The organism is Ruegeria sp. D1(2025) (genome assembly GCF_056536425.1).
The window spans coordinates 1-57,671 of record NZ_JBQFPO010000009.1; the positions used below are offsets into that span (position 1 = coordinate 1).

The 57,671-nt window shown below is 57.5% G+C and carries 44 protein-coding genes and 1 tRNA gene (1 of these 45 running past the window's edge); 26 read left to right on the top strand and 19 right to left on the bottom strand.

The annotated features are described in order from the left end of the window. The coding region (locus ACR1XU_RS17785; protein ID WP_480909410.1) for a tyrosine-type recombinase/integrase at nt 1-359 on the top strand (359 nt) is incomplete at its 5' end. Nucleotides 360-430: 71 nt separating this feature from the next. On the opposite strand, the gene ACR1XU_RS17790 is transcribed toward ACR1XU_RS17785, so the two are convergent. Both ACR1XU_RS17790 and ACR1XU_RS17795 read right to left on the bottom strand, forming a co-directional pair. Further along, nucleotides 431-507 (bottom strand) — tRNA-Pro (locus ACR1XU_RS17790). 130 nt (nt 508-637) lie between these two features. Then, nucleotides 638-1,753 (bottom strand): THUMP domain-containing class I SAM-dependent RNA methyltransferase, encoded by a 1,116-nt coding sequence (locus ACR1XU_RS17795; RefSeq protein ID WP_480909408.1) that lies wholly within the window; start codon nt 1,751-1,753, stop codon nt 638-640. A 299-nt stretch (nt 1,754-2,052) separates the two neighbouring features. On the opposite strand from ACR1XU_RS17795, the gene ACR1XU_RS17800 reads away from it, so the two are divergent. The 6 genes from ACR1XU_RS17800 to nqrF are packed head-to-tail and all read left to right on the top strand — an operon-like array spanning nt 2,053 to nt 7,913. Then, nucleotides 2,053-3,396: a Na(+)-translocating NADH-quinone reductase subunit A gene (locus tag ACR1XU_RS17800; RefSeq protein ID WP_480909405.1), complete on the top strand. Its 1,344-nt coding sequence runs from the start codon at nt 2,053-2,055 to the stop codon at nt 3,394-3,396. 5 nt (nt 3,397-3,401) lie between these two features. Continuing rightward, the gene (locus ACR1XU_RS17805) at nt 3,402-4,610 is read left to right on the top strand and encodes an NADH:ubiquinone reductase (Na(+)-transporting) subunit B (protein WP_170678860.1); all 1,209 of its coding nucleotides are present in this window, start codon (nt 3,402-3,404) and stop codon (nt 4,608-4,610) included. After that, nucleotides 4,603-5,418 (top strand): Na(+)-translocating NADH-quinone reductase subunit C, encoded by an 816-nt coding sequence (locus ACR1XU_RS17810; RefSeq protein WP_170678859.1) that lies wholly within the window; start codon nt 4,603-4,605, stop codon nt 5,416-5,418. Before ACR1XU_RS17805 ends, ACR1XU_RS17810 begins: the two co-directional genes overlap by 8 nt. After that, the gene (locus ACR1XU_RS17815; protein ID WP_170614094.1) at nt 5,418-6,071 is read left to right on the top strand and encodes an NADH:ubiquinone reductase (Na(+)-transporting) subunit D; all 654 of its coding nucleotides are present in this window, start codon (nt 5,418-5,420) and stop codon (nt 6,069-6,071) included. Before ACR1XU_RS17810 ends, ACR1XU_RS17815 begins: the two co-directional genes overlap by 1 nt. After that, on the top strand, nt 6,071-6,679 hold the full coding sequence (gene nqrE / locus ACR1XU_RS17820) for an NADH:ubiquinone reductase (Na(+)-transporting) subunit E (RefSeq protein ID WP_170614093.1): 609 nt from the start codon (nt 6,071-6,073) through the stop codon (nt 6,677-6,679). Before ACR1XU_RS17815 ends, nqrE begins: the two co-directional genes overlap by 1 nt. Before the next feature lie 10 nt (nt 6,680-6,689). Then, on the top strand, nt 6,690-7,913 hold the full coding sequence (gene nqrF, locus ACR1XU_RS17825; RefSeq protein ID WP_170808102.1) for an NADH:ubiquinone reductase (Na(+)-transporting) subunit F: 1,224 nt from the start codon (nt 6,690-6,692) through the stop codon (nt 7,911-7,913). 44 nt (nt 7,914-7,957) lie between these two features. Here the strand turns inward: nqrF and ACR1XU_RS17830 are convergent, their stop codons facing one another. Next, nucleotides 7,958-8,980 (bottom strand): GDP-mannose 4,6-dehydratase, encoded by a 1,023-nt coding sequence (locus tag ACR1XU_RS17830; protein WP_480909402.1) that lies wholly within the window; start codon nt 8,978-8,980, stop codon nt 7,958-7,960. Nucleotides 8,981-9,157: 177 nt separating this feature from the next. Here ACR1XU_RS17830 and ACR1XU_RS17835 point away from each other — a divergent pair, with 177 nt between their 5' ends. Then, nucleotides 9,158-9,916: a metallophosphoesterase family protein gene (locus tag ACR1XU_RS17835; protein ID WP_480909399.1), complete on the top strand. Its 759-nt coding sequence runs from the start codon at nt 9,158-9,160 to the stop codon at nt 9,914-9,916. A 61-nt stretch (nt 9,917-9,977) separates the two neighbouring features. On the opposite strand, the gene ACR1XU_RS17840 is transcribed toward ACR1XU_RS17835, so the two are convergent. Beyond that, entirely contained in the window at nt 9,978-10,502 is a 525-nt protein-coding gene (locus ACR1XU_RS17840; protein WP_480813239.1) for a CBS domain-containing protein, read from the bottom strand. Between the two features lie 121 nt (nt 10,503-10,623). Between ACR1XU_RS17840 and ACR1XU_RS17845 the strand changes: the two genes are divergently transcribed. The 7 genes from ACR1XU_RS17845 (at nt 10,624) to ACR1XU_RS17875 (ending at nt 18,010) form a co-directional block, all read left to right on the top strand. Continuing rightward, nucleotides 10,624-10,809 carry a hypothetical protein gene (locus ACR1XU_RS17845; RefSeq protein ID WP_480909397.1) on the top strand — a complete coding sequence of 62 codons (186 nt, stop codon included), beginning with the start codon at nt 10,624-10,626 and terminating at the stop codon, nt 10,807-10,809. 65 nt (nt 10,810-10,874) lie between these two features. Beyond that, on the top strand, nt 10,875-11,900 hold the full coding sequence (locus tag ACR1XU_RS17850; protein ID WP_480909394.1) for an FAD:protein FMN transferase: 1,026 nt from the start codon (nt 10,875-10,877) through the stop codon (nt 11,898-11,900). A gap of 15 nt (nt 11,901-11,915) precedes the next feature. Then, nucleotides 11,916-12,152, top strand: coding sequence for a (Na+)-NQR maturation NqrM (nqrM, locus tag ACR1XU_RS17855; protein ID WP_170614086.1), 237 nt, complete (start codon nt 11,916-11,918; stop codon nt 12,150-12,152). A gap of 69 nt (nt 12,153-12,221) precedes the next feature. After that, the gene (locus tag ACR1XU_RS17860) at nt 12,222-13,892 is read left to right on the top strand and encodes a sulfatase-like hydrolase/transferase (RefSeq protein ID WP_480909391.1); all 1,671 of its coding nucleotides are present in this window, start codon (nt 12,222-12,224) and stop codon (nt 13,890-13,892) included. A gap of 126 nt (nt 13,893-14,018) precedes the next feature. Beyond that, nucleotides 14,019-15,536: a 2,3-bisphosphoglycerate-independent phosphoglycerate mutase gene (gpmI, locus tag ACR1XU_RS17865; RefSeq protein WP_480915643.1), complete on the top strand. Its 1,518-nt coding sequence runs from the start codon at nt 14,019-14,021 to the stop codon at nt 15,534-15,536. Further along, complete coding sequence (locus ACR1XU_RS17870; protein ID WP_480908331.1) at nt 15,533-16,663, top strand: murein hydrolase activator EnvC family protein; 1,131 nt, start codon at nt 15,533-15,535, stop codon at nt 16,661-16,663. Before gpmI ends, ACR1XU_RS17870 begins: the two co-directional genes overlap by 4 nt. Nucleotides 16,664-16,669: 6 nt before the next feature. Next, nucleotides 16,670-18,010, top strand: coding sequence for a S41 family peptidase (locus tag ACR1XU_RS17875; RefSeq protein WP_480908333.1), 1,341 nt, complete (start codon nt 16,670-16,672; stop codon nt 18,008-18,010). Between the two features lie 65 nt (nt 18,011-18,075). On the opposite strand, the gene ACR1XU_RS17880 is transcribed toward ACR1XU_RS17875, so the two are convergent. From ACR1XU_RS17880 to ACR1XU_RS17890, 3 genes are all read right to left on the bottom strand, one after another. Next, a complete protein-coding gene (locus tag ACR1XU_RS17880; protein WP_480908335.1) occupies nt 18,076-19,602 on the bottom strand; it encodes an MFS transporter in 1,527 nt (508 codons plus the stop codon). 110 nt (nt 19,603-19,712) lie between these two features. After that, the gene (locus ACR1XU_RS17885; protein ID WP_480908337.1) at nt 19,713-20,072 is read right to left on the bottom strand and encodes a hypothetical protein; all 360 of its coding nucleotides are present in this window, start codon (nt 20,070-20,072) and stop codon (nt 19,713-19,715) included. Between the two features lie 12 nt (nt 20,073-20,084). Beyond that, nucleotides 20,085-20,846 carry a DUF6478 family protein gene (locus ACR1XU_RS17890; RefSeq protein WP_480908339.1) on the bottom strand — a complete coding sequence of 254 codons (762 nt, stop codon included), beginning with the start codon at nt 20,844-20,846 and terminating at the stop codon, nt 20,085-20,087. Nucleotides 20,847-21,093: 247 nt separating this feature from the next. On the opposite strand from ACR1XU_RS17890, the gene ACR1XU_RS17895 reads away from it, so the two are divergent. From ACR1XU_RS17895 to ACR1XU_RS17910, 4 genes are read left to right on the top strand one after another with little or no spacing between them, the layout of a single operon-like run. Then, nucleotides 21,094-24,180 carry an ABC transporter transmembrane domain-containing protein gene (locus ACR1XU_RS17895; RefSeq protein WP_480908341.1) on the top strand — a complete coding sequence of 1,029 codons (3,087 nt, stop codon included), beginning with the start codon at nt 21,094-21,096 and terminating at the stop codon, nt 24,178-24,180. Continuing rightward, nucleotides 24,170-25,072: a CPBP family intramembrane glutamic endopeptidase gene (locus ACR1XU_RS17900; RefSeq protein ID WP_480908343.1), complete on the top strand. Its 903-nt coding sequence runs from the start codon at nt 24,170-24,172 to the stop codon at nt 25,070-25,072. The genes ACR1XU_RS17895 and ACR1XU_RS17900 overlap by 11 nt, the downstream gene beginning before the upstream one ends. Nucleotides 25,073-25,131: 59 nt before the next feature. Then, the gene (accD, locus tag ACR1XU_RS17905) at nt 25,132-26,064 is read left to right on the top strand and encodes an acetyl-CoA carboxylase, carboxyltransferase subunit beta (RefSeq protein ID WP_480908344.1); all 933 of its coding nucleotides are present in this window, start codon (nt 25,132-25,134) and stop codon (nt 26,062-26,064) included. Then, on the top strand, nt 26,061-27,335 hold the full coding sequence (locus ACR1XU_RS17910) for a bifunctional folylpolyglutamate synthase/dihydrofolate synthase (protein WP_480908346.1): 1,275 nt from the start codon (nt 26,061-26,063) through the stop codon (nt 27,333-27,335). The genes accD and ACR1XU_RS17910 overlap by 4 nt, the downstream gene beginning before the upstream one ends. Before the next feature lie 56 nt (nt 27,336-27,391). Here ACR1XU_RS17910 and zapE read toward each other — a convergent pair whose 3' ends face one another. After that, nucleotides 27,392-28,450: a cell division protein ZapE gene (gene zapE / locus ACR1XU_RS17915; RefSeq protein WP_480908348.1), complete on the bottom strand. Its 1,059-nt coding sequence runs from the start codon at nt 28,448-28,450 to the stop codon at nt 27,392-27,394. Nucleotides 28,451-28,615: 165 nt separating this feature from the next. Between zapE and ACR1XU_RS17920 the strand changes: the two genes are divergently transcribed. The 4 genes from ACR1XU_RS17920 (at nt 28,616) to ACR1XU_RS17935 (ending at nt 34,874) form a co-directional block, all read left to right on the top strand. Then, nucleotides 28,616-30,154 (top strand): alkaline phosphatase family protein, encoded by a 1,539-nt coding sequence (locus tag ACR1XU_RS17920; RefSeq protein ID WP_480908350.1) that lies wholly within the window; start codon nt 28,616-28,618, stop codon nt 30,152-30,154. A 144-nt stretch (nt 30,155-30,298) separates the two neighbouring features. After that, nucleotides 30,299-32,164 carry a PAS-domain containing protein gene (locus ACR1XU_RS17925; RefSeq protein WP_480908406.1) on the top strand — a complete coding sequence of 622 codons (1,866 nt, stop codon included), beginning with the start codon at nt 30,299-30,301 and terminating at the stop codon, nt 32,162-32,164. After that, nucleotides 32,164-32,865 carry a response regulator transcription factor gene (locus ACR1XU_RS17930; protein WP_170614072.1) on the top strand — a complete coding sequence of 234 codons (702 nt, stop codon included), beginning with the start codon at nt 32,164-32,166 and terminating at the stop codon, nt 32,863-32,865. Before ACR1XU_RS17925 ends, ACR1XU_RS17930 begins: the two co-directional genes overlap by 1 nt. 242 nt (nt 32,866-33,107) lie before the next feature. Further along, entirely contained in the window at nt 33,108-34,874 is a 1,767-nt protein-coding gene (locus ACR1XU_RS17935; protein WP_480908352.1) for an ABC transporter ATP-binding protein, read from the top strand. A 93-nt stretch (nt 34,875-34,967) separates the two neighbouring features. Here the strand turns inward: ACR1XU_RS17935 and ACR1XU_RS17940 are convergent, their stop codons facing one another. The 5 genes from ACR1XU_RS17940 to ACR1XU_RS17960 are packed head-to-tail and all read right to left on the bottom strand — an operon-like array spanning nt 34,968 to nt 44,447. Continuing rightward, entirely contained in the window at nt 34,968-36,278 is a 1,311-nt protein-coding gene (locus ACR1XU_RS17940; RefSeq protein WP_480908354.1) for an HlyD family type I secretion periplasmic adaptor subunit, read from the bottom strand. Then, nucleotides 36,262-38,406 (bottom strand): type I secretion system permease/ATPase, encoded by a 2,145-nt coding sequence (locus tag ACR1XU_RS17945; protein ID WP_480908356.1) that lies wholly within the window; start codon nt 38,404-38,406, stop codon nt 36,262-36,264. The genes ACR1XU_RS17940 and ACR1XU_RS17945 overlap by 17 nt, the downstream gene beginning before the upstream one ends. Next, nucleotides 38,403-39,746, bottom strand: coding sequence for a TolC family protein (locus tag ACR1XU_RS17950; protein WP_480908358.1), 1,344 nt, complete (start codon nt 39,744-39,746; stop codon nt 38,403-38,405). Before ACR1XU_RS17950 ends, ACR1XU_RS17945 begins: the two co-directional genes overlap by 4 nt. Further along, nucleotides 39,733-40,566 (bottom strand): SapC family protein, encoded by an 834-nt coding sequence (locus tag ACR1XU_RS17955; RefSeq protein ID WP_480908360.1) that lies wholly within the window; start codon nt 40,564-40,566, stop codon nt 39,733-39,735. The genes ACR1XU_RS17950 and ACR1XU_RS17955 overlap by 14 nt, the downstream gene beginning before the upstream one ends. Before the next feature lie 53 nt (nt 40,567-40,619). Further along, nucleotides 40,620-44,447: a beta strand repeat-containing protein gene (locus ACR1XU_RS17960; protein ID WP_480908362.1), complete on the bottom strand. Its 3,828-nt coding sequence runs from the start codon at nt 44,445-44,447 to the stop codon at nt 40,620-40,622. A 221-nt stretch (nt 44,448-44,668) separates the two neighbouring features. On the opposite strand from ACR1XU_RS17960, the gene ACR1XU_RS17965 reads away from it, so the two are divergent. Beyond that, nucleotides 44,669-46,720: a dockerin type I domain-containing protein gene (locus ACR1XU_RS17965; RefSeq protein ID WP_480908364.1), complete on the top strand. Its 2,052-nt coding sequence runs from the start codon at nt 44,669-44,671 to the stop codon at nt 46,718-46,720. A 24-nt stretch (nt 46,721-46,744) separates the two neighbouring features. Here ACR1XU_RS17965 and ACR1XU_RS17970 read toward each other — a convergent pair whose 3' ends face one another. Then, a complete protein-coding gene (locus tag ACR1XU_RS17970) occupies nt 46,745-48,061 on the bottom strand; it encodes an HlyD family type I secretion periplasmic adaptor subunit (protein ID WP_480813220.1) in 1,317 nt (438 codons plus the stop codon). Then, complete coding sequence (locus ACR1XU_RS17975) at nt 48,061-49,782, bottom strand: type I secretion system permease/ATPase (protein WP_480908366.1); 1,722 nt, start codon at nt 49,780-49,782, stop codon at nt 48,061-48,063. The genes ACR1XU_RS17970 and ACR1XU_RS17975 overlap by 1 nt, the downstream gene beginning before the upstream one ends. A gap of 510 nt (nt 49,783-50,292) precedes the next feature. Here ACR1XU_RS17975 and ACR1XU_RS17980 point away from each other — a divergent pair. Next, the gene (locus tag ACR1XU_RS17980) at nt 50,293-52,737 is read left to right on the top strand and encodes a GcvT family protein (protein ID WP_480908367.1); all 2,445 of its coding nucleotides are present in this window, start codon (nt 50,293-50,295) and stop codon (nt 52,735-52,737) included. A 22-nt stretch (nt 52,738-52,759) separates the two neighbouring features. On the opposite strand, the gene ACR1XU_RS17985 is transcribed toward ACR1XU_RS17980, so the two are convergent. After that, entirely contained in the window at nt 52,760-53,647 is an 888-nt protein-coding gene (locus ACR1XU_RS17985) for a LysR substrate-binding domain-containing protein (RefSeq protein WP_480908370.1), read from the bottom strand. A gap of 217 nt (nt 53,648-53,864) precedes the next feature. Between ACR1XU_RS17985 and ACR1XU_RS17990 the strand changes: the two genes are divergently transcribed. Next, nucleotides 53,865-55,220 carry an MmgE/PrpD family protein gene (locus ACR1XU_RS17990; protein ID WP_480908372.1) on the top strand — a complete coding sequence of 452 codons (1,356 nt, stop codon included), beginning with the start codon at nt 53,865-53,867 and terminating at the stop codon, nt 55,218-55,220. 13 nt (nt 55,221-55,233) lie between these two features. On the opposite strand, the gene ACR1XU_RS17995 is transcribed toward ACR1XU_RS17990, so the two are convergent. The 3 genes in view from ACR1XU_RS17995 to ACR1XU_RS18005 are tightly spaced (each overlapping or abutting the next) and all read right to left on the bottom strand, a layout consistent with a single transcriptional unit that may run on beyond the window. Continuing rightward, nucleotides 55,234-55,974 (bottom strand): maleate cis-trans isomerase family protein, encoded by a 741-nt coding sequence (locus tag ACR1XU_RS17995; RefSeq protein WP_480908373.1) that lies wholly within the window; start codon nt 55,972-55,974, stop codon nt 55,234-55,236. Then, nucleotides 55,971-57,038, bottom strand: coding sequence for a pyridoxal phosphate-dependent aminotransferase (locus tag ACR1XU_RS18000; RefSeq protein WP_480908375.1), 1,068 nt, complete (start codon nt 57,036-57,038; stop codon nt 55,971-55,973). Before ACR1XU_RS18000 ends, ACR1XU_RS17995 begins: the two co-directional genes overlap by 4 nt. Further along, nucleotides 57,035-57,671 carry the 3' portion of a hydantoinase B/oxoprolinase family protein gene (locus ACR1XU_RS18005; protein ID WP_480915644.1) on the bottom strand. Its footprint extends 1,016 nt past the window's final position, so only the last 637 of its 1,653 coding nucleotides appear in the window; the start codon falls outside the window, past its right edge — the gene reads right to left on this strand; the stop codon is at nt 57,035-57,037. The genes ACR1XU_RS18000 and ACR1XU_RS18005 overlap by 4 nt, the downstream gene beginning before the upstream one ends.

Below are 57,671 nucleotides of genomic sequence, written 5' to 3' on the forward strand. Positions count from 1 at the left end.
TCTCATCTCCACTCCTTGGCGGTTACGATGAGCCAGAAACCCTCTCTTATCAAATCTACTTAAACTGTCCCATTGGTGCTGACGTCAGACAGTCCGACTACGTCATTGAATGGGCAGGTGGCCCGGTGAAGTCCATCAAGAAGGGCTTCAAGGCGGCCGCAGTCGATGCTGGATTGCTAGATGTCTCGCCTCACGTGCTCCGGCACACGGCCGCTGTCCACATGGCCGAGGCCGGCATAGCGATGGAGGAGATCGCCCAGTTTCTTGGCCATTCGGATTCCCGGATCACAGCGTCCGTCTATGCGCGCTACAGCCCGGAGCATCTGCGTAAAGCAGCCAGTGCTTTGGAGTTCGGCTAGAACTCAGGTTCAACGAACCTCGGATCACTGTCTTACAAACAACAAAGGCGCCCTTGGGCGCCTTGTTTTATTGGTCGGAGTGAGAGGATTCGAACCTCCGACCCCTGCCTCCCGAAGACAGTGCTCTACCAGGCTGAGCTACACTCCGACCGTGGCGGGTGATCTATACCCGGTGAACTGGATGCGCAAGGGGGATTCTAAGGTGGTCGTTCGGAAAAATACTCGAAAAAACCGGTAAAAAACTTCGTCTGAACAATTCACCTGTCGGACAGATAGCATCAGGTCAGTGGATCCGTGCGATACAGGCGAATCTTTGTTCCGCCATGGTCCACTATGGGACCCGGCGGCAACAGTGGCAGCCGGGTTGCGCGAGCCAGCGACTGGCTGCTGGTTACAATGCCGACTCTCCAGCCGGCAAATCGTGACATAAGCACTTTTCCCATGCTGCCATAAAGGGACCGCAACCGCTTTTCATCGCCGATCCTGCCGCCATATGGCGGATTGACTATGACCAATCCCGACGGTCCTTCATGTGCTTTGATGTCGCTGATTGCGCGGTGCTGAAACCGCGTAATCTGCGCGACGCCAGCGCGTGATGCGTTGGTGGATGCAGCCTCGACCGCCCCAGCGTTTCGATCAGATCCGTGGAACGTCGGAACGGAATCGTGAGGAGGAGCGGGCTGGCGCAGTTTTTCCCATTCGTCGGTGCGGAAAGTTGCAAGCTTTTCAAAGGCAAAGTGCCGCGACCGCCCCGGTGCCAGACCTAAGGCTACTTCGGCCGCTTCGATGACAAAAGTGCCTGAGCCGCACATCGGGTCCAAAACGGGCTCCGTCCCGTCAAATCCGCATTCCCGCAGGAACATGGCCGCCATGGTTTCCCGCATGGGGGCCTTTGCAATCGCTGGTTTGTGGCCGCGCTTGTGCAGCGGATCGCCTGAACTGTCGATCGAGATTGTGCAAATGTCCCTTTCGATCCGCAGCAACACACGTATGTCCGCGTCCGAGGAGATCGGAGCCCCAAGAGTTTCCGAGATCGCTCTTTCGATGCGCTGTCGGGCCGCTCCGGCATGATAAATGCGTGACTTTCGGCTGGTAGCTTCAACCCGGACGGGGAGATCGGGCAGCAGGACGTCAGCCCAGGGAAATTTGCGGGCCCGTTTGTCGAGCTGCGCCAGGTGGATGGCCGGGAAGCTGCCGATCCGCACCAGAACTTTATTGGCGCCTCGAAGGACAAGATTGGCGCGCCATACCTCGGCCCAGTTGCCCCGGCAGCTGACGCCGCCCGGCACTTTGCGCGCGTCTGCGAATCCCTGTTCCAGCGCCTCGGCGCAAAGCGGCGCTTCAAGGCCCGGAGTGGCAACCAGAAAGATGTCCAGATCGTCGGAAGTGTTCATATCGGCTGCTTACACCGGAAGAACGGGCAGGGCGATATCCTATTTTTTGGACTTGTTCCGAAAAAACACAGGTTTGTTTCGGTATTGTGACCTGAGAACTTTAATTTAGGCGGTAACAGGTTTGCGTTTGTGGTATTCCCCGCGTAAAGGGACCGGGACCGAAGTTATGCTTACGGAATTCAACCGGTTTCTGGCGCTTTTGCGACAATAATCGTATGAATATCCGCGCTATCCTGTGCCAACCTGATTAAGGTCGGTGATAGCGGGCGCAAATAAGAGGCTTGGAAGAACGTAGCAACATGCAAACTTTCAAACTTAAAAAAGGGTTGGATCTGCCGATAGCGGGAGCGCCCGAACAGAAGATTCAGCCGGGGCCCGAGTTTTCGACGGTTGCCGTTCTGGGCAGGGACTTTGTGGGGCTGAAGCCCAAGATGCTGGTTCAGGAAGGTGAAGTAGTACAGCGCGGCGCGCCGCTGTTTTGCCATAAGGATGCGCCTGATGCGATGATGGTCGCACCGCTCAGCGGTAAGGTCATTGCCATCAATCGCGGCGCCCGGCGCGTGCTCCAAAGCGTCGTGATTGAGGTTTCGGATGTCAACGACACCGGCATCGATTTCTCGGGCACGGGTAACACGGACAGCGCCGAAGGTGTTGCGGCAAAGCTTTGCGCCGCAGGTCTTTGGACCGCATTCCGAACCCGCCCGTATTCGAAGATGCCTGAACCGGGCACCAGACCCGCAGCGATTTTCGTAACCGCAATGGACAGTGATCCGCTGGCAGCGGATGCAGCACTGATCATCGCCGATGCCGGTGATGCCTTTGCCGCCGGGCTCGGCGCGATTTCACACCTGACGGACGGCAAAACCTATCTGTGCCACAAGGATGGTGACACCTTGCCCGGCACCGAATTGCCCGGGGTTGAAGCGGCGGGTTTTTCCGGACCGCACCCCGCAGGCCTGGCCGGAACGCATATCCATTTCCTCGAGCCGCTGGCAGGGGACAAGCGTGTCTGGACGATCGGCTATCAGGATGTGATCGCCATTGGCCGTCTGATGCAGACCGGCCATTTGGACCCGAATATTGTAATTGCGCTGTCAGGTCCCGGGGCACGTCAACCGCGCCTGATCCGCACGGTCATGGGCGCATCGACCGATGATCTGACCCGTGACGAGGTCAATGTTGACGGCAGCGCCCGGATCATTTCCGGGTCGATCCTGTCCGGTCAGCACGCCGAGGGTCCGACCGCCTATCTGGGCCGCTTTGCGCGTCAGATTACAATCATTCGCGAAGACGCGGACCAGATCCCGATGGGCTGGATCCGACCGATGCCCTCGAAATTCGCGGTTCAGCCTGTGTTGGGATCGGCCTTTGCCAAAAAGCTGTACGCGCTGACGTCGAACCTGAACGGCGGTCGCCGGGCCATGGTTCCTACCGGCACGTTCGAAGAGTTGATGCCGCAGGATTACCTGCCGACCCAATTGTTGCGTGCTTTGCTGGTGATGGATACTGACACCGCACAGGCGCTGGGTGCGCTGGAGCTGGACGAAGAGGACCTTGGCCTTGTCGGCTTTGCCTGTCCGGCGAAATATGAATATGGGCTGGCGCTGCGCGACTGCCTGACCAAGATTGAAAAGGAGGGCTGATCCGAATGGGTTTGCGCAACTTCTTTGACCGGATCGAGCCGAACTTTACCAAGGGCGGCAAGTACGAGAAGCTTTTCCCCATCTACGAGATGGTCGAAAGCTTCATCTACACTCCGAAAACAGTCACCTCCGTCGCCCCCCACGCGCGGTCTTACGTGGATATGAAGCGGATCATGACTTATGTCGTGATCGCGACGATCCCCTGTATCCTGTGGGGCATGTGGAATACGGGCTATCAGGCCAATTCCGCGATTGCGGCCCTTGGGCCGGACTCAGCCACGGGCTGGCGGATCGCCTTGTTGCAGATGTTTGGCATTTCACTGGACCCGTCCAGCCTTTTTGCCAACGTGATGCACGGATTGCTTTACTTCCTGCCGATCTACATCGTCACACTTGTCGCAGGTGGTATCTTCGAGGTCATCTTTGCCACAGTGCGCGGCCACGAGGTGAACGAAGGTTTTCTTGTCACTTCAATGCTTTACACGTTGATCATGCCGGCAACCACGCCCCTGTGGCAGGTGGCTTTGGGCATCATCTTCGGTGTCGTGATCGGCAAAGAGGTGTTTGGCGGCACTGGCAAGAACTTCCTCAACCCTGCGCTTGTGGGCCGTGCTTTCCTGTACTTCGCCTATCCGGCGCAGATGTCGGGCGATGCGGTGTGGACGCCGGTCGACGGCTTTTCGGGCGCAACAGCGTTGGGGGTAACAGCGGCTGAGGGCGTTCAGGCCCTTGCGGCTGAGGGCATCACCTGGTCCAGCGCGTTTTTCGGAACCATCCAGGGCAGCTTTGGCGAGACATCGACGTTGGCCTGTATCATCGGCCTTGCCTTCCTGCTGATGACCAAAATAGCCAATTATCGCCTGATCGTGGGCTGTTTGGCCGGGACGATCGCGTTTACATGGCTGTTGAACCTGATCGGTTCTGACACCAACCCGATGTTTGCGATGCCATGGTACTGGCACGTTGTGCTGGGCGGATACGCCTTTGGCCTGGCGTTCATGGTGACCGAACCCGTTTCGGCAAGCCACACCAATCTGGGCCGCTATATCTACGGTGCGCTGATCGGTGTCATGGTTGTATTGATCCGCGTAGTGAACCCCGCTTTCCCCGAAGGCATGATGCTGGCCATCCTGTTCGGTAACGTCTTTGCACCGCTGATCGATCACTTCGTCGTTCAGGCCAACATTAAACGGAGGGCGCGTCGCCATGTCTGATACGCAACCCCAAGAACCCAAGGGGGCAATTGCCCGGTTCCTGGCGGCCTCGCCGGACTCGGTTGGCAAGACGATCTTTGTTGCCGTCGCCGTTTGTCTGGTAGCTTCGATGGTCGTTTCCGCTGCAGCCGTCAGTCTGCGTCCGGCACAGGAAGCGAACAAACTGAAGGACAAGCAGGTCAACGTTCTTCAGGTGGCAGGTGTTTACGAACCCGGCATCAACGTGACCGAGGCCTTCGCTGCGTTTGAGCCGCACGTTCTGGAATTGGCCACCGGCGAATTCGTCGATGACCAGTTTGACCCAGCGACCTTTGACGACATCGCTGCTGCCAGCGATCCCGAACTGAGTGTCGCACTTGATGATGACCCAGCGGGAATTGGCCGCAAGTCCAAGTACCGAGTGATCTACCTGCTGCGGGATGATGCTGGTGAACTGGATAAGGTCATCCTGCCGCTGCACGGCTATGGCCTGTGGTCCACGCTCTATGGCTTTATCGCGCTGGAAAACAACGGCAACGATATTTTCGGCCTGCAGTTCTATCAGCACGGTGAAACTCCGGGCCTTGGCGCGGAAGTGGACAACCCGCGTTGGAAAGCGCTGTGGAATGGCAAGAAACTTCGTGATGACGCGGGCGATCTGCAAATCACCGTCGCCAAATCTCAGCCTGCCGCCGGGCCGGACTTTTATGTCGACGCGCTGGCCGGTGCCACGCTGACCTCTGTTGGCGTCGATAACCTGGTGAAATTCTGGATGGGCGATGCGGGCTACGCTCCGTTCCTGGCCAAACTGCAAGCAGGAGAGTTCTAATGTCTCAGACCAAGAAAGAGATGCTGGTCGACCCGCTTGTCGACAACAACCCGATTACCCTGCAGGTGCTGGGCATCTGTTCGGCGCTGGCGGTGACCTCTTCGCTGCAGGTATCCTTCGTGATGGCGCTGGCGGTGACGTTCGTGACCTCGTTCTCGTCCTTCTTTATCTCGTGCCTGCGCAACCAGATCCCGGGCTCGATCCGGATCATTGTTCAGATGGTGATCATCGCCTCGCTGGTGATCCTGGTGGATCAGGTTCTCAAGGCCTATGCCTTCGAGATTTCGAAAACGCTTTCGGTCTTCGTCGGTCTGATCATCACCAACTGTATCGTGATGGGCCGCGCCGAGGCGTTCGCTATGAAAAACCCGCCTGTCGCGTCCTTCATCGACGGCATGGGCAACGGAATGGGCTATGGTCTGATCCTGCTGCTGGTTGGTTTCATCCGCGAACTGTTCGGGAATGGGTCGCTGTTTGGCGTCACCATTCTGGAGACCGTCAACAATGGCGGCTGGTATGTGCCCAACGGCATGTTGCTGCTGCCGCCGTCCGCGTTCTTTATCATCGGTCTGATTATCTGGGCCTTCCGCACGTGGAAGCCGAACCAGGTCGAAGAACGTGAATACAAAATCCAGCAGGTAGAGGCGCACTGATGGAAGGGCTTATCTCTCTGGCCGTAAAGGCCATCTTTGTTGAAAACCTCGCGCTTAGTTTCTTCCTCGGCATGTGTACCTTCATCGCCGTTTCCAAGAAGATCTCGACCGCGCTGGGTTTGGGTATTTCGGTGATGGTCGTCCAGGCGATCACCGTGCCGACAAACAATCTGTTGCTCAGCTATCTGTTGAAACCGGGCGCCTTGGCCTGGGCCGGGTTCCCGGATGTGGACCTAACCTTCCTTGGGCTGATCTCGTACATCGGCGTGATTGCGGCGATGGTTCAGATCCTCGAGATGATTCTGGATAAGTACTTCCCGCCGCTTTACAACGCGCTGGGGATCTTCCTGCCGCTGATCACGGTGAACTGTGCCATCCTCGGTGGCTCGCTGTTCATGGTCGAGCGTGACTATAACTTTGCTGAGGCCGCCACCTATGGTCTGTCTTCCGGCTTTGGTTGGGCGCTGGCGATCACAGCGATGGCAGGCGTTCGTGAAAAGCTCAAATATTCGGATATTCCGGACGGTCTGCAGGGGTTGGGCATCACCTTCATCACCGCGGGACTGATGGCGATGGCCTTCATGTCCTTCTCTGGCGTGAAACTGTAAGGAGGGCGCAATGGAAACTTTTAGCCTAGGCGTAATCCTTTTCACGATGATCGTTCTGGCGCTTGTCGCCATCATTATGGCGGCACGCTCGCGGTTGGTGTCCACCGGCAACGTCAACATCACCATCAATGGCGAGAAAACCATCTCGGTTCCGGCGGGCGGCAAACTGCTGCAGACGCTTGCGGCCGAGAAATTGTTCGTTCCTTCCGCCTGTGGTGGTGGCGGAACCTGCGCGCAATGCCGTGTGCGGGTGCATTCGGGTGGTGGTTCGATCCTGCCGACTGAAGAAAGCCATATCACCAAGCGTGAAGCTGCTTGTGGTGACCGGCTGTCCTGTCAGGTCGCGGTCAAGCAGGACATGGACATCGAAGTTCCGGAAGAGGTCTTTGGCGTCAAGAAGTGGGAATGCACCGTTCGTTCGAATGACAACGTGGCCACCTTTATCAAAGCGCTGACACTGGATCTGCCGGAAGGCGAGGACGTCAATTTCCGTGCTGGCGGCTACATCCAGATCGAGGCCCCCGCGCACCAACTGGCCTATACCGATTTCGACGTGCAGGACGAGTACCGCGAAGATTGGGACAAGTTCAATCTGTGGCAGTACAAATCCGTCGTGAACGAACCGATCGAGCGCGCCTATTCGATGGCCAACTATCCGGACGAAAAAGGCATGATCATGCTGAACGTCCGGGTCGCCTCGCCGCCTCCGGGGTCCGACGGTATCCCACCGGGTCAGATGTCGTCTTACATCTTCAACCTGAAGCCGGGTGACAAGGTTACAATCTCGGGTCCGTTTGGTGAATTCTTCGCCCGCGAGACCGAGAAAGAGATGGTCTTCATCGGCGGTGGCGCCGGTATGGCGCCTATGCGCAGCCATATCTTCGATCAGCTCAAGCGCCTTGAGAATCGCAACCGCAAGATCACCTTCTGGTACGGTGCGCGTTCCAAGAAAGAGATGTTCTTTGTCGAGGATTTCGACCAATTGGCCGAGGAGTTCGACAATTTCGAATGGCATGTGGCCCTTTCGGATGCGCAGCCCGAGGACGATTGGAAAGGCTACACCGGCTTCATCCACAACGTCCTGTTCGAGGAATACCTCAAGAACCACCCGGCACCGGAAGACTGCGAGTTCTACATGTGCGGTCCGCCAATCATGAACCAGTCCGTCATCAACATGCTGCTGGATCTCGGAGTTGACCGCGAAGACATCATGCTGGACGACTTCGGCGGTTAAGAAGAAACCGGCGCAATTAGCGCCGGTTTTTTTGTCCCGCATTTTCAGTCGGCGGGAATTTTATAGTACTGCCGATACCATTCAACGAATTTGGCCAGACCGGTACGAATATCGGTCTGGGGTTTGTAACCGGTCAGGTTTTGCAACAAACTGGTGTCGGCCCAGGTCGCCGGAACATCTCCCATTTGCATCGGCATGTAGTTCCGGATCGCTTTCTTACCCAACGCGTCCTCGATAGCTTCGATGAAGTCCATCAGACGGACTTTGTCCGAGTTGCCGATGTTGACTACCCGGAAGGGCGCAACCGGTGACAGGCTGTCGCCCACGGCGATCTCGTTTTTGCTTTCTGGCCGCACAGGGGCGGCGTCTATCAGCAGGCGAATGCCCCGTACCAGATCCTCGACATAGGTGAAGTCGCGATACATGTCGCCGTTGTTGTAAATGTCGATGGGACGGTCGTTCAGAATGGCATCGGTGAACTTGAAGTAAGCCAGATCAGGGCGGCCCCACGTGCCGTAAACTGTAAAGAACCGGAACATCGTGGTCGGCAGGCCCCACAGATGGGCATAGGAATGACCCATCGATTCATTGGCCTTCTTGGTCGCGGAATAGATGGTCAGTTGCCCGTCGGCCTTGTCGGTTTCCCGGAACGGCATGTCTTCATTCGCTCCGTAGACTGAAGACGTCGAAGCCATTAGAAGGTGCTCTACCTGATGGATCCGGGCAACCTCCATCACATTGAATGTCCCGACGATGTTGGATTCAACATAGCTGCGTGGCGCTTCAAGGCTGTAGCGCACGCCGGCCTGGCCAGCCAGGTGGATGATGACCTCGGGTTTGAAGTCGTCTGCGACCTGCATCAGTCGCTCGTGGTTTTCCAGCATGTCTTCGGTGACCGAAAAGCCCGGCGTTTGCAGCAACATCTGATGGCGACGCTGTTTAAGCGCCACGTCATAATAGTCTGTCATGCCGTCATAGCCATGCACTTGGAACCCTTCGGCCAAGAGGAGTTTTGCCAGATGAAATCCGATAAACCCGGCAGTTCCCGTTACCAAAACTCGTTTCATTAAATCCCCAAAAACCTTTCAAACTACATGGCCGCCTGCGATAAGATCGTCTTTGAACCTGCCAGGCCCAGATCTAACTTTAGCTTGTCATATCAAACGCCCGGCACCGACGGTCAAGTACTGAGCGGGCGGCCCGGGATTGTCGTTGCCAACGGGTCGGGTTAGGGAACGTAGAACATGGTTACGAGCTGGATCAAAGGGTTTATTGGCCGGGCACGGCCCGATCGGGAAACATCCGTTCCCGGAATCGCTCCCGATGAACGGTTTGTCGTAATTGGCGACATTCATGGTCGGCTGGACCTGCTTCAGGCCCTGCTGATGAGGGTTGAGGACGACTGCCCTTTGATCTTTGTCGGGGACTACATTGACCGGGGTGACTACAGTGCACAGGTCCTGCGACATCTGCAGCACTTCGACACAGCAGCAAACAGGCCAGTCGTGTGCCTCATGGGCAATCATGAAGACATGCTGCTGCGATTTCTGGACGAGCCCGGACGCTATGCACATCATTGGTTCCGGAATGGCGGATTCCAGACACTGGCTTCATTCGGGATTACCGAATTTGACCTTCACCCAACAAATGAAATTGCCGAAGCGGTTGCTGGCAAGTTGAAGCAGGTCATGGGCGCGGGCCTGCTGTCATGGCTACGGGACAGACCACTAATCTGGTCAAGCGGAAACGTAACTGTCGTCCATGCCGCGCTGGATCCCGACCTAACGGTGGATGACCAGCAGCGACAGGTCTGTTTGTGGGGGCACCCGATGTTTCCAAGACGACGCAGGGCAGATGGCCAATGGGTTGTGCACGGACACACAATCATAGACCGCCCAAGGGTCAACAATGGCGTTGTCTCGGTCGATACCGGGGCATTTGCAACGAACCGCCTGACAGCAGCTGAAATTTACAGAGGCGGCGTTCGCTTTGTTTCGACCTGATCTGCGCAACTCGGGACGCGGGCCAGTGAAAATGCGGCCCGCAACCCGGAAAGTCACTTGGTCAACCGACGATCATCTGCTTCATGCGCAGCGCTTCGTATTCCAGTTCCTTGAGACGGAAGTGAACAACGTCGCCAATCGTGATGACACCGCGCAGGTGGCCATCACTCAGAACCGGCATGTGGCGGAAACGTCCATCGGTCATTGTCTTCAGAACATCGTTCAGCAGGTCTTCGGGCGAACAGGTCTTGACGTTCTTGGTCATTAGATCTTCGACCGACTGCGGCAGAGTCTGACCGGGGGTATCCGCCATGCGCCGTACGATATCGCGTTCTGACAGAATGCCTTGCAGGGTTCCGTTCTGATCGGTCACGACCACCGCGCCGATTCTTTTTTCCTTCAGCAGTTCCACTACCGAATGAATCGTATCGGCGGGACGCACCGCAAACACCGCATCACCTTTACCCTCAAGCAGCTTGGCCACGGTCGTTTGCGTATGCGACAGGTTCGAATCTGCTGACTGGCTATAGGTCGCAGAACCAGATTTGTCGCCGCGTGTGGGGGGCTGATAAGAGCTTGGGGCCATGGGCAATCTCCTCTTTTATCCGAGATGGCTGTCTTTTCACCTTACCGCAGCGAACCGACCTGTATAGGGTGCAAATGCCCTGATCCCGGAAAATTGCTGACAAACAAGGAATCCCGATCCGTTGACAGACCTTTATCTGACACCGCCGCTGGCTGCGCTGATCTTTTTCGCCGTCGTGGTGTGTGGTCACAATTTTCGAATGACATGGAAACAGCAGCAGGTGGGGTGGCAGAAACGGGCCTGGCTGTTTGGTGTACCTGCCGGGGTCGGATTGCTGGTGCTGGGTTTTCTGCCGCTGAAACTGTGATGTCGATTTGACTCTGTAATGGGGCGCTGGCATATGCCCGGCTAGGTTTTCCAGGGAGTTCCCCGATGCGCCATCTGCCTGTTCTGGCTTTAGTTCTGTTTGTTTCCGGCTGTTTGTTTGACAAGGAACCCGAAGTGGTCCGTCTGTCGGGCGAAACCATGGGAACAACATTCAACGTCACCGCCATTGGCGAAGATGTGGATGAGGAAGCCCTGGCCGCAGCCGTGCAGGAAACACTGGCCGCAGTGAACGCCAAGATGTCAAACTGGGATCCCAACTCAGAGGTTTCGACATTTTCAGCTTCGACCGACACTTCGCCCGTTCCGGTCTCGGACGAGATCGCTCTGGTTTTGACCGCCGCTGACGATGTGCATGAAAAATCCGGCGGAATCTTTGACGTGACTCTGGGCCCGCTGATCGAATTGTGGGGGTTTGGCCCGCGCAAGCCCGAGGATCCGGTGCCGTCGGATGCCGAAATTCAAACCGCTCTGATAGGTGTCGGGCAATCCCGGCTGCTGACCTTAGACCGTGACGCCGGAACGCTTGCCAAATCCGATCCGGCAGTGGGCATCAACCTGTCGGCTATCGCCAAAGGCTATGGGATCGACGCGGTGGCCGAAACCCTAAGCGAAGCGGGGATCGAGAACTACATGGTCGAGATCGGTGGCGATCTTGTAACCAAAGGCGAAAATGACAAGGGTGAGGTCTGGCGCATCGGGGTCGAAAAACCCGAACCAGGCGGGCAAAACCTTCAATTGATCGTATCACTGAACGATCTGGGCATGGCGACCTCAGGTGACTACAAGAACTTCTTCGAACAGGACGGTGTGCGATATTCCCATATCATCGATCCCACGACCGGACGACCAATCACACATCGCACCACCTCGGTCACCGTACTGGCCGAAAATGCGATGATGGCGGATGCGTGGGCGACGGCAATGCTGGCGCTGGGGCAGGAGAAGGGGCTGGAACTGGCCGAAAAGCATAAACTTGCCGTGTTCTTCATCTCTCGGGATGTGACAGGCGGCGAAGATGCCTTTATTACTGTTCACAGTACCGCGTTCAAAGACGCTTTGGGCACCAACTGACAGGCAGGACCTGAGATGAGCACATTTATTCTGGCCTTCGTATTACTGCTGATCATCATGGTCGGGATGTCGCTTGGCGTCATGCTGATGGGCAAGACGATCAAAGGCAGCTGCGGCGGCCTGAATGCAATCTCGGGCGCGGACAAATGCGTTGTGTGCAAAAAAGACGTCGACCCCAACAGCCCGCTGCGGGACCAGTTGCAGTGCAAACGCGCCAAAAAAATGCTCGAACAGATGGAACGGCAAGCCTGATTGAAGTTTGGACTTCGCTCTTGGGCAGGAAATAGCTAAGCAGGTCCCGGATCAAAGGGGGGCATTGCATTGGCCGAAGCCAAAAATATCCTGTTCATCATGTTCGATCAGCTGCGCTGGGATTACCTCAGCTGTTACGGACATCCACACCTGCATACCCCGAATATCGACAAACTGGCCGCACGCGGTGTCCGGTTTGATCGCGCCTATATTCAGTCCCCGATCTGCGGAAGTTCGCGCATGTCGACCTATACCGGGCGCTATGTGCATTCCCATGGTGCCTCATGGAACAACATTCCCCTGAAAGTTGGTGAAATCACATTGGGCGATCACCTGCGCAAAGCGGGGATGGGGTGCTGGCTGGTCGGCAAGACACATATGGCTGCCGATGCCGAAGGGATGGCGCGCCTGGGACTGGAACCCGACAGCGTCATCGGCGCTCGCGTCGCGGAATGCGGATTTGACGTCTTCGAACGCGATGACGGGTTGCGCGCTGAAGGACCGGACGGGTTCTATGATCCGGACGGGGCAAAGAAATACAATCAATATCTCCGGGACAAAGGATACGACAGCGACAATCCCTGGCATGACTTTGCCAATTCCGGCCTGGATGCCGACGGCAACGTATTGTCAGGTTGGTTCCTTAAAAACTCATCCGAGCCGGCAAATATCGCGGAAGAAGACAGTGAAACGCCATACCTGACCACCCGTGGCATTGAGTTCATGGAAAGTCATGACGGGCCGTGGTGCTGTCACCTCAGCTACATCAAGCCGCACTGGCCTTACGTAGTGCCGGAGCCTTATGCCTCGATGTATGGACCCGAACATGTGCTGCCTGTGGTCCGGTCCGAGGCCGAGCGCGAAAATGCGCATCCAGTGCTCCGGGCCTTTATGGACACGAAAGTTGGGCAGGCCTTCTCGCGTCAGGAGGTCCGCGATGCCGTGATCCCGGCCTATATGGGGCTGATCAAACAGGCGGATGACCAGATGGGACGGTTGTTCGACTGGATGGAGGAAACCGGGCGGATGGACGATACGATGATCGTGCTGACCTCGGACCATGGGGATTTTCTGGGCGATCACTGGATGGGGGAAAAGACCTTCTTCCATGACGCCTCGACAAAGATGCCCCTGATCATCTACGACCCTTCCTCTCAGGCGGACGCCACGCGAGGCACCACATGCGACGCGCTGGTCGAGGCGATTGATCTGGCACCAACCTTTCTTGAGGTGGCGGGCGGCGAAAAGGCCGGGCATATCCTGGAAGGGCATTCCCTGCTGCCCATCCTTCGCGGGCAAGCCGACAAAACGCCCCGCAGTGTCGCAGTCTGTGAATACGACTACTCCGCTTCTCCCATAGCGCAAAAGCTGAATGCGTCTGTACGCGATGCCGTGATGTTCATGGTCGCCAACGAAAAATGGAAACTTGTCCATTGCGAAGGCGGGCACAGACCGATCCTGTTCGATCTTGAAAACGATCCCGACGAACTGGTCGATCTGGGTGACAGTGCGGATCATACGGACGTCATCGCCCAGATGTATGATCACCTGTTTGCCTGGGCGCGTCGCCCGTCACAGCGCACAACCCGGTCTGAAGAGCAGTTGATCGGAATGCGCAGCCGAAGCGGGGGCACAGGGATCATGATCGGTATTTACGACGAAAACGACACTCCGCTGGAACTGACGGTCAAATACCGCAACCGCAAGGCACATCCTTACAAGGATTATCTGATGGACTGAATACGCGGGTTTCGCGCCAAAGTGACGAAGGGACCGATTAATTCTGCTTCACACACCGCAAAGACGGTTCACGCCCGGATGGGCAGCGGGTAGAAGACTGTCAAAGCAGTTTTCCGGAGAAACTTCATGGCCGCCCCCAAACCCGTTGTCCTGTGCATCCTAGATGGCTGGGGATTGTCCGAAGACACGCAGGCCAACGCACCTTATCTGGCGAAAACGCCGACTTTTGACGCGATCATGGAACGCGGTCCCCATGCGACGTTGATTACACATGGGCCGGATGTGGGTCTGCCCAGCGGGCAGATGGGAAATTCTGAGGTCGGGCACACGAACATTGGGGCCGGGCGAGTGGTTGCCATGGATCTGGGACAGATTGATCTGTCGATCGAGGATGGCAGTTTCTTTGAAAACAATGCCCTTCAGGCCTTCATCAGTAAGGTAAAGGCCTCGGGCGGGACGGCGCACTTGATGGGTATCGCTTCGGATGGCGGGGTACATGGCCATCTTGATCACATCGTTGCTGCGGCCAAGGCCGTGACAGACGCAGGTGTACCTGTCGCCCTGCACGTCATCACAGATGGACGGGACGTTGCACCAAAATCCGCATTTGGGTACTTGGCCGAACTGCAGGAGCGCCTGCCAGATGGCGCGCGGATCGTGACTGTCAGCGGGCGGTATTATGCCATGGACCGCGACAATCGCTGGGAACGCGTTGCAGAAGCCTATGAGGCGATAGTCAAGGGGCAGGGGCGCACTGCAGCCACGGCGCATGGCGCTGTGGACCATGCGTATAACCAATCCGAAACGGATGAATTCATCACACCCACGGTTCTGAGCGGCTACACAGGTGTCCACGATGGCGATGGTATTTTCTGTCTGAATTTCCGCGCCGACCGTGCGCGGGAAATACTGCGCGCCATTGGCGAGCCGGGATTCGACGATTTCGACACCGGACCGCGCCCGGCCCTGTCAGCTTTGCTGGGAATGGTTGAATACTCCGACGGGCACAACGCCTACATGACCACCGTTTTCCCGAAACGCGCCATCGTCAACACGCTTGGGGAATGGGTTGCCAAACAGGGGTTGCGGCAGTTCCGCTTGGCGGAAACCGAAAAATATCCTCATGTGACGTTCTTTCTGAACGGCGGCAAGGAAACGCCCGAGGTTGGCGAAGACCGTTTCATGCCGAAATCGCCCAAGGTGGCGACCTATGATCTTCAGCCCGAGATGTCGTCAGCCGAAGTAACGGCCAAATTCGTCGAGGCCATCGAAGCCGGGTATGATCTGATCGTCACCAATTACGCCAACCCGGATATGGTCGGGCACACAGGCGATCTGAACGCCGCGATCAAGGCCTGCGAAGCCGTTGATCAAGGTCTGGCGCAGGTGGTTGCCGCGCTGGACAAAGCAGGCGGAGCCATGATCGTGACAGCCGATCACGGGAATTGCGAAGTCATGGTCGACCCTGAAACCGGTGGACCACATACCGCTCATACATTGAACCGGGTGCCTGTAGCGCTGGTCGGTGGACCCGCAGGTGCCAAAATGCGCAATGGCCGGCTGTCGGACCTGGCACCAACGCTTCTAGCGCTGATGGGACTGGATCAACCCCCGGAAATGACCGGCCAGAGCCTTCTGTCATGACTTTACGGGCCGCGCTTCTTTCGGTCTTGCTGGCCTCGCCTGTTTGCGCCCAAACGGACCCGTCGGCAGCCGCGCTGGACGCAGCGCAGATGCTGGAAGAGGCCTCGATTGCGCTGGCCGAAGCCGACAGCGCCCGGGATCGGGTGCGCGCCCTGACCGAAACGGTGCAGGCTTATGAAGCCGGGCTAAGCGCCATGCGCGACGGCTTGCGCAAAGCCGCCACCCGAGAGGTGCAGCTGACAGAAGAACTGCGTGCGCGGGAAAAAGAAATCGCGCAGTTGCTGGGCGTGTTGCAAACCATCGAAACAACGACGCCGCCCGTACTGATCCTGCATCCGTCCGGTCCTTTGGGGGCCGCGCGTACCGGCATGATGCTGGCCGAAGTCACGCCCGGCCTGAATGCACGTGCGCAGGCGCTTGCTCAGGACCTGAACGAGGTCCGGACACTTCGCCAACTGCAGCAAAACGCCGCAGAAACCCTGACCAAGGGTCTGACCGGAGTGCAGAATGCGCGCACCAAACTAAGCGAGGCCATTGCCGATCGAACGGACCTGCCGCGCCGGTTTGTGGAAGACCCCATCAGCACGGCGATCCTGATCTCCTCGACGGAAACACTGGATGGGTTTGCCAGCGGTCTGGCCGAAATATCAGAAGGCGGTATTGCCGAAACCGACGCCGATATTTCGAACAGAAAAGGAAACCTTGCTTTGCCCGTTCAGGGTGTTCTGCTGCACAGTTCAGGGGAAACGGACGCCGCCGGGGTGAAACGACCCGGTATCGTGCTGGGCACCCGCCCGCGCGCGCTGGTCACGACACCCACCGCAGCGACGATCCGGTATCGCGGGCCGCTGCTGGACCTTGGCAACCTGATGATCCTGGAACCCCAGCCCGGATTGCTTTTTGTCTTTTCCGGGTTGCAAGAGGTCTTCGGTACACCCGGAGAAGTGATCACCGAAGGAACGCCGGTGGGGCTAATGCCTGGTGAAACGCCGGAAATCGGCGCTATTTTGTCAACTACAAGTGATGGCACTGGAACTGACCGGTCAGAAACGCTCTATATAGAGGTAAGACAGGATAATAGCCCGGTGGACCCGGAATCGTGGTTCCGGACCAACAAGGATGGATAAACAAACATGAAGAGATTTGTGATGGCCGGTCTGGCCGGAACTGTGGCAGGCATTATCGCAACCACTCAGATTGCCGGACCTTTGCTGGCGCAAGAGGCCGAAAGCAAGGCCAGCGTGTATGAGCAATTGGATCTGTTCGGGGACATTTTCGAACGTATCCGCGCCCAATATGTCGAAGAAGTCGAGCCGGAAGAGCTGATCGAGGCAGCCATTGACGGAATGCTGACCTCACTGGATCCGCATTCCAGCTACCTGTCGCCTGACGACGCCGAACAGATGCGCGTGCAGACACGCGGTGAATTCGGCGGGTTGGGGATTGAGGTCACACAAGAAGAAGGCTTCGTCAAAGTCGTCTCACCCATCGATGATACCCCCGCGGACGAGGCGGGAATCGAAGCCGGCGACTTCATCACCCACGTTGATGGTGAAAGCATTCTGGGCCTGACGCTGGACAAGGCGGTGGATCTGATGCGCGGGCCGGTCGGTTCGGAGATCGTGATCACGGTGGTGCGCGAAGGCGAGCAGGAACCGTTTGACGTCACCATTATCCGCGACACCATCAAGTTGACCGCCGTACGTGCACGGACCGAAGGCACCAGCGTCGTTCTGCGTGTGACCACATTCAATGATCAGACCTACCCCAATCTGGAAGCCGGTTTGAAAGAGCAGATCGAAGAAGCCGGCGGGATCGATAAGGTCAATGGCGTAGTGCTGGATTTGCGGAACAATCCGGGCGGCTTGCTGACACAGGCGATCAAGGTGTCGGACGCCTTTTTGAATGAAGGCGAAATCGTTTCGACCCGCGGCCGCGATCCGGGCGAAGGCGAAAGGTTCAATGCAACGGCAGGAGATCTGACCGAAGGTAAGCCGATTGTGGTTCTGATCAACGGCGGGTCAGCCTCGGCCTCGGAAATTGTAGCGGGGGCGCTTCAGGATCATCGCCGTGCGATTGTTGTTGGCACCAAGAGCTTTGGCAAAGGCTCGGTCCAGACGGTCATGCCATTGCGCGGCGACGGTGCAATGCGTTTGACCACATCACGCTATTATACGCCTTCGGGCCGCTCGATTCAGGCGCTTGGCGTCAGCCCCGACATCATCGTCGAGCAACCGCGCCCAGCCCCAGAACCCGAAGAGGAAGAGGGCAATGCACGCACCCGGTCCGAGGCCGACCTGCGTGGCAGCCTGAACAACGACAGCCTGAGCGAGGATGAAATTCGCCAGATCGAAGAAGACCGGGCCCGTGCCGAAGCGACTGCCGAGTTGCGGGAAAAGGACTATCAGTTGGCCTATGCCATCGATATCCTGAAAGGCCTGTCGGCCTTCAACCCCAACGGGCCTTCGCAGTAACAAATAAATAGGGCCGCCGGTTTCGGCGGCCCTCGTTACCGGAACGGATCTTTCTTCGGCTGCGATCAGCTTTCTATTTTGTGCAGCTTGCTTTCATCCAGCATCAGCGCAAGTACGATCCCGACGGACACGGAAATCGCTGCAAAGACAAATGCCATGTTCATGCCGGTATCGAATGCTCCGGCTATCGCGGTTTTGACCGTCGCAACTTCACTTTCACCGAGCTTCTGCATGACTGCCTGCGCGGATTTGGTGGTCAGCGTTCCGCCATTGATTGCCTGAAGTTCAGCATCAGACAGTGTGACACCGGCCGCTGTCAGTTTGTCGCGCAGGCTGGCAAGGCTTGTGACATACATGATTGCCGTGGCGCAGGCGACGGCAATGGCCCCGTAGACCAGGTGGGTCATGAAGCTAAGCCCGCCAACAAGACCCGCCCGTTCGGGCTTTACAGCGCAGACTGCCGCCGTTCCCGACGGCCCGACAGTCAGCGTCGCCCCCAATCCGATGAACGCCATGCCTGGCAGAATTTGGAAATAGCCAAGGCCCTGCGGCAAGACGACAACAGTTACTGCGCCAATTGTCGCGATCATGTAGCCCCAGAACATCAGCCTTTTTGGACCGAAATCGTTGTAAAGCGTTCCTGAAACAATGGATCCGACCGCCAATAGAACAGTCAGCGGTGCCAGCCCAAGCGCCGATTGAAAAACGGTCCAGCCCAGTACTTTCTGCATGTATTGCGGGAAATACAGCAAACCCACAAAGGCCGCAGACACATTGAACATGTTCAGGCCCAGCGTGATCAGAAATTCTCGGTTCTGCATCAACTGAGGCAGCAGCAAAGGTTCCTTTACGCGTTTTTCGACACGTGGGAACAACAGAAACAGGACTGCGCTGACAAAGAACAGAAGAAGCAGCGGAACCGAAGTCCAGCCCCAATCCGCACCGACATCCAGGGCGTACAGCAGCAGCAAGACCGCGAAGGACAGGATGCCCATCCCGGCAAAATCGATGTGTTCGCCTTGTTTGTGTTTGGTCTCACGTTCCATCAAAAACAGGGCTGTCGCCATCGAAATGCAGGAAAACACGACGTTGGCCAGAAAGAACAATCGCCAGTCACCAAGGTTGACGGCAAAGCCGCTGATCATCGGACCGAAGACATTGCCGCTGGTTACACCCGCAAGGATCAGCCCCATAACCAGAGCCCGATGCTCGGGCTTTGACACTTTGGTGGCGCCGAAGGCCAGTGTGCAGGGCCAGATACATCCGGCTCCGATGCCTTGCAGGGCCCGTGCTCCGATCAGGTAGTCCAGACCGGGGGCGACAAAGCATAGGATGGAAGAAAACAGGAAGATCGAAAGACCGATGATCATGATCTTTCGGTGCCCGTACATGTCGCCGAGCCGCCCGCCGGCGACCATGGTCATGGCGAAAAACAGGGCGTAGATGTTGAGCACCCACTGGGTGCTTGTAATGTCGGCATCAAAGCTGTTTTCGATGGCCGGGATCAGCATCAAAGCGCCGGTAAAATCAATTCCGATCCCAAATGCGGTCACCATAAGGGCGATGACCTTGATGATACTACTGCGGTCCATTGAGAAACCCAGGTTGCTCCGGATGTCCCGATAATGCATCAAGCCGGTCAAAAAAGATAGGAAAACAGCAGTTTAACGGTTCAGCCGGTACGACAGGCTGAACGCCCGGCCTATTCCGCGTTGCCGCAGATCCGCCGGAATGCGCGTTTCAGCATGTCCAGTTCGGCGCGCAAAAGCTCCACCTCAGCCCTCAGGTTATCCGCAGCGGGAGTGCCCGCGATCACCGTGATGTCGCCCAGCTTGTTCGTCGTTGCGGTGTCGACGATCACAAAACAGTGCACCCCTTCGGAAAGGGCGGAAATAGGCAACTGAATACTCAGATCCCAACCGCCATCCGCGCGTGAAACGCTGAACTGTTCCAGCGGTTCACCGAGATAGCGCACTTCGATCTTGGGTTCTGTTTCGGCTTGCAGATGGCCTTGCCAAAGCCCGTCTTCGAACCGTGTGCATGTGAGGGAGGGAAGGGTCATGCGGCAAGCACCTTACAAGTCAGCTCGGAAATGGCGGCAGAACGTCAAATCGCGCAAAACGATCCGATTCATCCCAGGATCGTCAAAGATCAGATCCAGCCAGATCTTTTCAACACGTTTCTCGTTCAAAGACAGATGCGCAAGGTCAAAGTCCATTGCGTTCGAGGTTCGGCTTTCGTCAAGTTTGCGCAACACCTGTTCCGTATTTGGGCCGTGCTGAATGTTGAGACGTGCGAATATGTCTCCGTTCCGCTCGCATTCGACCAACGTGTCGACACGCATCAGGTGTTGGCGCGTCAGGTCTTGCGCTGCGTCCGGTGGGAGCTCGACCGACAGGGACAGGAAAGAACCGGTGAACCCGAACACCTCGATCGCAAGGCTGAATGGGGCGAGGTCCTTGTCACGGCGATTGCGTATTTGGCGCATTCCGATTTCTGACTGCTCGCAATCATGAAACAGGGTTACCTGCCGGTCCATCGGCGCTTTTCGCGGGGCCGAGGCGACGCCGTGCCTGGACAGCGGCTCGCGCCACAAATCCGGACGCCAGGACCAGTCCGTGCCAAGCGGTTTGGGAAACTGCACCGAACCAATCAGTGGCCGGGCCAGCCGCCCGTCGGCCTGTTGGATCAACAGGTCAAGATGTGTCCGCAATTTGCGCGCCTCATCCCGTTGCCTGCGCAGCAATGGCTCAGGCGTTTCGGTCGCAGCCTTTGCGGCTTGGCGCCAATGCCCCAGAGACTTGCGATGCATATAGCGATCCAGAAAACTGCCCATGATCCTATCGTCCAAAGTTGTACCTGTTTAGTCAAAGACCAAGTGGCGGTTAAACCCGAATTACAGCATTTCAGCGCTTAATTTTCCGGAAATGTGATCTGCGGCGGGCTGGACAGAACCGCACCTTTCTGCCAAAGCCGCGCCCGTTCTTGCAATAGACCGGGGCAGTGCTTACCGTCTGATACCGGATCGCAGTGGAACATCCGTCAAACAGCGCACATCCGAATTTCTCAGGACAAGGGCGGTCATGGAACCCACTCTGTTTTCGTTTATCTGGAAATATTCAAAGAAACAGCAGCTTGTATTGTTGCTGCTGACCGTATTGTCGTTTCCCTTTCTCTATGCCTCGCTCGAGTTACCCAAACAGATCATAAACGATGCAATTGGGGCGCCCACCGACACGGTGACGATCTGGGGCCATACCGTGACGCAGATCCAATACCTTTGGATCCTGTGCTTTGCATTTCTGGCAACGGTGATTGCCAGCGGGTTGATGAAGATGCGCATCAACACGATGAAGGGCGTGCTGGCCGAGCGTATGCTGCGCCGCCTTCGCTTTTCTCTGATCCAGCGAACGATGCGGTTCCCGAAGTCCTATTTCGCCACCACCAGCCAGGGCGAATTGGTTTCGATGATCACCTCCGAGGCCGAACCGATGGGCGGGCTGATGGGCGACGCGATTGCCCAACCGGTGTTTCAATTCGGGCAGATGATGACAATCGTCACATTTCTGTTCATGCAAAGCGTCTGGTTCGGATTGGCCAGTGTCGCGCTCATCCCATTGCAGGCCTGGCTGATCCCGAAACTGCAACGCCAGATCAACCTGCTGAACAAGGACAGAATTCAACAGGTTCGACATCTAAGCTCGGAAATCGGTGAGAGTGCGGCGGGCATCAGTGATCTGCGCACCAATGGCGGCTGGCGTTATCGGCTGGCGCAGTTCAGCCATCGGCTGGGCATCTTGTTCGAGATCCGCTTCAAGATCTACAACAAGAAATTTTTCATGAAGTTTATCAACAACCTGATCACGCAGATGACGCCGTTTCTGTTCTACTCTGTCGGCGGTTATCTTGCGATCACGGGAGAGGTGACAGTGGGCGCACTGGTCGCCGCACTTGGGGCCTACAAGGATCTGAGTGGCCCTTGGAAGGATTTGCTGACCTACTACAATCAGGTGCAAGACATGTCGCTGCGTTGGGAAATCGTGATAGAGCGTTTTGCCCCAGCCAACATGATCCCCGAGAGCCTGTTTTCCGGAGAACCCGAAACCATCCCGCACCTGACCGGTGACATCGAGTTGCGAAACGTGACGGTCCGCGATGATGACGGCAAGACCATTCTTGAAGATATCGATCTGACAATCCCAAAGGGTGCCCGGGTGGCGATACAGTCGCCACAAGCGGCCGAGCGTGGTGCGCTGGCTCAACTGCTGACAAGAGAGCTGCTGCCGGTACAAGGCGACGTGATTATGGCGGGTCACAATCTCAATTCGCTGCATCAAACAGTGATTGCTGCCCGAATTGGGTATGCCTATTCACGCCCCTACCTGTTCGATGGAACACTGGGGGACAATCTGCTGATGCCCCTGCGGATCCGCCCGCAACATCAGTCGGACGCGATAAAGGCCCCTTCGCGTCGTCAGATCGAGGCCGTGCGGGCCGGGAACCCCCCCGATTCCCTGTCGGATGAATGGGTCGACCCCAGCCTGGCCGGGCTGGATAGTGCTGACGACATTCGCGACTGGTGGTTTCAGCTTGTTGAGGCGATGGGGATCGACGAGTTCATGTTCCGCCGTACTTTGCGATCCCGGTTCGACCCGGAACAGCATCCGGCTTTGGCAAAAGACGTTGTTGATCTGCGCGGGATCGTCGCCGAGCGTCTGCGCGAGCGCGGCTTGGACCGATATGTCTTCAGATTTGACCCGGAACAGTTCAACCCCGCCGTTCCCTTGGGCGGCAACCTGCTGTTCGCGTCTCCGTCGCAGGATATCTCTCCGGAAACTCTTGCCGAAGATGATCGATTCCAGGCAATGCTCAGCGCGAACGCCCTGGACGATGACGCCATGAGCATTTCCAGTGCCGTGCTGGAAACGCTGACTCAGGCATTTGGCCGGGATGGCACGGATCATCCTCTGTTTTTGCGCCTTGGCCTGTCCCGCGACATGTTCCACAGCCTGCTGGACATCGAAGACCGTCGCAAAGCCAAGGGTGATGCCGCGATCAGTCAGAAGGAAAAAGCCCTGCTGATGACCGTGCCCTTCCTTCTTACGGCCGAGCAGATTGGTCCGAATTTTCCGGACGAGTACAAGAACAGAATTTTGACGATTCGAAAGACGCAGGCAGAAAGAATCCGGGAATCGATGCAGGGGATGTTCCTGCCAGTGTCGCCGGATCTCTACATTCCGCGTCTGACCGTGATCGAGAATGCGCTTTACGGACGCATTTCGATCATGGCCGGGGCCAAAAAAGACGAGATCGAAGATGTAGTTGCCGAAGTTATGAACGAAGCCGGGCTGCGCCGCCGCGCCGCCGCGATCATTTACGATCTGCCGTCCGGACTGGGGGGAAACAACCTGCCGACCGTTTTTCAGGAGCGTGCCGCGTTTTCGCGGGCGGGCATCAAACGCCCCGACATTCTGGTGCTGGACAAGGTGCTGGCCAGCCACGATTCGGAAAGCCGACTGCGCACCCGCCTGAAACTGCGTGAGCTGCTGCCTGATTCAATCATGATCTTCATGGAAGATCATTTTGCCCATCCCGAAGCGTATGACCTGTTCGTCGAAATCAAGGACGGTCGTATTGACGGTGTTTCAAGAACACAAACAGAAGCGGAAGAAGGCGCTACGGCGGACCTGAGCCGGAAGCTCAAGATCATCTCCTCGACCGAGTTGTTCTCCAAGTTGGATGGCAGAAACCAACGTTTGCTGGCGTTTTCCGCACAATGGTACGAGGCCGCAGCCGGGCAGACCATCTTTGCCCGCGGCGAGGCACCTGACGCGGCCTACCTGTGTATTTCCGGTCAGGCCAATTTGGAATGGAACGACAGCAAGGGTCTCAAGCGGGTAATCTCGGTCATCGAGCCGGGACGATTGATCGGAGATCTTTCGATTATCACCAAGGACGCCAGACAATTCGATCTGGTTGCAACACAGGATTGTACCTTTCTCAGGATCGGCGCCGGAGAGCTGCGCGCCGTCGTGGAAAGCGACGTTAATGTCGCCGTACAACTTCTTGAAACCGTTGCCGGTTACCTGATGACAGTGTCCGATCGTGTTGCCGCCGCGCAAACCCCAGAGGACATATTCACCGATACCGGCAGTACCAGTGGAACCTAAAATCACGACACATACGGCATACGCAGCCCATGAGATGCTTGTCCGCGACGCACGTGACAGACCGGAACTGTGGCGACTTACGGCCGGGTTGGCGATTGTTGGTGGTGTTGCAGTTTTCCTGAACCTCACCCTGTCTTCTGTGATTTTCAGTCTTGGCACCGCGCGGTGGGTTTCCGGCTTTCAGGCAGGGGCAACACCGTCCGCATTGTTGATACTGTTGTCTAGCTTCGGGTTCATTACTGTGGGGGTCAAACTGGCCGCCGGGGCGATGCAAAACCGCACGTTGCAAACCATCCTGGGTCCCCGCCGTCTGGGCGTTCGCCAGTTCTGGCGCGTACTTCTGGCATTGGTGCTGCTGGCCGCGTTGATCTTCATCCTGCCGCCTTACAATCTGGGTGCACCGTTCAAACCCAATTTGGCTGTCGAAACGTGGCTGCTGCTGTTGCCGCTGTCTCTGACTGCGGTTTTGATACAAACCAGCGCCGAGGAAATCCTGTTTCGCGGCTACATTCAGCAATCACTGGCTGCGCGGTTTCGGTCACGCCTTATTTGGATGGGTCTGCCTGCCTTGTTGTTTGCGGCCGGTCACTACGCGCCGGCCACATCCGGAGAGAACGCCCTTCTGATCGCAATCTGGGCCGGCGCTTTTGGCCTGATCAATGCCGATCTCACCGCGCGGTCGGGTACCCTTGGTCCTGCTATTGCGCTGCACTTTTTCAACAACGTTGTGGCGTTGCTGTTTTTCTCGATACCTGACAACCTCAGCGGTCTTGCCTTGTTCCTTCTGCCCTATGACATGTCCCAGACAGACGCGATACGACACTGGCTGTATGTGGATTTCGTGATGATGATTGTTTGCTGGCTAACCGCACGGCTTGCGCTGAGGCGCTGATTGCATTTCCTGACGTAGCGCCTTATTTGACGTCAAAACCGCATCAGCAAGGTTCCGACATGAACTGGATCACAAACTACGTCCGCCCCCGGATCAACTCGATCTTCTCGCGCAGGGAAGTGCCCGAAAATCTGTGGCACAAATGCGATGAGTGCGGAACCATGCTGTTTCACCGCGAACTGGCCGACAACCAGAATGTCTGCACGCAATGTGATCACCACATGGCAATCACGCCGCGAGAGCGGTTCAAGCATCTGTTTGATGGCGGTATTTTCACCGAGGTCGAGGTCCCCGCGCCGAAGGACGATCCGCTGCATTTCCGGGATCAAAAGAAATACCCCGACCGCATGAAAGCGGCCCAGAAGAAAACAGGCGAGAAAGAGGCGATGCTTGTCGTGAGCGGTGAAATCGGCCGCACGCCAGTTGTAGCTGCCGCGCAGGATTTTTCGTTCATGGGCGGATCGATGGGCATGTATGTCGGCAACGCCATCATCGCAGCCGCGCAGGGGGCCGTGAAACTCAAACGCCCGCTTATCCTGTTTTCGGCTGCCGGTGGCGCGCGAATGCAGGAAGGCATCCTGAGCCTCATGCAGATGCCCCGTACCACGGTCGCGGTGGAAATGCTGAAAGAGGCGAACCTGCCCTATATCGTGGTGCTGACCCACCCGACCACCGGCGGCGTCACCGCGTCTTATGCGATGCTGGGCGATGTGCATATCTCGGAGCCGAACGCGCTGATCTGCTTTGCCGGACCGCGCGTGATCGAACAGACCATCCGCGAGAAACTGCCCGAAGGATTCCAACGCGCTGAATATCTGCTGGATCACGGGATGCTTGACCGTGTGACAAAACGCACCGAAATGCGCGATGAACTGATCACCATCACCCGAATGCTGATGGGCCTGCCGCCAGCTGTCAAAGGCGACCTTCCCGCACCAGAGCCGGAGGAAGCACCGGTCGAAGCTTCGACCGAGGGCGCAGGCGAGAAATGACGACCCCGACATCCGACGTCATCCTTGATCGGATGATGGCGCTGCATCCCAAGATCATCGACCTGACTCTGGATCGTGTGTGGCGCTTGCTGGCTGCTCTGGACCACCCGCAAAACCGATTGCCGCCGGTCATCCATATTGCCGGAACCAACGGCAAAGGTTCGACGCAAGCCATGATCCGCGCAGGGATCGAAGGGGCCGGGCTGACAGCTCACGCATACACATCCCCCCACCTGGCCCGCTTTCACGAGCGTATCCGACTGGCGGGAGAGCTGATCTCGGAGCCTGACCTTACGGCGGTTCTGGACGAGTGTTACGCCGCAAACAATGGTGAGAATATCACCTATTTCGAAATCACCACCTGTGCGGCCCTGCTGGCTTTCGCCCGCACGCAAGCTGACTATACGCTCCTTGAAGTCGGGCTGGGTGGCCGCCTGGATGCAACCAACGTCGTGGACCTGCCTGCGGTTACAGTCATCACGCCGGTTTCGATTGACCACGAACAGTTCCTTGGCGACACATTGGGCAAGATTGCAGCCGAAAAGGCCGGCATCATCAAGCCCGGAGTGACCTGTATCGTGGGCCCGCAAGAAGACGAGGCGCTCGAGGTCATTGAATACACCGCCGCGCGACTGGGTGCGCCACTGCTTGTTCATGGCCAACACTGGCACGTCCACGAAGAAAACGGGCGCCTGATCTATCAGGACGAAACAGGATTGCGCGATCTGCCGCTTCCCAATCTGCTGGGCGCGCACCAAATTCAAAACGCGGGCGCAGCGCTGGCGGTTCTGCGCCATCTGCAAATGGGCGATGACGCCTATGAGGCCGCCGTAACCAAAGCCGAATGGCCAGCACGCATGCAGCGCCTGAAAACAGGTCCACTGACAGAACAGGCTCCGCTCGCTGAACTGTGGCTCGACGGGGGCCACAATGCTGCCGCTGGTGTCGCGTTGGCCGACGTTCTGTCGAAACTGCCCAAACGCCCGACACACATGATCTGCGGCATGCTGAACACCAAGGACGTCACCGGTTATCTGGCGCCGCTTGCCGATCAGGCCGAAAGCCTGACCGCCGTATCCATACCCGGCGAAGCCAACACGCTTAGCGCGGACGACACCGCGGCTGCGGCCGCAAGGGTCGGCCTGCCAGCTTCAACAGCGGAAAGTGTCGCGGCAGCCTTGAGCGCAATAACAGACAAAGATCCACAGGCGCGTGTCCTGATCTGTGGCTCGCTCTATCTGGCGGGCAACATCCTGCGCGAAAACGGCTAGCTGTTTTTCTGTTTGGAAAACCTCGGAGCGCGCTGTGGGCGAGGGCGCAGAGCCCCCTATTTCCCCCAGTCCTGATCCTGCATTTCCCGCAGGCGCGAAGCGGTGCGCTCGAATTCAAACGTTCCTTCACCTTCCACATACAACATCTCGGGCTCGGCCGCCGCCGAGCAGATCAGCCGGACCCGGGCCTCGTAAAGGGCGTCAATCAAAGTGACAAACCGCTTGGCTTCGTTGAAGTTGTTGCGGGACAGGCGCGGCACGTCTTCCAGAACCAGCACTTTCACCGCTTCCGCAATGGCCAGATAGTCTGCCGGGCCCAGCATACGTCCGCACAAATCATAGAAGCTGGCCCTCGCTACGCCATTGCGAAAGGCCGGAAGTTCAACGGCCCGGCCGTTCACCTTCAACACCAGTGGTTCCGCCGCGCCTCCCGACAGGTCATTCCAAACCGCCCGGATATTCTGCCGGGCCTCGGGCCCGATCGGCGTAAAATACACAGGCTCACCCGCCAGTCGGTTTTGTCGATAATCGGTGGGCGAGATCAGCTCCCAGACTTCAAGCTGTTCCTTGATATGCGCGATGAATGGCAGAAACAGCTGCCGGTTCAGCCCGTTCTTGTACAGCTCATCCGGGTGCCTGTTCGACGTGGTGATTACGACCACCCCGCCTGCATGCAAAAGATCGAACAGGCGGCCCACGATCATCGCGTCCGTTATGTCCGTGATCTGCATTTCGTCAAAGGCCAGCAATCGGACTGATTTGACCACTGCCTCGGCAACGGGTGCCAGCGCGTCCTCGACCCCTTCCTTTCGGGCCTTGTGCATACCCGCGTGAATTTCCTGCATAAAAGCATGGAAGTGCACGCGCCGTGCAGGAATATCCTCCAGCGCATCCACAAACATGTCCATCAGCATGGACTTGCCGCGCCCGACGCCGCCCCACAGGTAAAGGCCTTTGGGGGCAGGGGGGGATTTGCGGAAGAAACCGCGTTTGACAGGTTCGGCTAGGGTGGCGCGAATACGCTCGAACTGTGGCAGAACGGCCTCCTGCGCGTCATCCCTGATCAGGCTGCCATCGGCAATGCGGGCCTCGTAAAGCGAAATCAAATCCGTCATGTCTGAGCCATAGCGTCCGCTCTGCCCCTTGAAAAGCGGCCTTTTTCTCTCGGCTTCGTTTTTGACAGGCTTCGCTCTGAAAAAATCTGTCAACGTGTTGCACGAGCGTCGGAACCAAGACAAAGTCCGCGCCAGACAGAAGCGTGGCTAAACAGGATTGCGGACATGTCACAGGCAGGAAACGTCTTATTCATAATCATCGACCAACTGCGTGCAGATTGCCTAACCGGCGCATTGGCGAACCATGTGGATCTGCCCAATTTGCGCGCGTTCATGAGCGATGCGGTCACCTTTACGCGCCACTTCTCGGTGACCAACCCGTGTGGCCCGTCCCGGGCTTCGATACTGACCGGTCAGTACGCGATGAACCACCGCTCTGTCCGCAACGGAACGCCACTGCGCCACGACATTCCCAATGTCGCGACCGAGATGCGCAAGGCCGGATATCTGCCCATGTTGTTCGGCTACACCGACACGTCAGCAGATCCGCGCGTGTTTGATTCCAACGACCCGTCGCTCAAGTCTTATGAGTACCCGATGCAGGGGTTTCACGAGGTGGTCGAAATGCGGCTCGAGGAATCTTTTCCCTGGCAATCTCATCTGATGCAAAAGGGCTATTCATTCGACGATTACTGGGATGTCTACAAGCCCGTATCACCAACTGGCAGCACGCCGAAACTGAACGACCCCGCGTTGTACCGGGCCGAAGACAGTGACACGGCCTTTCTGACGGACGCTTTTCTGAATGGTATCGCCGCGTACCACAAACAGAGCTGGTTCGCCCATCTGACCTATATCCGGCCGCACCCGCCGCTTGTTGCACCTGCGCCGTATAATGACATGTACGATCCTGCCGAGTTGCCTTTTCCTGCCGGGTTCCCGGACCAGCAGGCCGAAGCGGCGCTGCACCCGTTTTTTGCCCCTTCGATGCAATCCCAAACGGCCACCGGCTTTGTAAAGGGCATGGGGGAAATTGAACCGACACAGGAAAACGTTCAAACACTGCGTTCCGTCTATCTGGGTCTTGCGACCGAGGTCGATCATCACGTCGGCCGTGTAATCCAGTACCTGAAGGAAAGCGGGCAATATGAGAACACTTTGCTGGTGATCACCGCCGACCATGGCGAGATGCTGGGCGACCGGCATACCTGGGGCAAAATGACGGTGTTTGATGCCGCCTATCATACGCCCCTGATTATCAGGATGCCGGGGAATTCAGCCCGCGCGGGTTCGGTTGTCGATGTGCCGACGGAATCTGTGGACGTCACCCCAACCATTCTCGACTGGGTGGGCAAATCAGTTCCGAACTCGATGGACGGACGCTCGCTTGTGCCGCTGCTGAAGGGTGATGCTCCCGACGACTGGCGCAGGTATTCGTTCAGTGAGCTTGATTTTTCAGAACCTGAAAAGCCAACTCTGTGGCAGCAGCAATTGGGAACCGGCAACAGCGACTCGAACCTGAGCATTCTTCGGGACGACCGGTTCACGCTGGTTGAGTTCGCCGCTGATCTGCCTCCGATCCTTTTTGACCATGCCGGCAAGGGTGAGCTTGAGAATGTCGCGAACAATCCCGAATTCGCTTCGGATCTGGGCCGGCTTGGGCGTCAGATGCTACGGCACCGCATGCGCAATGCGGACCACACGCTTTCCCTTTATTCTCTGACGCCAGAGGGTGCCAAGTCGAAAGAGCGCTATCCAGACTAGGGCAGTGCAGCGTGATCATGAGCCCAAGGCAGGTCCGGCCTGTTTTTGTCGCATCTCTGCCCCCTACACCTGCGGGGGTTCTGATGTTACGCCTGTTCCGTGGGGAGAACTGTCTTGGACACCACCGAACAGCATATGAAAGCAATGACCATGGCCGGTCTCAATCTGATCGGCCAGGCCCTTTCGATTTACGACAGCCAATTGCGGCTTGTCGTCAGCAATCGCCGCTTTCAGGAAATGTTCGATCTGCCCGACACCCTGGTCCGCCCCGGCGCACTGTTTCACGACACCATTCAGTTCCTCGCCAGTCGAGGGGAATATGGCGGCGACGGAAATGTGGACGAAATGGTGAAGGCCCGCGTCGAGCAGGCGCTGAATTTCGAACCGCATTACATGGAACGGGCGCGACCAAACGGACAGGTTATCTCGATCGAGGGGGCACCGTTGCCACAAGGCGGCTGGGTCGCAGTGTATACAGATATCACCAGCACAAAACGGGCCGAGAACCTGCTGCGCGCACGGTCCGAGGAACTGTCCGGACAGTTGCTGAGCCATGCCGAGGAATTGTCAGCCGCGAACCGAAAGCTGGCCGCAACCAACTCAGCTCTGGAAGAGGCAAAGCGCCAACTGACCGAGATTGAGGCCCGCACCCGTTTGACGACGGAGATGATGCCGGCCCATATCGCTCATCTCAGACGAGACGGTATCTACGACTACTCAAACCGCCGCCTGAGTTCCGTCATGCCGGGCCGACCGTCTGAAATTGCAGGCCTGCACATCTCCGAGGCGCTGGGTCCTTCAGCGTTTGAACGGGTCGAACCCTATCTGGAACGCGCCTATGGCGGCGAAACTTCGGTTTTTGAGTTTACCGAGGATCAGGATTCGCGCCGGATACGGGTTTCTTTCACCCCGGACGGGGCAGGGGGCGTGTACATAATGTCGGTCGACGTGACCGAAGAAACGCAAGCCAGGGTCGCCTTGCAACAGGCCAGTCGCCGCGCAATGGCGGCACAGATGACCAGCGGCATGGCACATGATTTTTCAAACCTGCTGACGATCATTCTGGGGATGCAGGCGCGGCTGAACAAGATGGACCTGCCCGAAGAGGCGCAGGAACTTGTTTCGGCCACTCAACAGACAGCGCGCCGTGGCGGACAATTGCTGAACCGGATCGCGGATATGACGGGAAACCGGACACCCCAACCCAAAGCGACCGACATGCGAGGGCTGCTTGAAGACCTTCGCATTCTTGCTTCGCCATCGTTGCCGCGGGGGGTGGGGCTGTCGGTGGTCAATACATTGCCGGACGAGGCGCTGATGCTCGACCCGGGTATGGTTCAGGATGCAATGCTCAATCTTGTCCTGAACGCGCGTGACGCATGCGGCAATTCCGGTCAGATCACCATCAGCGCCCATGCGATCGGACGGATATGGGCCGAAATCACCGTATCCGACACCGGACCCGGGTTTTCACCCGAAGCTTTGGAAAAGGCTCTTAACCCGTTTTTCACTACCAAAGGCAGCGACGGTTCGGGGTTAGGCCTTCCCATGGTTTATGACACCGTCAAACTGGCTGGCGGAGACCTGAACCTGCGCAACACGCAATCAGGTGCATCCGTTGTCATGCGATTGCCTTATAGACCTGCCCCGTCTGGTCGCGGCGGTCTTGTCCTGCTTGTCGAGGATAACGACGAATTGCGTTGCCAGTTCCGCGACCTGCTTGTTGATCTCGGCTATTCTGTGATCGAGGCCACGTCAGTTGATGAAGCGCTCGGTTTGATCTTGGATATTGACGATATTGCGTTGGTTCTGTCCGATATCCGGCTTGATGGACCGGCCACCGGGATTGATCTGCTTGAGCGGCTAAAGCCTGGCCTTCCCTGTATTCTGATGACATCCTTGCCCTATTCCGACCCTCTGCATCGACAAGCGCTTGCTTTGGCGCCGGTGTTGCGTAAACCGTTCTCCCGGGCACAATTGTCTGCACTGATCCGAACCGAGGCCGCCTGATGAACCAACCATTGGTGACCATCCTTGATGACGAGCCCGAAATACGGCGCATATTGACGGATGCGCTGGAAGAGGCCGGATTCCGCACACAAAGCTTTTCACGTGCCCGCGAATTCGAAGCCTCGCTGAAAAGGGTGACACCGGACGTCTGCCTTGTTGATCTGTCGCTTCCGGATACAGACGGGCTGGCGTTAGTACACCGACTGGCGCTGGAACAGGGGGCCGCCGTAATTATCATTTCGGGCAGGGTGCAGGTACAGGATCGCGTCACCGGGCTGGAACTTGGGGCTGATGACTATATCACCAAACCTTTCGATCCTGCCGAAGTTGTCGCCCGAATCCGTGCAAGATTGCGCGCACCGAGAACCCAGTCTCCCCAGTCGGAAGTGGCATACTTCAATGGCTGGACCGCATATTTCGATCGCTATGTTCTTGTGGACGGAACCGGTTCGGAAACTCCGTTCAGCCATGCCGAAGGCGAGGTTCTGCGCCTGTTTCTGGAAAGCCCGAAACGGTTGATCAGTCGTGGGCAGATGCAGGAAACTTTAGGCGGCGCCGCAGGTGAGAGTTTCGACAGGGCAATGGATGTGCGAATTTCGCGTTTGCGCACCAAACTGGGCGAAGACCCAAAAAATCCGCGCCTTATCAAAACAATTTACGGTGCCGGGTACATTTTTTTGGGAGAAGTTGATTGGCAATGATTTGCTCAGCCCACGATCTTCCCAACTGCGCCTGCTTGAGATTTTCGAATTTCATTTCTTTTTCAGATAGTTGGAGGATGTCCAATATTATCTTTGGGCCAGCTATGGATTCTTGTAACCGTCCCGCTTAACTAACACCAACCCGTCTTTCCTGAAAAGACAGGCGACGAGATCGTTTCCGACCTATCGAAGTATCGCGTCGGCAGCAGGTGTCGAAGGCAAGTGAGGGCCTGGAGAGTAGAATGGTCAGAGATTTCTGGGAAAAATGGCGATCCGGCCACATAGGCCGACTGGTTGGCAGCAGTTTGCGCAGCCAGGGTTGGCTTTACGGCATCGCAATGGCCGCAATGGTCGTTGTCGCAGGAACAACTGCGGGCACCGCCTGGATGATGGAAAACATCGTCAACGCCATGACGACGCCGGAAGCGCGCTCAAAGGTCTATCTCGTCGCGCTGGCGATTTTGGGGCTGTTTTTCGCCAAAGCAGCTGCATCCTACATTCAGTCTGTTTTTCTGGCTCGCGCGGGCAACCGGATCATCGCCGTTCAGCAGGAACAGCTATATGCGAAACTGCTGAAACGAGGTGTTGGATTCTTTGCCGACACGGAATCCTCTGATCTTTTGATGATCGTGACACAGGGTGCTCTGGCTGCAAGGCGCCTGGTTGATGTCGTGGTCACGAGTTTTGTTCGCGATGCGCTGACCCTTGTTGGTCTGGTATTTGTGATGGTCTATCAACAACCGGTTTTGTCGGTCCTGTTCTTCGTAGTTGGACCAATCGCCCTGCTGAGCGTCAGAGTTTTGCTCAAGAGCGTGCGTGCGATCATGCTGTCCGAAATGAAGTCACTGGCAGAGATCATGAAAGTCCTTCAGGAAACCTCGGGGGGTATCAAGATCATCAAGGTTTTTGCGCTGGAAGACCACATGGCCGATCGCATGAACCACGCGATCAGGGCGGTCGAAAACCGTGCCAACTCCATTTCGCGGCTGCAATCGATCGCCAGCCCATTGATGGAATTTCTGGCAGGTATAGCGATCGCGGCCATTCTGATCATCAGCACGATTGGTATCGCAGGAAGTGAGCCGACCACACCGGGGCAACTGATGTCTTTCATCACCGCTTTGCTGATGGCTTATGAACCGGCCAAACGACTTTCCAAGATGCGCGTGGTCATTGAGACGACATTGGTGCCAATCGGCATGATGTTCGAGTTGTTGGACCAGGAAGATCCGATGCGCGAAAGCATCGAACCCGTGCAGCTGCGTCCTGGGCCCGGCGAGGTTCGGTTGCATGACGTCACTTTTGGCTATCAGGGCTCCTTGCCCATTCTCAAGAATATGGACCTAACTTTTGAAGCGGGGAAAACCACTGCACTGGTCGGGCAGTCTGGCGGTGGCAAGTCCACCATCTTTGGCCTGATCATGCGTTTCTATGATCCGGATCAGGGGCGCATCGAAATCGACGGTCAAGATGTCATGGACGTGAGCTTCGCTTCGTTGCGGCGCAAAATCTCTTACGTCGGGCAAGACACGTTCCTGTTTTCCGCCAGCGTAATGGACAACCTTCGATACGCACGTCCCGACGCAACGGTTGAAGAAGTCATGGAAGCCGCCCGCGCGGCACATGCCCATGACTTTATTACCGAATTGCCAAACGGATATGATACGCAAGTAGGTGAAAATGGCGCGTTTCTGTCCGGTGGGCAGAAGCAACGCCTGGCAATTGCGCGTGCAATCCTGCGCCAGGCAGAAATTCTGTTGCTTGACGAGGCAACCAGCGCATTGGATGCGGAATCAGAATCCTATGTGAAAGAAGCGCTCGACAAACTGACCAAAAATGTCACCACGATCGTGATCGCGCATCGGTTATCGACTGTGTTGGAGGCCGACAAAATAATGGTTGTTCAGGATGGAGAGGTGATCGAACAGGGTAATCTCGACAACCTGATGCAGCGTAACGGGGCATTCCGGCGTTTGTTTGACCAGCAGTTCAAGCAGCCTGCCTCCTGATCCACTAGGTCAAGCCTCCGGGATTTGGAGTTAGGGTTCGGGTTATGGCATGCGTTATCTGGCGCGGCTAATAACGGGAAGCGCCGGTAGGTGCTATTCCCGCAATGCCCTGTCCTTGATTTTGACCACAGGCTGGACGAGATAGTCGAGGACTGACTTTCGACCGGCGAGAATATCCACTTCGGCAACCATGCCGGGGATGATCTCTATTTCTGCACCGTTGCCGTCCAGCATTGTGCCACCGGTTCGAATCTCGACCACAAATACCTCTTCGTCGTTTCGGTCGGATCGATTGATTGTATCCGCACCAATGCGGAAGATTTCGCCGTCCAGTCCGCCGTAGCGGGCAAAGTCATAGGCCGTTATCTTGACTTTCACTTTTTGTCCGGCGTGCAAAAAAGCAATGTCTTCAGGGCGGACATAGGCCTCAACCAGCAAGGAGTCGTCCAGCGGGACAATTTCGATCAACTCTTCGCCGCTTCGGGCCAACCCGCCAACCGTTGACCGGTGTATCCGGTTGACAATACCACGCACTGGGGCTCGGATCTGCGCCCGTGCCGCGCGGTCACGCAACGCAGGCAAGGCAGGTTGCAGCGCGGCAAGCTCTGCTGTCGCAAGCGCCAGATCGGTAAGGGCACTGCTGCGAAACCGACTGCGTGTCGCCCGGATGCGATCATCAATTTCGTCGAGACCGGATTTCAACCTGTTGGTCACCGCTTCGGCCCTGACCTTGCGCCCGTTCCATTCCGCCTCACTGCGACGCAAGGAAAGCAGCGTCGTCGCCGGCTCCATCTGTTGCTCGACCAATGGTTCCATAATCAACCGTTCCTCGGCCAGCACCTTGAGCGTTTCCTCGGCCGTAAACTGATCCACCAGTCCTTCTTCGTACTCGCGACGGCGTTGCTGGCGTTGGCGTTCAAGGATGGCGATCTCCGCCTGCAACTCAGACTGTCGCCCCTGAAACAGCGCCGTTTCAGATTGAATGACCGCTGGCGCGTCTTTCAACAACACAGGCTTGAACTCTAATTCGGTGCCGTCGATTTCCGCCTGCAGCCGCTGCGTCCGCGCCATCAAACCAAAGGCACGCTGCTGTTCCTGACCCAATTGACTCGCTATCTGAGTGGTATCGAACTCCATCAGAAGAGTTCCCTCGTCTACCAGCTGACCTTCCTGAACATTCAGGGACCGCAGAACACCCGGTTCAGTAGCCTCGATCACCTGTAAATCACCCGATGGGACAATGCGACCGTCCACGCGGGTTACATCGTCAAGCTCGGTGATATGCGCCCAGAAACCTGCCGCGACCAAAAAGGACAAAATTAGAATTAACAAGGCAGACCCCCGCAGCGGGGAACGCCCCTGCATCTCACGGGCCAGTTTCGCAAGATCAGGATGCCGCGACATTCAGATGCCTCCCCTTGCGGTTTGCATATTGAGTCAGTAGGCCTTTCGAACCATCAGCCACAATCTTGCCGCCTTCGAGAACGATCACCCTGTCAACTAGGTTCAGCAAGCTTGTGCGATGCGTGATGACAATGACTGTGCTGTCACTGGTTGCGTGCTTTAGCCGCCGGATGACGTCCGCTTCCGTCCGGACATCCATGGCGCTGGTTGGTTCGTCCAACAGCAGGACTGGCGGGCGACCGACCAAGGCCCTTGCCAGCGCAATCGCCTGCCGTTGCCCGCCGGACAAACCTTCGCCGCGTTCAGCCAGTTTCAAATCGTAGCCGCCGGGATGGCGCGCCACAAAATCTTCGACACCCGCAACCCGTCCGGCCTTCAGCAGATCTTCATCGTTGGGGCGGATCGCCCCACTGGCGATATTTTCGCGAACGGTACCGGAAAACAACCAGACATCTTGAAGAACGGACCCAATGTTTCGGCGCAGATCACCGGGGTCAATTTGTCGAATATCCGCTCCATCCAACGAAACCGAACCAGTCTTGGGTTCGTATAACCCCAGCAAAAGACGCGCAATTGTACTCTTGCCCGAACCGATCGAGCCAAGGATTGCTACTTTTTCGCCCGGAGCAACCGAAAAAGAAATGCCGTCCAAAGAGTCGTTTGTCTGGTCAGGATAGGCAAAATGCACGTTGTTGAAGGAAATGCGACCTTCGAAACCTTTGCGACTGATCCAGCTTCGTCCTTGCGGTCGCTCACTTTCCGCCTGCATCAGAGAATCGAGATTGCGATATGCGCTGCGCGCCTGATTGATCCGCGTCAGGGTTTGCGCCAACTGCCCCAGAGGAGCCAGCGCACGTCCTGTCAGCATGACCGAAGCAACCAGTGCCCCCATGCTCGCTTCACCGTCCGCGATCAGAAAAACGCCGTAGAAGACTATCAACACCTGAGCGGCTTGTTGGGTAAACCCGGTCAAATTCAGCGCAAATTGCGTGACGGCACGACTGCGCATGCCGTGCGCGGATTGACGATCCATCGCCTGTTCCCAACGGGACCGCATTTGCCGCGCCGCTCCGGTTGTCTTTATGGTTTCAAGGCCGGAAAGAACTTCGACCAGAACCGATTGTTTGGATTGCCCATCAGCAAAACTGTTTTCCGCAAGACGGGACAAAACAGGCTGAACGATCAACCCGGTCACCAGGACGACAGGCACAGCAAGTGCGGGGATCAGGGCCAATTGGCCGCCGACCATGTAAATGACGAAAACAAACAGCCCAATAAATGGCAAATCCACCACTGCGACCAGCGTTGCCGATGTAAAGAATTCGCGCAGTGTTTCGAATTCCCGGACGGTGCTGGCCATGGCGCCAGATGACCCGGTCCGGGACTTCATACGAATGTTCAGCAAGTGGTCAAATACACGCCGCCCCATGAACAGATCAGCCTGCTTTCCCGCTGCATCAATAAACCCGGCTCGTAGCAGCTTGAGCACAAAGTCGAAAATCAGAGCTAGGCAAACGCCTGCGGTCAAGGCGATCAGGGACTCCGTCGCCTCGTTGGGCAGAACCCGGTCGTAAACGACCATGATGAACACGGATGTCGACAGCCCAAGCAGATTGGCAAGGGCGGCTGCCAGCGCCACCTGAATATATGACCAGCGATTGGCGGCAAGGGCGGACCAGAACCAATGACCTTTCCAATCGTTGCTGATCGAACCAATTTCCTCCTGATGGATACCGCGCACCAGAATTGCATATCCGGTGTATGTTTCAGAAAGGCTGGCTTCTAGTATCTCTCCGATTTCGCGGCCCAGTTCCGGATCAAAGATCAGTAAATCGCCGTTGGATGCTCGCCCGTGCAAGACCACTGCACGCTCATTTTCCAAGAGAAGGATCGCCGGTACCAGATGATTGTTGAAAGCAGCCAGTTTCCGTTTGCCATACGCGGCCTGCATGTCCGCTCTGTTAAGGGCTGTAATGACATCCCGGATTGTCAGTTCACCGTCGCCGGATTGTGTCGCCTGGACCGCTGCCAATGTCAGTGGGCGGTCGAGATGCGCGGCGACGTGCAGGAGGCAGACCTCCATTGCCGTCAAAGAGTGGGGGCGTGTACCCGATTGTGCCTGCATCATGGTTGCCCAATCCTGTTGTTCAGAGTGACACCAAGAAGATCAAGAATATCCCCGGTTAGGCTGAGCGCCGCATAATTTGTCAGAAAGTAGTTCTGCTCTGCCAGGATCAGTCGTTCTTGCGCGTTCACATAATCCCTTTGTGCATCCAGAATCTCGATCAGAGTACGTCGCCCGATTGAAAACTGTGCTTGTGCTGCCTTGATGCTGTCGGCGTTTGCTTGGGCGGCCTGGCGCGCGGCCTGCAGGCGTTCGGCGCCAGCTTTCTGATCCGAACGAATGAACCCCAATTCCCGGGATATTTCGCGGCTTAGACTTTCACGGGAAAACTCGACATCTCGGACCTGCGCTTCCGCAGCCGCAATCGCCGCACGTCGCTTCCCGGTACTGTCGATTTCGTAGTTAACTGCCAGATCGACACCGTAATTCGCATCCCGGCTATCGTCCCTGTTGGCAAAAGCGGCCAGTCTTATATCCGGTTGGCGACGGGCCAGAGCGGCAGCAAGTTCTGCCTTCGCGGCCACAACAGCAGCATCTGCGCGGCGGATCTGAGGGCTTGCCTCCACGATCTGTGCGTCACTCCGTGACAGCGGCGGAGCGGGGATGGCCGGGGCCAACACTCCGGGCGCTGTTCCGTAGATTTCAACAAATCGCGCCTCGGCGCGCGCCGTGCGCGTTTTTGCATCCGCAAAGCGTGTTTGTGCGTCAGCCATGCGGGAACGCGCGGTCAGAACATCCGCCTTCGATCCTGCGCCGCTGGCCGCCCGTTGCGAAATCTGCTGGACAAGCTGTTGGTGTACCTCGACATTCCTGGCGGTCAGGTCTTGAATCTTCCGGCGGTCCAAAACTGTCACATATGTTTCGATCGCGGCCAGCGCCGTTGCCGAGGCCGTTTGCAGACGGTCCCCCTGACTTTCAAAAATCCGGGCGCGTGCCGCAGCCAAATCCCCCGCCGCCGCGCCACCATCAAATACCAGTTGCGAAACACGCAGGTACGGTGAAAAATCAGCGACATCCGAAACAACTCGTTCGGAGCGCGCGTTCAGACCCAAGGAGACCTGGGGCAGAAACGCGCCCTTCGCGGCATCCTGACCGGCATTTGCGGCCGCAAATCTGGCATCGCTTTGTGCCAGATGAGGACTGCTTTCGACAGCTGAGCGCACGCGTTGCCCAAAACGGCTTTGAGCAAGATCGCTGGATTGGCGAGTAGCACCGGCCCCTGCTGTTCCGCTGGCAAATGAGGTTTGTAGGCCTGTCAGCTCCGGGGGTGAAACACAGGCCGAAATCGCGGCAGCCAGGACCAACAGTGGCAGCTTGAGAAGGTATCTTCTAAATCGCGACATGGAAGCCTTCCACTGCCTTGTGGCTGGTGAAGCTCTCGCGTTGCTGGTCATCGGCAATCGCAGAGAGAAACTCCAGCACGTCGGGATTGGTTTGGATGGATCGCGTTGTACTGGCAGCCATGGCTTGCCGCTGTGCCCGCTCTACCCAGGCACAATGACACAATGACAGCTGGTGCGCGTGGATCAGCCGCAAGGCACCGCTGGCTAGAAGGGCAACACTGCACGCGATAGGCAGATTTGCCAATCGCTCCTCATTGACACACAACAAGCCAGGCGGCAGATCAACACCATCATGGCGGGTCAGCGGGTCGTACAGGTTCATTTTGTCTATCTGCCGGCACAACGCCAGAGTTTGTTGACCCGCGTTCCTTCGGTTTTGCAGAAAGGCGCAAACCTTTTGCAATTCGGGGCTCAAATCACCTGTTTTGGTGAAAAAGGCTTCGTCTTGTGGGTTGTCAGATACTAACCCCGTTGCTTCGTCAATCATCAAGGAAACCGGAGCCTCAGGGTCCTGATCGTCTGGAGCGATTTCAAATGGTGTACACCGCAAGGCCGACGGGACATAGCCGGCCAACCACATACCATTCCGCGACACAAACGGTGTGCCTGCTTCGCCAACAAGTGACAGGATCGCCAAAGGTTCGACGAAGCTGTCGCGCCGATGAAACAATACCGGAAAAGCAGCGGCAACTTGATGAATTTCGGCCGCAACGACCGGACAATCCGCTTTTTGGCGCGCAAACCCATAGTCGGAAAACCTTCGCCAATACCGATGCCCATGTCGTGTCTTGCTGACCGGGTGCAGGCCATTCTGTGCCATTTCGCCCTCGTGAGTTGGAACTGTCTGCAGGATTTGATGTGCGGAGTCTGAGGTCAGGCTGTCGCGCCGGTCGGATCCGTATGAAGGATGTTATCCGCCGTCAGGCCACTCAAATCGCCCAACCCGCTGAAATCGGCAATCTCTTCGACTGTGGCTGACCCCGGCGCAGAATAATCGACCCTGACCAGAACACTGTCCGCACCGTCTGTGGCAAGAACATAGAGCGCATCGCCGGCGTCAATTCCGGCAAAGCTCTCGACTGCGGTTTCGATTGTTCCTAAAGACAGATCCGCCAGAACAGTGCTTAGCCCGATGAAACCCGTGTCAGTTCCGATGACTTCACCCAGGTTGCGTATTTCAACTCCGGTCCCGTCACCTCTCAGGCTTGCAACGTCCAGCCCACTGAACATCAGGGCGTCTGACACATCACTTTCGGCACCGAGTGTGAACCCAGTGATTATGTCCACCCCATTGGCCGTGGGGTCGGCTTCAAACACCACCACGTCACGCCCTGCGTCCGAGACGTCGATCGTATCATCACCACCTCCACCGCGTAGGATATTATCAGCACCCGTCGCTGTCAGATTATCGTTATTTGCCGTGCCGAGATGAAAGACGGTGGGGCCGCCATCATCGGTGATCAGCGTTAGCTCGATCGGCTGTGTCGGGTCCTGAACGGTCATGGTGAACGTCACCAATGGCTGGCTGAGATCCGAGAATGTGGTCGCGGCGCCGCCGAACTTAACAGTGTTGCCACCGACCGGATTGGCAAGGAACAGATCGAAGGCGCCGTTTTCAACGTCAGATCCTGTATCGAATGTGACCACGGCAGGGTCGAAGACAAGATCAGCCGTCACGGACAGGCCAGACGAGATGTCCCGGTCCGAGTCCGCGTAGATTTCAAATGTCACCGTGGACCCGTTTCGCCCTGCTTCTGTGATGACATAGGCAGAGGGCACATGAGCGGTGATACTGTCTGACACAGGCAATGGATCCGGACCACCAGATACAGAAGCCTGCACCTGGATATCCAGGTCGTCACCGGCTTCCAGACCTGAGAATCCGGAACCTGGCACCGACAGTGACCAAGTTCCGTCCAAGGCAATTGTTGCGGTTCCGACCGAAACACTGTTGAGCGTCACGTCCACGCTCTGACCGGCGCTTAGACCGTGCGAGGAACCGCTTATGGTCAGGCCCGAGTTTTGCGCGTCACTGAGAGAAACGGCACCGTTTGTCCCGACGGCATTCAGGGTCAACACCGGGCGGAAATCCGTCGTGAGCGTTGTCGTTGCAGCGGGCGCACCGTTGCCAGCCGCATCATCCACCATAGCCGTCAGCGTAAAGGCGGTCCCATCCGCCAATGCCGCCAGATCGCCCGAAAGAACGGTGGCGGACCAAGTTCCCGAGGAAACAACGGCCGTATAGGTCTGCCCGCCGAGCGTTACCGAAACCGTCTGGCCATCCTCAGCCGTGGTAGTTCCCGACACTGCTAGATCGCTGTTTCTTTCAATCACATCCAGAACTGCACCGGTTGGAACCGGATCAAGCGTGATTGAAGGTGCGCTAAAGTCCGTTGTGAAACCGTCTGCAGCCGAGTTGCTGTTTCCTGCCGCATCCGCAACCGAAGCGGTGACACTGTAGCTTTCACTGTCCTGCAACCCGGCTAAGTCCAAGCTTGCGGCGGTATAGTTCCACCCTCCACCTGTTACAGTCGCTGTTCCGCTCACATCAACGGTTCCGTCAGCACGTGCGATCTGAACTGTGACCATTGTTCCGTCCGGCGCATCTGATGTGCCCGACACGGTCAGATCCGTGCCCTGTTCGGCGGCATTCATGATCGCGCCGTCTGACAGGGCGGAGATCGTGATTGAAGGTGCCGTAAAGTCCGTGTCAAAGCTGCTCGTCGCTTGAACGGAGGGGTTACCTGCGGCGTCAGAGATGTCAGCGGTAACCGTCACAGTACCATTGTCGGACAACAACGAAAGATCTGAGGACGGCACAGTCACACTCCAACTGCCACTCTGGACCTGGCCGGAATACGTTTGCCCGTTCATCGAAACGGTCACCATTTGCCCATCTTCGGCATCCGTCGCACCAGTTATGGTCAGATCCGTAGCTTGCTCCGAGGCATTCAGAACGGCACCAGAAGAAAAACTGTCGATGCTGAGCGTTGGGGCGGTGAAATCCGTCGAGACCGAGCTGCTGGCCTGTGGCGCGTCCAATCCGTGATTGTCGGAAACGTCAGCGGTGATGGTAAATCCCGAACCGTCCGCAAGTGCCTGCAAATCCACCGCGGGAACCGTAATTGTCCATGTATCTCCTGATACAGCGCCCGTATAAGTTTGACCGCCCAGATTTACCGTTACCTGCTGTCCATCCGGAACATTGCCCGTTGTACCGCTGACAGTCAGATCCGACCCGGCCTCGACCGCGTTCAGAACCGAACCGGTGGGCAGTGGGGAGATTGAAATGGAAGGCCCGCTGAGATCCACGGGCAGGGTTGCCGTTGCCGGAGTGGCGAAATTACCCGAGGTGTCGCTGACCGTGGCACTGACCGAAACCGGGGTGCCGGTAGTCAGACCCCCAAGATCGGCGCTGGGGACGGTAACGCTCCAACTGCCTCCAGATGTTGTGCCCGTGTAAACTTGGCCGTTGAACGTCACCAAAACACTCTGGCCATCGGCTGCCGTTGTCGTGCCGGTCAGAGCCAGATCGCTGTTCAGATCGACCAGTTCGATCGAACCGCCCGAAACCGGGTCAAGTGTGATGGTCGGAGCAGTGAAATCCGTGTCGATACTGTCCGCGGCCGGAACAGCCGGATTGCCTGCCTGGTCGGTCACGTCCGCCTGTATTATGATTGTCGCACCATCCTGGAGCGCGGCCAGATCAGAGGCGGGGACCGTTACGCTCCACGCCCCGTTGGCGACGATGCCGGTATACGACTGCCCGTTGAACGAAACAGTTACAAGCTGACCGTTTTCAGCATCTGTGGTTCCGCTCAGGTTCAGATCGGTCGCCTGTTCAATGGCGTTCATCACGGCCCCGTCAGATACCCCGGTTATGGCAAGGGTCGGTGGTATGGTGTCAATTTCGAACTGAACCGATTCAGTTGACAACTCGGCGCCAGACGCATCGAGGCTTCGAATAGTGACTGAATTTACCCCTTGCGGCAGACTGGCCGCTTCGGCTTCGGTCAGCGAGATAACCCAGCTTCCGTCTGCATTCGGTGCAATGGTTTTCGTGATCGAACCGATGGTCACTTCAATAGTGTCCGCGTCTGCCGAGGCCAAAACTCCGGTTCCGAAGCTGCTGAGTGTCGTCGATTGGGCTCCCGCGAGGTTGAGGGTCGGGTAGCTTGGTGTCGGACTGGGGGTCGGGGTGGGCACGACTGCGGGGCTGTCATCTCCGCTGCCGCCACCACCGCCACCTGCGCCCGCAGCAGCGGCGCCAGCCAGACCTATCCCGCCCAATATTGCGCCAGCGCTGCCCATTCCACCTGCGGCTGCGCCACCCGCCTCTGCCGCAAGGCTGAACTGAGCGATTTCGGCAACGGCTTCCTCGGCGATCATGATTGCGCCGCTGTCCAGAACCTGAACGTTTTCGGCAGCCACGATCAGGGTACGACCATCGTTGAGTTTCAGTAAAACATCGCCGTTTTTCAACAGTTTTGCCGACTTCACTCCCGGAATGGTCTCCGCAAATTGAAAGGCATAAAGCTCTTCCACACTGGCCTGTCCCAATGCCGGTAACGCCATCAGCACGGATCCGAGCCCCCCTGCGGCGCCCCGGCCTGCCCATTTGCGCAACCTCGCATCGATCCATTGGCGAATATGCTTCTTGCGTTCCGTGTCAGGAGTGTTGAGTTCAGAATTCTTCGTCATCTTGTCCTCACAAGCAGTTGCCGCTTACGTCGGGAAGACGTTTGGCCTGGGCCAGGTTCCGTTCATCTGTCTTTCCTTTTGATGACTCACGCGGTCGGACCCGAAAATTTGAGTTAATCTGAAACCGAACTCCTCGTTTTCACCACAATTGCGCTTTGGTTTTGGTCTTTGCGTCAGAGCACCCTGTTGTCAAAGCCGGCATCGGCGTGGGGTGATCAGATATGAAGTTCAATTTCCAAGGCGTGGTAGAAACGGCGAGCACGGCGCTCGATTCAGGTATCGGCGATACGGCTTTAAAAACGTTTAACGGGACCACGTATCTGTACAGCGTGACCGGACCCGGCGGCGGTATTGCTGTCTGGACATTGGCAAACGGCGCGATTCCTCAACTTCAGGACACGCAATATTTCAGCGGCTCGATAACGTTTCAGGTCGGGCGCAGCGGGATGCCGGTGACACTTGGGGGGCAGGACCGGCTGATTCTGGACGTCGATTCCGCAAAGGGTCTGGTTGGATACGATCTGCTGGCTGACGGCTCCATCGGAACCTTGCGGGAAACAGGCACCCTGTCGGGCGGTGGCGACATCGCGGCCATGACAGGGATCACTTTCGGGCCAGTTGAATTTCTGGCAATTGCCCACGAGGACAGCGGCAATATTGCGACCTATCATGTGAGCACGGACGGATCGCTGTCATTGGCAGGCATCACCCCCGGACAGGCCGATTCGATGCAAAGCCTGAAATCCGGATCCGGATATTTCGTGATCACTGCGGATGCGGCCAGCAACGTGATCTCCACCTACGAAATAGACGATACAACCGGTATTTTGACCACCGTGGATAACAGCGCCTCGCTGTCGACACTGGGCATTGCCACTCCGACAGCTATCGAAGTGGTGCAGGCGTACGGACTATCCTGGGTGTTGGTGGCGGGTTCGGGCAGCAACTCTCTCAGCGTCATGAAGCTGGGCGGTGACGGACGTTTGACACCGACGGACCATGTTCTTGATTCCTTGGGCACGCGGTTTGAAACGGTTCAGGATCTGGCAGTCATTGAAGCAAACGGGCGGGCCTTTGTTGTGGCCGGAGGTGGCGATGACGGGCTTACCCTGTTTACCCTGACACCCGACGGCCAGCTTATCTATCTGGATAGTTTCGCAGATACTCTGGCAAGCGGTTTGCAGAACGTCGAAACGATCAGCGTTGCCCAAGTCGGGGACGAGTTACAGATCTTTGCTGCCTCGCAACAGGAATCCGGCCTGACGCAATTGACTGTATCGATCGCCGATCTGGGGGTGGTCGACGAAGGGCTGGGCACCGTCAACGGAACAGCTCTGGGCGATATGCTGACCGGCAGCATCCTGAACTCGACCCTTCTGGGTGGGGCGGGAGACGACATTCTGATCGCTGGCACAGGCGCCACAACGATGACCGGAGGTTCCGGCGCCGATATCTTTGTCATGAACTACGGCAGCGACACGACCACGATTACTGACTTCCAGCCGGGTCTGGACCGGCTGGATCTGTTCGACTACCCGCTGATGCGAACCCCATCGCAACTGATTTTCACCGCGACAGCGCAAGGCGCGCAGATTGACTACGTCAATGAAACCATTCTGGTTCACTCCGCAACTGGTGGCCCGTTGACCAGCGCCGACATCTTTGGGGCGGAGTTTGGCGGGCCTGACCATATCCCGGTCAATTTCGACAATTTTGGCGGGCTCGTGCCTGAAGGCTCGGGTGGCGTGCTGGGGGACATCACAGTTGACACACAAACGGCCAATCCTGCGCTGGCGGACGCAGAAATCAGGTTCACTCCAAACGGAGGTGGCACGATCAGTGTTTTTGCCGATGAGAGCGGGCAATTTGATCTGGGCCTGCCTTCCGGCACGTTCCCTGGTCAATTCGATGTTGTAAAAAGCTATTCGACCGCCAGCGACCAGATAACCGCACTGGATGCACTGCAGGTCCTGCGTATATCCGTGGGGCTTGATCCGACCTGGGGGCCCGCCACGCCTGAAAACCTGATCGCGGCCGACATAACACAGGACGGAACGGTAAACGCTCTGGATGCGCTGGCGGTATTGCAGGTCGCTGTTGGTCTACCGACCACACATCCTGCGGAATGGGTGTTTCTGGACTCCGCTGCGGATCTTTCCGGGATTACCCCGACCAACGTAAACTATGCAACGGGCACAAACGCTGTCGCCGTGGATGGACAGTTTTCGGTCGACATGACCTCGATCCTGCTCGGAAATCTGGAAGCGGCCTGAAACCCGGCGCGATGATGCGCCTGGTTACTCGCGGAACGCGCGATTGAAATAATCGGCCATCGGCTTGATCAGATAGGACAGCGGTGTACGTTCATCCGTTTTGATCATCGCCTCAACCGGCATACCGGGAAGCAGAGCTTGCCCGTTCAGTCGTTCAACTTCGCCGTCGTCAGGGGCTACTTCTGTCCGGTAGAATGTAAATCCAGTACTCTCGTCCATGAAGGTGTCGGCAGATACATTTATCACATGACCATCGATCTCAGGTGTCTCACGCTGATTGAACGCCGGGAAGCGCAGGGCGACCTCTTGTCCGACATACAATTGATCAACATGCAGCGCATCCACACGCGCGGCAACCAGCAGCGGTGTGTTCTGCGGCACAACATACATCATCGGCTCACCGGGCTGAATCACCGATTGCAGCGCAAAAACCTGACTGTCATAGACTGACCCCGAGACCGGTGAACGGATGTCCAGACGCGACAAACGCTCGGTCAAGGCCAGCCTGCGTTCCGACAGTTCTGACACCTGCGCCTGCACTTCACGTAACGCGGTGATCGCCTCCTCCCGCCGTGTGGCGGTGAGCTCGACGATCTGAATCTCTGTTGCGGCGATCTGGCCTTTCAGGCGGGCCACCGATGCTTCAAGACGACCAATTTCACCGGTCAGGCTGGCATTTTCACGTTGAAGGGCCGACACCCGGCTGGCCTGCGTCAAACCGCGCTTGAGCAGGTTTTCCTGATCCTCCAACTCGTTCTGGATCAGATCGACCTGAGTGCGCAGCGACACCAACTGGGCCTGTGTGCCTTCGATCTCACTTTCGATCTGGGTGATTTGTTTGCCCAGTTGCTCTTTCTGCTGGGCCATCGTATCGATCCGCGCCTCAAAAAGCCGTTGTTGGCCATCAATCAGATCTGAATCGATGTTTTCCTGTTGCTGAAGGGCGCTTAGACTGGATGCCAAACCGTCTGCGTTGCTTCCGTCGCGTTCAGCCTCCAGCCGCGATTTCCGCGCCAGAAGTTCGAAAAGCTGAGATTCGACAATGCTTTTTTCCGACGACAAAAACGTATCATCCAGCCGCAGGAGTAAATCGCCCTCGGCGACGACATCGCCGTCCCGCACAAAGATTTCACCGACCACACCACCGTCGGGGTGTTCGACGACCTGGCGGTTGCTTTGGACTTCGATCACCCCTTGCGAGACGATTGCCCCCGCCAATTCTGTCTGCACCGACCAGAGCCCCAGTCCGCCAACCAGGATGGCCAAGGCAGAGAAACCGACAAGCGCCGGAACCGTAATGCGCCACGCCGGACGTGGATGTTGTTCAAGATTCGCCGCCATCAGCTGCCTACCTGATTGAATTTTCGTTTGATGGCTTCGGCGTTTTGCACAGCCGCGCTCAAAATCTCGTCCCGACTGCCGAACTTCACAACTTGACCGCGTTCGACCACGGCCAGATCATCGCATTCCGAGATTGCCTGCGGACGATGTGTCATGATGATCGCCCCCTTACCTTCGGCCTTCAGGCCACGAACGGCGGCATTCAAAGCCTCGGTTCCGTCTGCGTCCAAGGCCGAGTTCGGTTCGTCCAGAATCAACAGGACCGGGTCCCCATATAGGGCGCGTGCCAAGGCAATGCGTTGTTTTTGGCCACCTGAAAGCTGGCTGTCATTGCCTTCCAGAAAGGTGTCGTACCCTTTTTCCAGTGTCAGGATCAGGTCATGCGCATTGGCTTTCTTCGCAGCATCAACGACTGCCTCGGGATCGGGGTTTTCAGACATCCGGGCGATGTTCTCGGCCACCGTTCCGTTGAACAGGGTAACCTGTTGCGGCAGATAGCCGATATGCTGCCCCAGATCGTCCGGATCATACTGATCCAGCGTCGCACCGCCCAACCGTATTTCGCCCCCGGCCGGTTGCCACAGCCCCAGCAGGGCCTTGGCAAGTGTCGTTTTACCCGACCCGCTTTTGCCGATAACTCCCAACGCCTTGCCCGGTTCCAGGCGCAGCGTGACATTGCGCAGTGTCGGTGTATCGGCACCCGGCGGAATGACGGTCAGGCGCTTGGCCTCCAATTTCGCTTTTGGCACCGGCAACTTGGTACGCGGCATCTCGGGCGGGGTGGTGTCCAGAAATCGGTTCAACGAAACCCAGGCCGTTCGCGCCTGCTGGATCATCCCCCATTGGCCCACCGCCTGTTCCACGGGCGCCAATGCCCGGCCCAAAAGGATCGAGCCAGCAATCATCGCACCGGGCGACAATTCATTGCGCAGCACCAGCCAGGCCCCAAGCGCCAGCATCGCGGATTGTAAAAACAGCCGCAGCGATTTGGTCAGCGAAGTAAAGCTTCCAGTCCAGTCGCTGGCGGAAATGGTCTGTGACAATGCACTCGACCGTTGCCGCAACCACCGCTGGGTCACAGCCCTTTGCATTCCTTGCGATCGGACCACTTCCGCGGCTTGCCTGGCATGTTCGGAAAACGAGTTTGCCTGCGCCGATGCCCGCTGTGCTTCTGCTACTTTGTTCCGGGTCAGAACCTGGTTCAGCAGAGCAATGAATATCAGCAGCGAACCGCCGCCAACGGCCAGCCATCCAAGCAAGGGGTGAAACAGGAAGATCGCGGCCAGAAACACCGGCGTCCAGGGGATGTCCATCACCGCCAGAAGAATGGGGGACGCGCAGAGTTTCTGGATAATTTCGAGGTCCCGCAATGCCGTTGCAGGTGCGGATCTTGTTTTCGGATCAAGCGATCGCCGCAACGTGGCGTCGAACACCCGTTCGTCCAAAGCGGATTGGAACCGGGCCCCGAACCGGGCGACAATCCTGCCGCGTGCATAATCCAGCATGGCCATCAAGGCATAAAGCAGTGCAACCAGCAGGAACAGCGCCGTCAGCGTCTCGACCGCGCGGGATCCCAAAACCCGGTCATAGACCTGCAACATGAACAATGGCCCGGTCAGCATCAGCAGATTGACAAAAACACTGAACAGAAACGCGAGTGCCAGGAACGTCGTTCCCTGATTGCGGGTATTGCGCAATTCGTGTCTGGGGGACGCAGACATTCTGAAATCCGGGTTCACAGTTCAAGCCTTTGCTGATTGCGGTATGCAGACGGTCCCGTCTGCAGCGTCCGGCATCTTAGAACGTTGTCGCGGGGCATAAAATGCGCCGTGTCGATGATCGGCAAAAAACCTCTGACCAAAGCCATTGCAACCCCCTGGATGACCGGCGAGTCAAAGCGACTGCCTCTTGAAAGCCACTATGACGGCGTACGCAGGACATGTCGAACCTATTGATACCAATTGCTGAATCTGTCGGGCATTTTCTTTTTGACACATCAACCCATTGAATTTTCATGATCCAATAGCTTTGGTCCTGCATGTTCATTCTCAATCAGTATGCATGGAAAATCTCCGGGGCTTTGCCCCACAATATTTTGCAGGTCGAGCAACAGGTGATCGTTTAGTTTTGTCACGAATCGTGCCGTTATCCGACGAACGAGAAATGGTCGGATGACCGCAACCATGATGACTCAGAATATCTGACGTCTTTGATTTCGAGAAGGAACACCGATGAAGACGCACGCGCAGGCTGTAGTGATCGGAGGCGGCCTTGTTGGTTGCTCGATCCTGTATCACCTGGCCAAGCTGGGCTGGAGGGACGTTGTCCTGCTGGAACGGGACGAACTGACCAGCGGATCGACCTGGCATGCGGCGGCAAATATTCACGGGCTGCACGATAACAACAACGTCACCCGCATCCAGCATTATACAATGAACCTGTATAAAGAGCTGGAAAAGGAAACTGGACAGGGTTGCGGCGTGTTCCAACCGGGCTCGCTGTATCTGGCGCAGACCGAGAACCGTGAACACCAGTTGCGTCTGCAGGAGGCCAAAGCGCGATTCTACGGGCTGAACTTTCACGAAATCAGCCGCGAGCAGGCCAAGGAGTTGCACCCACTGGCGCAGTTCGATGACATCCGTTGCATCATGTACGAACCCGACGGCGGCAATGTTGACCCTTCGGGTGTGACCCACGCCTATGCCGCAGGGGCCCGCGCAATGGGCGCATCGATCGAGCGGTTTTGCCCGGTCATCGGGACGGAACAACAGCCGGACGGTTCGTGGATCGTGCGCACCGAAAAAGGCGACATCCATACTCAATGGGTGGTCAATGCCGGGGGCCTCTGGGGACGTGAAGTCGCGGCGTTGGCGGGGATCGAGCTGCCATTGCAGCCGACCGAACACCAGTATTTCGTGACCGAGGCGATTAGCGAGGTCGCCAGCCTGGGCCGACGTCTGCCCTCGATCGCCGACCGGGATGGCGAATACTACTTCCGTCAGGAAGGCAACGGCCTGCTGATCGGAGCTTATGAAAAAGACATGAAGTTCTGGGCAGAAAACGGTACGCCGCTGGACTTTGCCCATGACCTGTTCCCCGATGACCTGGACCGGATCATGGAGAATGTGATCCGCGCCACCGAGCGTGTGCCGGTGGCCGCCACGGCCGGGGTCAAGCGGGTGATCAATGGACCGATGATCTGGTCCCCGGACAGCAACGCGATCTGGGGGCCGGTCCCGGAGCTGCGGAACTATTTCTGCTGCACCGGTATTATCCCCGGCTTTTCGCAATCGGGCGGTCTGGGCTTGCTTGCGGCGCAGTGGATGATCGAGGGAGAGCCGCAATACGACATGTTTGCCTGGGATCTGGCCCGGTTCGGCGACTGGGCGGACAAGAAATTCACCAAGGCGCGGGTCGAGGATCAGTATACCCACCGCTTCGCCATCCATTTCCCGAACGAGGAACGCAGTGCCGGGCGACCGGCCCGCGTGCGCCCGGCTTATGAGATGCAAAAGGATATGGGTTGTGTCTTTGGCCTGAACTGCGGCTGGGAACACCCGCTTTGGTTTGCAGATAAGCCCGGGGCGGTCGAAACCAACGGTTTCACACGACAGAACTGGTGGGAACCGGTGGGCCGCGAGGTGAAGATGCTGCGCGAGAGCGTTGGGGTCATCGACATCTCGAACTTTGCAAACTACGTGATCAAGGGACCAGGCGCCCATGCGTGGCTGGACAAACTGGTCGCCAACCGGGTGCCGACCCAGGTTGGCCGGTCCTGCCTGACACCACTGATCTCGGTGCGTGGCGGTGTGGCCGGAGACTTTACCATCACCAAGGTGGCTGACGACGAATACATGATGATCGGCTCGGGCATGGCTGAACGCTATCATCAGCGCTTCTTCAACATGATCGACCTGCCCGAGAGCACCACGTTCGAGGTGGCGACAGACCGGATCGCGGGTTTCAACGTCGCAGGGCCCAAATCGCGTGACCTTCTGCAGCGGTTGACCAATGCGGACCTGTCGAACGAGTCCTTCCGTTTCATGCGATCGGCCACGATCGAGGTGGCAGGCGTGTCCTGCCTCGCGATCCGTGTCAGCTTTACCGGTGACCTGGGGTGGGAGTTGCACTGCGCCGAAGAGGACCAGATCAGGCTCTACTCTGCGCTGCTTGAGGCGGCGAAGGATTGCAATGGCGGCCCGGTGGGCGGCCGTGCGCTTGGGTCGTTGCGGATCGAGAAGGGCTATGGCTCGTGGGGTCGCGAGTATTCACAGGAATATTGGCCGCAGGAGGTCGGGCTGGCGGGCCTGATCAAGCTGGACAAGGATTTCCTGCACAAGGACGCCTATCTGGCCATCAAGGATAACGCCGCCCGCGAAGTTCTGTCGATCTTCGAGGTCGACGTAACCGATGCCGATGCGACAGGCGGCGAGCCGATCTTTACCCCGGACGGCACGCCAGTCGGTCGCGTGACCTCGGGCGCTTACGGCTATTCAGTCGGCAAATCCCTTGCCATCGGCTATGCCAACCCCGCTGTCGCCAAGCCCGGCGATACGGTCGATGTCTTCATTCTTGGGAAACCGCACAAGGCCAAAATCCTGGCTGAGCCGCCCTTTGACCCCGCAGGGCACCGCCTACGCGACACGGCCCCGGTTGTGGAAGAAGTCGGCGCATAACAAACAGTGCAGCTTGTTCCGGTCAGGTATTCATTTCAGCGGCAGCCTTCAAAAGCCAGTCCTGAAATAGCCTGACCGGAGGCGAGGCCGATTTTTCTTTGAGCTGCATGAAATAAGCCCATGGGCTTTCCAGCTCAAAGCTAAAGGGTTCAACCAAAAACCCCCTGTCGACATAGGGTCGCGCAAGCGAACGGGGTAGTGCTATGCACCCCAGAGACTTGACCGCCATCTCCATTGCCAGGTTCGAAATATTGGTGCGCAAGCCGTCCTTTTGGTTCAGATCCGATAATCCGAAATGCTGCGCAATACGCTCCCAATAGGCGGGGCGACCCAGAATGTGGATCAGTGACGCATCCTGCAATTGGGCGGGGTCGGTCAGGGGTCTTCCATCGACCAAAAAATCAGGAGCACAGACCACGGCCAGCTTTTCAACCCAAAGACATCTGGCACCTTCCGCCACGTCTTCAGCATGATTGATCGTCAGAGAAATATCAGAAACATTTGCGCCGACATCTGTCCAGACGGTGCCATGGACCGTCAGATCGATATCCGGATGCACGGCGTTGAAGCCCCGGATTACATCCGGCAACCAGTTTTCCGCCAGGCTGACAGGGCAGGACACCACGACCCGCCGCTTGTGCGTGTTCAGAATGACGGATTGCGTGGCCACGTCGATTTCGTTCAGGGCATGGCGCACGGATGGCAGATAGGCCTCACCCACATCTGTCAGGGTCAATGACCGGGCATGGCGAACAAAAAGCGGACGATGCAAAAATTCCTCAAGCGAGCGCACGTGGTTGCTGACCGCCGACTGCGTGCAGTTCAGTTCCTGCGCCGCGCTGGTAAAGCTCAGATGGCGCGCTGCCGCCTCGAACGAGCGCAGGAAGGTGAGGTGGGGCAGATTCATCATGGCAACGGTATCTCAGATGGGACGCAGAACCAAAGTGAAGCGCATACTGTGCACCTTCTTGTCCGTCAGCGACGCCTGAACGGTCCTTTTTGGTCCCGCAAAGATTGGAAAGTGTCGCAAAAAATCAAGGGCCAATGCCCCCGATAGTTTTCGTTCTGCCAATCGTAAACCCTGCTAGAATTTTCGGGAAGTCAAAAGAAAACGCCCGCAGGACACCGTGACAGACACCTTTCAAGCCGTTGCCGATTTCACACTGGGGCGCCAACCGCAGGACATTCCAGACTCCACTCTCAATGCGGCGGCTCTGATGCTGCTCGACACTTTGGGCATCGCCATCGGCGCTGGCCCCATGAAGGCCGGGCAAATCGCAAGAGGCTGCGCAGCAGCCTTATACGGTGCCGGTGAACAGGGGCTGAGCGCACGTATGTTATTCGATGGCCGCAGGGTCAGCGTGGCCGGAGCCGCTTACGCAGCCGCGACCCAAACAGACAATCTGGACGGTCATGACGGGTATAACCCGACAAAGGGCCATATCGGGGTCGTCGTGGTTCCCGCCCTGGCGGCGCTGGCGGAAACGGTGCCCGATTTCTCGGGGCCTGAAGCGCTGGCCACCGTGACGATTGGGTATGAAGTTGCCGGACGAGCCGGGATTTCTCTGCATGATACGGTCAGCGACTATCATACGTCGGGCGCCTGGAATGCATTGGGCGTGGTGGCGGTTGCATCCCGTCTTCGCGGCCTGAGCGCTGAACAGATGCGGCAGGCCATGGGCATCGCCGAATATCACGGTCCGCGCAGTCAGATGATGCGAGAGATCGCGAACCCGACCATGTTGCACGACGGCTCGGGCTGGGGGGCGTTGGTGGGTATTTCCTCGGCGGTTCTGGCAGAAAAGGGCTTTACCGGCGCGCCTGCCATCACCATTGAGGCGAAAGAGGTCGCCGCGCATTGGCAGGACCTGGGCCATTTCTGGCAGATGGAACATCAGTATGTGAAACCCTATCCGATTTGCCGCTGGGCTCACGCTGCCATTGACGCAACCCGCGCATTGATGCGCGAAAACAACCTGAGCCATCAGGATATCGCGGCCATCCACGTGAACACCTTCAAGGAAAGCGCCTGCCTGTTCCGGGGCATGCCGGATGATACGTCCAAGGCGCAATACTCGCTGCCTTTTGCGGTCGCCACAATGGCGGCACATGGCCGGATCGGTGTCGTGCACATCACCGGCGCAGGTCTGTCCGACCCGCTGGTGGCCAGCATTGTCGAGCGCATAACGGTTGCGGAAACCGTACGCCACTCTGACCGCTTCCCGCAAAACCGCACTGCCGATGTCCGCATAACTCTGACCGACGGACAGGTGCTGAACTCGGGTGACGTACACGCGCGCGGCGGCCCCGAAGCGCCGATGGATCAGGACGAAGTTGTCGGAAAATTCATGGAATTCGCCAGCCCGTCGCTGGGTACAGAACGGGCCGCCGCCATTCGGGACGCGGTTCTCGGGCTCAACCACGCCGGATCAAAGTTCTCGGACCTTGGCGCACTGATCTACGACACTGCGAACCGCACCTGAATAGGGGCGAAGATCAAAGCCACTCGAACAACCGGCCTGGCAACGCATCGTGACGCGGAAGATTCAGGGCCCGCATAAGGCAGAACATCATCGCCTGATTTGACGTCACGACCGGCTTGCCCAGTTTTTCTTCAATCCGGTCAATCGCTTCTACGGATCGCATGTCCGTGCAGCTGAGAACAATTGCCTGCGCCTCGCGATGGTCGGCCTGACAGGCCAGATCAAAAACCTCATCCGGGGTCAGTTCACCCTGACCATAATTCCCCAGTTCGCGGCCTATGTCAGCGCAACGAACGGTTTCGATGCCGTTTTGAGACATGAAATCAATCGCCTGTGCATTGATTTCCCCCAGGTAGGGCGAGGAAAACCCGACTTTGGCAGCTCCTAGCGCTGTAATCGCCGCAATCAGTGACCCTGCGGCGGTCAGAGAAAGCGCGCCCGAACCGGATTTGATCTGCCGCGCAAGATCCGCGTCAAATGACGGGCCATGAGTCAGCGTGGCAGAAGTGCAACCGTATAATACCGCGTCCGGCCGAACGCCCGCGATCATTCGCAGGTCGTGACTGATATCGGATGCGCCAAGTCCTGCCATCTGGTCCGATCCCGGAATCTCGTCCACGTCGTACCCACCCATGCGCTGGAAATGGACGGTGGTGTCCGGCGGGCGCATCAATTCCATATCCGGCTCCAGATTGGTATTGGTGAAGGGCACAAGGACGCCGATTTTGGCTCGTCTTCGCGTTTCGCAAATCATGATATCACCTTTTTTAGCACCGCCAGGCATCGATCCATGACCGGTGCCTCGCATATGGTTGCGCGCAGGCAGTCGCTCAGCCCATAGCCACCCATTCCGCGCATCAACAGATTTTCAGCACGCAGCGCCGCATCCGCACGCTGTGCTTCTTCGGCCGAGGCAAAACGCAGCAGGACGAAGTTGGTGTGGCTTTCGGGGACGCGCAGGCCCATGGCGCGGCATTGATCGGCGAAGCGGTCGCGAATGTCGGCGGTTCGGGCAATTACGTCCCGCATATGCGCCTGATCGCGCATCGCGGCGGTTGCGGCGGCTTGCGAGGCAATCGAGATATTGTTGGGATTCAGAAGCTTTCGTATCTCAGTCGCAATCGCCGGCGGGAAATACCCCCAGCCTACCCGAGCACCCGCAAGACCATAAGCCTTGGAAAACGTCCGCATGACCACGGTATCGCCCCTGTCAGTCAGGGCAAAAATCCCCGCGGGGTCATTGGTTTCGTCAGAGAACTCGGCATAGGCCTGATCCACGACCAGCAGAACATCTGCGGGCAACCCGTCCCGCAGGCGCAGGATCTCGGAGTTCGGAATCAAGGTGCCCGTCGGGTTGCCGGGGTTGCAGACAAAAACGATCCGCGTCTTGCGCGACATCGCAGCAAGGATGTCGTCAACGGATACTGTCAGGTCAATTTCGCGGGCCTGGACATAATCAGCCTGCACCTGCGCCGCAGCGGACGAGACGAACGCATATCCATAGTCCGTACCGAGAACCCGATCGCCAGGTCCGGCATAAGCCCGGATCAGGCAACCAATCAGTTCCATCGAGCCGGCGCCGCATAACACCCGCGCCGGATCCAGCCGATGCACATCGGCAATAGCGGCGCGCAGTTCCCGCCACTCCGGATCGGGGTAGAGTGGCAAATCACTCATAGCAGCCTGTCCCGCCGCGATGGCAGCGGGGCTTGCAGGAAAGGCACTTTCGTTCTGGGCCAACGAGATGGTGTCCGCGCCGCCGAGATCGGCCAGCGCATACGCCGCCATCGCGCCTACATGGGAAACCGGGCGGATCATGACACAACGCCGTAGGATTTGGCGCCGTCCTCGCTGATCAGGCCGCGTTTCAGATCCAGCGCAAGTGCCTGTGCGTCGCGTTCGGAGGGATCTCCGAAACCACCTCCGCCGGGGGTTTCGAAAATCAGATAGTCGCCGCCTTCGACCCGCAACTCGCCCTTGCCGGGAATGTCGCCTTCTCCGTCGCGGAAACGGATGCGCCCGGGTGCGCCTGGCCGTCCGCCCATACGCCCCAGGGCGGGGAACTTCAGCCGTTCGACCGAGAGGAATACGATGAAGGGTGCACCGTTGGCCGAGGTCATCTCGATCCGTTGACCCAATCCGCCGCGATACGTGCCTGCGCCGCCGGAATCGGGGCGCAGTTCGCGCCGCCAGATGGTGACGGGTGCCACGCTTTCAGTGATCTCGACCTGTGATCCGAATACGCCCGAAGGGTAAGCAGTGGCCGACAGGCCATCCGCGTGTGGTCGCGCGCCGGTGCCGCCATTATGTACCGGTTCAACGGCGAACTCGCGTCCACCATCACGGGCCACTTCCGGCGCATGACGCATTGGCAGGTCGAACATGCAAGAGGCACCTTCGGCCGGCACTGCATTGGGAAGCGCCTGATGCAGACACCCCAGCACCAGATCC

Coding starts and splice junctions, on each gene's coding strand:
- ACR1XU_RS17795 (WP_480909408.1), bottom strand. CDS start 1,753: ATGAACACTTCCGACGATCTGGACATCTTTCTGGTTGCCACTCCGGGC.
- ACR1XU_RS17800 (WP_480909405.1), top strand. CDS start 2,053: ATGCAAACTTTCAAACTTAAAAAAGGGTTGGATCTGCCGATAGCGGGA.
- ACR1XU_RS17805 (WP_170678860.1), top strand. CDS start 3,402: ATGGGTTTGCGCAACTTCTTTGACCGGATCGAGCCGAACTTTACCAAG.
- ACR1XU_RS17810 (WP_170678859.1), top strand. CDS start 4,603: ATGTCTGATACGCAACCCCAAGAACCCAAGGGGGCAATTGCCCGGTTC.
- ACR1XU_RS17815 (WP_170614094.1), top strand. CDS start 5,418: ATGTCTCAGACCAAGAAAGAGATGCTGGTCGACCCGCTTGTCGACAAC.
- nqrE (WP_170614093.1), top strand. CDS start 6,071: ATGGAAGGGCTTATCTCTCTGGCCGTAAAGGCCATCTTTGTTGAAAAC.
- nqrF (WP_170808102.1), top strand. CDS start 6,690: ATGGAAACTTTTAGCCTAGGCGTAATCCTTTTCACGATGATCGTTCTG.
- ACR1XU_RS17830 (WP_480909402.1), bottom strand. CDS start 8,980: ATGAAACGAGTTTTGGTAACGGGAACTGCCGGGTTTATCGGATTTCAT.
- ACR1XU_RS17835 (WP_480909399.1), top strand. CDS start 9,158: ATGGTTACGAGCTGGATCAAAGGGTTTATTGGCCGGGCACGGCCCGAT.
- ACR1XU_RS17840 (WP_480813239.1), bottom strand. CDS start 10,502: ATGGCCCCAAGCTCTTATCAGCCCCCCACACGCGGCGACAAATCTGGT.
- ACR1XU_RS17850 (WP_480909394.1), top strand. CDS start 10,875: ATGCGCCATCTGCCTGTTCTGGCTTTAGTTCTGTTTGTTTCCGGCTGT.
- nqrM (WP_170614086.1), top strand. CDS start 11,916: ATGAGCACATTTATTCTGGCCTTCGTATTACTGCTGATCATCATGGTC.
- gpmI (WP_480915643.1), top strand. CDS start 14,019: ATGGCCGCCCCCAAACCCGTTGTCCTGTGCATCCTAGATGGCTGGGGA.
- ACR1XU_RS17870 (WP_480908331.1), top strand. CDS start 15,533: ATGACTTTACGGGCCGCGCTTCTTTCGGTCTTGCTGGCCTCGCCTGTT.
- ACR1XU_RS17875 (WP_480908333.1), top strand. CDS start 16,670: ATGAAGAGATTTGTGATGGCCGGTCTGGCCGGAACTGTGGCAGGCATT.
- ACR1XU_RS17880 (WP_480908335.1), bottom strand. CDS start 19,602: ATGGACCGCAGTAGTATCATCAAGGTCATCGCCCTTATGGTGACCGCA.
- ACR1XU_RS17885 (WP_480908337.1), bottom strand. CDS start 20,072: ATGACCCTTCCCTCCCTCACATGCACACGGTTCGAAGACGGGCTTTGG.
- ACR1XU_RS17890 (WP_480908339.1), bottom strand. CDS start 20,846: ATGGGCAGTTTTCTGGATCGCTATATGCATCGCAAGTCTCTGGGGCAT.
- ACR1XU_RS17895 (WP_480908341.1), top strand. CDS start 21,094: ATGGAACCCACTCTGTTTTCGTTTATCTGGAAATATTCAAAGAAACAG.
- accD (WP_480908344.1), top strand. CDS start 25,132: ATGAACTGGATCACAAACTACGTCCGCCCCCGGATCAACTCGATCTTC.
- ACR1XU_RS17910 (WP_480908346.1), top strand. CDS start 26,061: ATGACGACCCCGACATCCGACGTCATCCTTGATCGGATGATGGCGCTG.
- zapE (WP_480908348.1), bottom strand. CDS start 28,450: ATGACGGATTTGATTTCGCTTTACGAGGCCCGCATTGCCGATGGCAGC.
- ACR1XU_RS17920 (WP_480908350.1), top strand. CDS start 28,616: ATGTCACAGGCAGGAAACGTCTTATTCATAATCATCGACCAACTGCGT.
- ACR1XU_RS17925 (WP_480908406.1), top strand. CDS start 30,299: ATGACCATGGCCGGTCTCAATCTGATCGGCCAGGCCCTTTCGATTTAC.
- ACR1XU_RS17930 (WP_170614072.1), top strand. CDS start 32,164: ATGAACCAACCATTGGTGACCATCCTTGATGACGAGCCCGAAATACGG.
- ACR1XU_RS17935 (WP_480908352.1), top strand. CDS start 33,108: ATGGTCAGAGATTTCTGGGAAAAATGGCGATCCGGCCACATAGGCCGA.
- ACR1XU_RS17940 (WP_480908354.1), bottom strand. CDS start 36,278: ATGTCGCGGCATCCTGATCTTGCGAAACTGGCCCGTGAGATGCAGGGG.
- ACR1XU_RS17945 (WP_480908356.1), bottom strand. CDS start 38,406: ATGATGCAGGCACAATCGGGTACACGCCCCCACTCTTTGACGGCAATG.
- ACR1XU_RS17950 (WP_480908358.1), bottom strand. CDS start 39,746: ATGTCGCGATTTAGAAGATACCTTCTCAAGCTGCCACTGTTGGTCCTG.
- ACR1XU_RS17955 (WP_480908360.1), bottom strand. CDS start 40,566: ATGGCACAGAATGGCCTGCACCCGGTCAGCAAGACACGACATGGGCAT.
- ACR1XU_RS17960 (WP_480908362.1), bottom strand. CDS start 44,447: ATGACGAAGAATTCTGAACTCAACACTCCTGACACGGAACGCAAGAAG.
- ACR1XU_RS17965 (WP_480908364.1), top strand. CDS start 44,669: ATGAAGTTCAATTTCCAAGGCGTGGTAGAAACGGCGAGCACGGCGCTC.
- ACR1XU_RS17970 (WP_480813220.1), bottom strand. CDS start 48,061: ATGGCGGCGAATCTTGAACAACATCCACGTCCGGCGTGGCGCATTACG.
- ACR1XU_RS17975 (WP_480908366.1), bottom strand. CDS start 49,782: ATGTCTGCGTCCCCCAGACACGAATTGCGCAATACCCGCAATCAGGGA.
- ACR1XU_RS17980 (WP_480908367.1), top strand. CDS start 50,293: ATGAAGACGCACGCGCAGGCTGTAGTGATCGGAGGCGGCCTTGTTGGT.
- ACR1XU_RS17985 (WP_480908370.1), bottom strand. CDS start 53,647: ATGATGAATCTGCCCCACCTCACCTTCCTGCGCTCGTTCGAGGCGGCA.
- ACR1XU_RS17995 (WP_480908373.1), bottom strand. CDS start 55,974: ATGATTTGCGAAACGCGAAGACGAGCCAAAATCGGCGTCCTTGTGCCC.
- ACR1XU_RS18000 (WP_480908375.1), bottom strand. CDS start 57,038: ATGATCCGCCCGGTTTCCCATGTAGGCGCGATGGCGGCGTATGCGCTG.